General features: G+C 69.3%; 53 protein-coding genes and 1 tRNA gene. 38 read left to right on the forward strand and 16 right to left on the reverse strand.

The genetic code is table 11. The features are described from left to right. Window positions 1-316 precede the first annotated feature (316 nt). The 7 genes from J2X41_RS23160 to J2X41_RS23190 all read left to right on the forward strand — a co-directional run bounded on the left by J2X41_RS23160 (window position 317) and on the right by J2X41_RS23190 (window position 5,825). Window positions 317-463: a hypothetical protein gene (locus tag J2X41_RS23160; protein WP_196810459.1), complete on the forward strand. Its 147-nt coding sequence runs from the start codon at window positions 317-319 to the stop codon at window positions 461-463. A gap of 113 nt (window positions 464-576) precedes the next feature. After that, a complete protein-coding gene (locus J2X41_RS23165) occupies window positions 577-873 on the forward strand; it encodes a hypothetical protein (protein WP_035072771.1) in 297 nt (98 codons plus the stop codon). After that, on the forward strand, window positions 822-1,130 hold the full coding sequence (locus J2X41_RS23170) for a hypothetical protein (RefSeq protein WP_404979980.1): 309 nt from the start codon (window positions 822-824) through the stop codon (window positions 1,128-1,130). Before J2X41_RS23165 ends, J2X41_RS23170 begins: the two co-directional genes overlap by 52 nt. Before the next feature lie 62 nt (window positions 1,131-1,192). Next, window positions 1,193-1,789 carry a peptide-methionine (S)-S-oxide reductase MsrA gene (gene msrA, locus J2X41_RS23175; RefSeq protein WP_310086630.1) on the forward strand — a complete coding sequence of 199 codons (597 nt, stop codon included), beginning with the start codon at window positions 1,193-1,195 and terminating at the stop codon, window positions 1,787-1,789. Between the two features lie 136 nt (window positions 1,790-1,925). Continuing rightward, window positions 1,926-3,296 (forward strand): DUF4139 domain-containing protein, encoded by a 1,371-nt coding sequence (locus J2X41_RS23180; RefSeq protein WP_310086502.1) that lies wholly within the window; start codon window positions 1,926-1,928, stop codon window positions 3,294-3,296. A gap of 134 nt (window positions 3,297-3,430) precedes the next feature. Beyond that, entirely contained in the window at window positions 3,431-4,981 is a 1,551-nt protein-coding gene (locus J2X41_RS23185) for a DUF4139 domain-containing protein (protein ID WP_310086504.1), read from the forward strand. A 73-nt stretch (window positions 4,982-5,054) separates the two neighbouring features. Then, a complete protein-coding gene (locus tag J2X41_RS23190; RefSeq protein ID WP_310086506.1) occupies window positions 5,055-5,825 on the forward strand; it encodes a transglutaminase family protein in 771 nt (256 codons plus the stop codon). 150 nt (window positions 5,826-5,975) lie between these two features. On the opposite strand, the gene J2X41_RS23195 is transcribed toward J2X41_RS23190, so the two are convergent. Both J2X41_RS23195 and J2X41_RS23200 read right to left on the reverse strand, forming a co-directional pair. Then, window positions 5,976-6,581, reverse strand: a complete 606-nt coding sequence (locus J2X41_RS23195; protein WP_056762884.1) for a DUF1134 domain-containing protein — start codon at window positions 6,579-6,581, stop codon at window positions 5,976-5,978. A 106-nt stretch (window positions 6,582-6,687) separates the two neighbouring features. After that, window positions 6,688-7,557, reverse strand: a complete 870-nt coding sequence (locus tag J2X41_RS23200) for an MBL fold metallo-hydrolase (protein WP_310086509.1) — start codon at window positions 7,555-7,557, stop codon at window positions 6,688-6,690. Window positions 7,558-7,615: 58 nt separating this feature from the next. On the opposite strand from J2X41_RS23200, the gene J2X41_RS23205 reads away from it, so the two are divergent. Next, a complete protein-coding gene (locus tag J2X41_RS23205) occupies window positions 7,616-8,101 on the forward strand; it encodes an Lrp/AsnC family transcriptional regulator (RefSeq protein WP_310086512.1) in 486 nt (161 codons plus the stop codon). A 101-nt stretch (window positions 8,102-8,202) separates the two neighbouring features. Further along, window positions 8,203-10,011 (forward strand): translation elongation factor 4, encoded by a 1,809-nt coding sequence (lepA, locus tag J2X41_RS23210; protein ID WP_310086515.1) that lies wholly within the window; start codon window positions 8,203-8,205, stop codon window positions 10,009-10,011. Window positions 10,012-10,191: 180 nt separating this feature from the next. On the opposite strand, the gene J2X41_RS23215 is transcribed toward lepA, so the two are convergent. Continuing rightward, on the reverse strand, window positions 10,192-10,674 hold the full coding sequence (locus tag J2X41_RS23215) for a hypothetical protein (protein WP_310086517.1): 483 nt from the start codon (window positions 10,672-10,674) through the stop codon (window positions 10,192-10,194). A 108-nt stretch (window positions 10,675-10,782) separates the two neighbouring features. On the opposite strand from J2X41_RS23215, the gene J2X41_RS23220 reads away from it, so the two are divergent. The 4 genes from J2X41_RS23220 (at window position 10,783) to J2X41_RS23235 (ending at window position 13,602) form a co-directional block, all read left to right on the forward strand. Further along, window positions 10,783-12,414 carry an NAD(P)/FAD-dependent oxidoreductase gene (locus J2X41_RS23220; protein WP_310086520.1) on the forward strand — a complete coding sequence of 544 codons (1,632 nt, stop codon included), beginning with the start codon at window positions 10,783-10,785 and terminating at the stop codon, window positions 12,412-12,414. A 71-nt stretch (window positions 12,415-12,485) separates the two neighbouring features. Beyond that, window positions 12,486-12,746: a hypothetical protein gene (locus J2X41_RS23225; protein ID WP_310086522.1), complete on the forward strand. Its 261-nt coding sequence runs from the start codon at window positions 12,486-12,488 to the stop codon at window positions 12,744-12,746. Beyond that, window positions 12,736-12,969 carry a DUF2283 domain-containing protein gene (locus J2X41_RS23230; protein WP_310086525.1) on the forward strand — a complete coding sequence of 78 codons (234 nt, stop codon included), beginning with the start codon at window positions 12,736-12,738 and terminating at the stop codon, window positions 12,967-12,969. Before J2X41_RS23225 ends, J2X41_RS23230 begins: the two co-directional genes overlap by 11 nt. 9 nt (window positions 12,970-12,978) lie before the next feature. Further along, on the forward strand, window positions 12,979-13,602 hold the full coding sequence (locus tag J2X41_RS23235) for a glutathione S-transferase family protein (RefSeq protein WP_310086528.1): 624 nt from the start codon (window positions 12,979-12,981) through the stop codon (window positions 13,600-13,602). Here J2X41_RS23235 and J2X41_RS23240 read toward each other — a convergent pair. Continuing rightward, complete coding sequence (locus tag J2X41_RS23240; RefSeq protein WP_310086530.1) at window positions 13,599-14,417, reverse strand: hypothetical protein; 819 nt, start codon at window positions 14,415-14,417, stop codon at window positions 13,599-13,601. The two genes, J2X41_RS23235 and J2X41_RS23240, sit on opposite strands and share 4 nt — an antisense overlap. A gap of 101 nt (window positions 14,418-14,518) precedes the next feature. On the opposite strand from J2X41_RS23240, the gene J2X41_RS23245 reads away from it, so the two are divergent. Next, the gene (locus J2X41_RS23245) at window positions 14,519-14,701 is read left to right on the forward strand and encodes a hypothetical protein (protein WP_028041484.1); all 183 of its coding nucleotides are present in this window, start codon (window positions 14,519-14,521) and stop codon (window positions 14,699-14,701) included. Window positions 14,702-14,760: 59 nt separating this feature from the next. Beyond that, on the forward strand, window positions 14,761-15,339 hold the full coding sequence (locus J2X41_RS23250) for a hypothetical protein (protein WP_310086535.1): 579 nt from the start codon (window positions 14,761-14,763) through the stop codon (window positions 15,337-15,339). A 213-nt stretch (window positions 15,340-15,552) separates the two neighbouring features. Here J2X41_RS23250 and J2X41_RS23255 read toward each other — a convergent pair whose 3' ends face one another. Next, the gene (locus tag J2X41_RS23255) at window positions 15,553-16,272 is read right to left on the reverse strand and encodes a sensor histidine kinase (RefSeq protein WP_310086537.1); all 720 of its coding nucleotides are present in this window, start codon (window positions 16,270-16,272) and stop codon (window positions 15,553-15,555) included. Window positions 16,273-16,617: 345 nt separating this feature from the next. On the opposite strand from J2X41_RS23255, the gene J2X41_RS23260 reads away from it, so the two are divergent. From J2X41_RS23260 to J2X41_RS23290, 7 genes are all read left to right on the forward strand, one after another. Further along, window positions 16,618-16,860 (forward strand): hypothetical protein, encoded by a 243-nt coding sequence (locus J2X41_RS23260; RefSeq protein WP_310086540.1) that lies wholly within the window; start codon window positions 16,618-16,620, stop codon window positions 16,858-16,860. 116 nt (window positions 16,861-16,976) lie between these two features. Continuing rightward, window positions 16,977-19,082, forward strand: a complete 2,106-nt coding sequence (locus tag J2X41_RS23265; protein WP_310086542.1) for an acylase — start codon at window positions 16,977-16,979, stop codon at window positions 19,080-19,082. Window positions 19,083-19,184: 102 nt separating this feature from the next. After that, window positions 19,185-19,319 carry an entericidin A/B family lipoprotein gene (locus J2X41_RS23270; protein ID WP_028041479.1) on the forward strand — a complete coding sequence of 45 codons (135 nt, stop codon included), beginning with the start codon at window positions 19,185-19,187 and terminating at the stop codon, window positions 19,317-19,319. Window positions 19,320-19,617: 298 nt separating this feature from the next. Beyond that, window positions 19,618-20,016, forward strand: coding sequence for a DUF983 domain-containing protein (locus tag J2X41_RS23275; RefSeq protein WP_310086544.1), 399 nt, complete (start codon window positions 19,618-19,620; stop codon window positions 20,014-20,016). A gap of 99 nt (window positions 20,017-20,115) precedes the next feature. After that, the gene (locus J2X41_RS23280) at window positions 20,116-20,271 is read left to right on the forward strand and encodes a DUF3309 family protein (protein WP_081684590.1); all 156 of its coding nucleotides are present in this window, start codon (window positions 20,116-20,118) and stop codon (window positions 20,269-20,271) included. A gap of 132 nt (window positions 20,272-20,403) precedes the next feature. Continuing rightward, window positions 20,404-21,849, forward strand: coding sequence for an MFS transporter (locus J2X41_RS23285; protein ID WP_310086547.1), 1,446 nt, complete (start codon window positions 20,404-20,406; stop codon window positions 21,847-21,849). Between the two features lie 45 nt (window positions 21,850-21,894). Further along, window positions 21,895-22,677, forward strand: coding sequence for a DUF599 domain-containing protein (locus J2X41_RS23290; protein WP_404979978.1), 783 nt, complete (start codon window positions 21,895-21,897; stop codon window positions 22,675-22,677). Between the two features lie 572 nt (window positions 22,678-23,249). On the opposite strand, the gene J2X41_RS23295 is transcribed toward J2X41_RS23290, so the two are convergent. Next, window positions 23,250-23,597, reverse strand: a complete 348-nt coding sequence (locus J2X41_RS23295; protein ID WP_310086550.1) for an MmcQ/YjbR family DNA-binding protein — start codon at window positions 23,595-23,597, stop codon at window positions 23,250-23,252. Window positions 23,598-23,813: 216 nt separating this feature from the next. Between J2X41_RS23295 and J2X41_RS23300 the strand changes: the two genes are divergently transcribed. The 3 genes from J2X41_RS23300 (at window position 23,814) to J2X41_RS23310 (ending at window position 25,702) form a co-directional block, all read left to right on the forward strand. Next, window positions 23,814-23,903 (forward strand) — tRNA-Ser (locus J2X41_RS23300). 363 nt (window positions 23,904-24,266) lie between these two features. Continuing rightward, window positions 24,267-24,671: a GreA/GreB family elongation factor gene (locus J2X41_RS23305; protein WP_310086552.1), complete on the forward strand. Its 405-nt coding sequence runs from the start codon at window positions 24,267-24,269 to the stop codon at window positions 24,669-24,671. A gap of 56 nt (window positions 24,672-24,727) precedes the next feature. Next, entirely contained in the window at window positions 24,728-25,702 is a 975-nt protein-coding gene (locus J2X41_RS23310; RefSeq protein ID WP_310086555.1) for a DUF4424 domain-containing protein, read from the forward strand. A gap of 186 nt (window positions 25,703-25,888) precedes the next feature. On the opposite strand, the gene J2X41_RS23315 is transcribed toward J2X41_RS23310, so the two are convergent. The 4 genes from J2X41_RS23315 to J2X41_RS23330 form a co-directional block, all read right to left on the reverse strand. Beyond that, window positions 25,889-26,221, reverse strand: coding sequence for a helix-turn-helix domain-containing protein (locus J2X41_RS23315; protein WP_310086558.1), 333 nt, complete (start codon window positions 26,219-26,221; stop codon window positions 25,889-25,891). Beyond that, window positions 26,208-26,654: an SRPBCC family protein gene (locus tag J2X41_RS23320; protein WP_310086560.1), complete on the reverse strand. Its 447-nt coding sequence runs from the start codon at window positions 26,652-26,654 to the stop codon at window positions 26,208-26,210. The genes J2X41_RS23315 and J2X41_RS23320 overlap by 14 nt, the downstream gene beginning before the upstream one ends. A 214-nt stretch (window positions 26,655-26,868) precedes the next feature. After that, complete coding sequence (locus J2X41_RS23325) at window positions 26,869-27,330, reverse strand: EF-hand domain-containing protein (RefSeq protein ID WP_310086563.1); 462 nt, start codon at window positions 27,328-27,330, stop codon at window positions 26,869-26,871. A 14-nt stretch (window positions 27,331-27,344) separates the two neighbouring features. Further along, window positions 27,345-28,142 carry a DUF4198 domain-containing protein gene (locus tag J2X41_RS23330; protein WP_310086565.1) on the reverse strand — a complete coding sequence of 266 codons (798 nt, stop codon included), beginning with the start codon at window positions 28,140-28,142 and terminating at the stop codon, window positions 27,345-27,347. A gap of 159 nt (window positions 28,143-28,301) precedes the next feature. Between J2X41_RS23330 and J2X41_RS23335 the strand changes: the two genes are divergently transcribed. After that, window positions 28,302-30,560: a TonB-dependent hemoglobin/transferrin/lactoferrin family receptor gene (locus J2X41_RS23335; RefSeq protein WP_310086568.1), complete on the forward strand. Its 2,259-nt coding sequence runs from the start codon at window positions 28,302-28,304 to the stop codon at window positions 30,558-30,560. A 173-nt stretch (window positions 30,561-30,733) separates the two neighbouring features. Continuing rightward, window positions 30,734-31,603 (forward strand): formyltetrahydrofolate deformylase, encoded by an 870-nt coding sequence (purU, locus tag J2X41_RS23340; protein ID WP_310086572.1) that lies wholly within the window; start codon window positions 30,734-30,736, stop codon window positions 31,601-31,603. On the opposite strand, the gene J2X41_RS23345 is transcribed toward purU, so the two are convergent. Further along, the gene (locus J2X41_RS23345) at window positions 31,600-33,630 is read right to left on the reverse strand and encodes a glycoside hydrolase family 2 TIM barrel-domain containing protein (RefSeq protein WP_310086574.1); all 2,031 of its coding nucleotides are present in this window, start codon (window positions 33,628-33,630) and stop codon (window positions 31,600-31,602) included. The two genes, purU and J2X41_RS23345, sit on opposite strands and share 4 nt — an antisense overlap. A gap of 123 nt (window positions 33,631-33,753) precedes the next feature. Here J2X41_RS23345 and J2X41_RS23350 point away from each other — a divergent pair, with 123 nt between their 5' ends. Beyond that, window positions 33,754-34,824, forward strand: a complete 1,071-nt coding sequence (locus J2X41_RS23350; RefSeq protein ID WP_310086577.1) for a MerR family transcriptional regulator — start codon at window positions 33,754-33,756, stop codon at window positions 34,822-34,824. A gap of 74 nt (window positions 34,825-34,898) precedes the next feature. On the opposite strand, the gene J2X41_RS23355 is transcribed toward J2X41_RS23350, so the two are convergent. Then, window positions 34,899-43,502 (reverse strand): M10 family metallopeptidase C-terminal domain-containing protein, encoded by an 8,604-nt coding sequence (locus J2X41_RS23355; RefSeq protein ID WP_310086579.1) that lies wholly within the window; start codon window positions 43,500-43,502, stop codon window positions 34,899-34,901. A gap of 444 nt (window positions 43,503-43,946) precedes the next feature. Here J2X41_RS23355 and J2X41_RS23360 point away from each other — a divergent pair, with 444 nt between their 5' ends. From J2X41_RS23360 to J2X41_RS23370, 3 genes are read left to right on the forward strand one after another with little or no spacing between them, the layout of a single operon-like run. Then, window positions 43,947-44,486 (forward strand): tail fiber protein, encoded by a 540-nt coding sequence (locus J2X41_RS23360; RefSeq protein ID WP_310086581.1) that lies wholly within the window; start codon window positions 43,947-43,949, stop codon window positions 44,484-44,486. 37 nt (window positions 44,487-44,523) lie between these two features. Further along, window positions 44,524-45,075: a tail fiber protein gene (locus J2X41_RS23365; protein ID WP_310086584.1), complete on the forward strand. Its 552-nt coding sequence runs from the start codon at window positions 44,524-44,526 to the stop codon at window positions 45,073-45,075. 31 nt (window positions 45,076-45,106) lie between these two features. After that, complete coding sequence (locus J2X41_RS23370) at window positions 45,107-45,652, forward strand: tail fiber protein (RefSeq protein ID WP_310086586.1); 546 nt, start codon at window positions 45,107-45,109, stop codon at window positions 45,650-45,652. Between the two features lie 22 nt (window positions 45,653-45,674). On the opposite strand, the gene J2X41_RS23375 is transcribed toward J2X41_RS23370, so the two are convergent. After that, on the reverse strand, window positions 45,675-45,989 hold the full coding sequence (locus J2X41_RS23375; protein ID WP_310086587.1) for a DUF6916 family protein: 315 nt from the start codon (window positions 45,987-45,989) through the stop codon (window positions 45,675-45,677). A gap of 95 nt (window positions 45,990-46,084) precedes the next feature. On the opposite strand from J2X41_RS23375, the gene J2X41_RS23380 reads away from it, so the two are divergent. The 7 genes from J2X41_RS23380 to J2X41_RS23410 all read left to right on the forward strand — a co-directional run bounded on the left by J2X41_RS23380 (window position 46,085) and on the right by J2X41_RS23410 (window position 53,226). Then, window positions 46,085-46,591 carry a GNAT family N-acetyltransferase gene (locus J2X41_RS23380; protein WP_310086589.1) on the forward strand — a complete coding sequence of 169 codons (507 nt, stop codon included), beginning with the start codon at window positions 46,085-46,087 and terminating at the stop codon, window positions 46,589-46,591. Beyond that, complete coding sequence (locus tag J2X41_RS23385; protein ID WP_310086591.1) at window positions 46,588-47,565, forward strand: Gfo/Idh/MocA family oxidoreductase; 978 nt, start codon at window positions 46,588-46,590, stop codon at window positions 47,563-47,565. Before J2X41_RS23380 ends, J2X41_RS23385 begins: the two co-directional genes overlap by 4 nt. Before the next feature lie 293 nt (window positions 47,566-47,858). After that, window positions 47,859-49,151, forward strand: coding sequence for a nucleotide sugar dehydrogenase (locus J2X41_RS23390; RefSeq protein WP_310086593.1), 1,293 nt, complete (start codon window positions 47,859-47,861; stop codon window positions 49,149-49,151). 1 nt (window position 49,152) lies between these two features. Next, window positions 49,153-49,806 (forward strand): acyltransferase, encoded by a 654-nt coding sequence (locus J2X41_RS23395; protein WP_310086595.1) that lies wholly within the window; start codon window positions 49,153-49,155, stop codon window positions 49,804-49,806. Continuing rightward, entirely contained in the window at window positions 49,803-50,723 is a 921-nt protein-coding gene (locus tag J2X41_RS23400; RefSeq protein ID WP_310086597.1) for an NAD(P)-dependent oxidoreductase, read from the forward strand. The genes J2X41_RS23395 and J2X41_RS23400 overlap by 4 nt, the downstream gene beginning before the upstream one ends. After that, window positions 50,720-51,820, forward strand: coding sequence for a non-hydrolyzing UDP-N-acetylglucosamine 2-epimerase (wecB, locus tag J2X41_RS23405; protein WP_310086599.1), 1,101 nt, complete (start codon window positions 50,720-50,722; stop codon window positions 51,818-51,820). Before J2X41_RS23400 ends, wecB begins: the two co-directional genes overlap by 4 nt. Continuing rightward, window positions 51,817-53,226, forward strand: coding sequence for a hypothetical protein (locus J2X41_RS23410; RefSeq protein WP_310086601.1), 1,410 nt, complete (start codon window positions 51,817-51,819; stop codon window positions 53,224-53,226). Before wecB ends, J2X41_RS23410 begins: the two co-directional genes overlap by 4 nt. A gap of 10 nt (window positions 53,227-53,236) precedes the next feature. On the opposite strand, the gene J2X41_RS23415 is transcribed toward J2X41_RS23410, so the two are convergent. From J2X41_RS23415 to J2X41_RS23425, 3 genes are all read right to left on the reverse strand, one after another. Continuing rightward, window positions 53,237-53,404: a hypothetical protein gene (locus J2X41_RS23415; protein ID WP_310086603.1), complete on the reverse strand. Its 168-nt coding sequence runs from the start codon at window positions 53,402-53,404 to the stop codon at window positions 53,237-53,239. Beyond that, complete coding sequence (locus J2X41_RS23420; protein WP_310086605.1) at window positions 53,401-54,486, reverse strand: hypothetical protein; 1,086 nt, start codon at window positions 54,484-54,486, stop codon at window positions 53,401-53,403. The genes J2X41_RS23415 and J2X41_RS23420 overlap by 4 nt, the downstream gene beginning before the upstream one ends. A 148-nt stretch (window positions 54,487-54,634) precedes the next feature. Next, a complete protein-coding gene (locus tag J2X41_RS23425) occupies window positions 54,635-55,765 on the reverse strand; it encodes a helix-turn-helix domain-containing protein (RefSeq protein WP_310086607.1) in 1,131 nt (376 codons plus the stop codon). Between the last annotated feature and the right edge of the window lie 5 nt (window positions 55,766-55,770).

The following is a 55,770-nucleotide window of genomic DNA, read 5'->3' on the forward strand; positions in this document are numbered from 1 at the left end:
GTCCATCTCACGCAAAATGAAGATCGCCTGCTGGCGGCAAGCCTTCTTCTTCGAGCTCTTTGCTCATATGCGATAGCCCTGCCCTGTGGGGGAGGCGATCGCGAAGCGATCGGTGGGGGGAGTGGGCCAACTCGGCAAACTCCCCTCCCCGTCGCCTGCGGCGACACCCCTCCCACAGGGAGGGGATCTTGAAAGCGGCGCCGGTCGCCCAATTTTTGCCCATCGCGCGCCATTCGCCGCACCGGGGCGGCAAAGTCTTGCGCTGGGGCCACGCCCACGCTACCTGTGTAATCGCACACGGAGTTTCCACGCCATCATGCTCTCGCAGCTGGCCCTGAACGTTCTGATCGCCACCGGCCTGACCGCCGGCGTCGCGATCGCGTGCGCGCGCACCATTATGATGCAGGCCAAGATTAAAACCGTTCGTGTGCGAACGGGGCAGCACAGGCGCGCGGTCGACTAGACGACCAACAAGCCGAAAGATCGCAAGATCCGCAAAGCCCCGCTTCCCACCAGGAGCGGGGTTTTTGCTGTGCGGTCATCGGTCCTCCCTCAAATCCAAAGGACCTTGAACCCATGAGCTACCTGCCTTCCCCACCCGCCTTCAATTCCGACCACGAAGGCGTCACCGTCCACCAGCTGCTGCTGGCCGCCCAGGACGCGCCCTCGGCGCTGGAAGCCGTCCGCCAGGGCCTGGCCGACAGCGGCGCCGAGCTGTGCGCCCTGTCGATGAAGCCTGTCGGCCAGATCGTCGAGGGCTCCCTGCGGGTGCGCCACCTCAGCGACCAGGCCGCCCGCCTGCTGGCCCGCGACCTGGCGGCCTGGCCGGGCGTCACCTCGGCCAGCGTCGAGCATCAGTGGGTGCGGCCGTGAGCGACCTGAAAGCGGAAGAGGACAAACGCCGGCTGTTTCTGGTGATCGCCGATGACACGCCCGACGCCCTGATGCGGGTGCTGGGCGTGGCCAGCGTCCAGCAGACCCGGCTGCGGGCCCTGAGCGCCCAGCCGGACGGCGCGGGCCTCAGCATCCGGCTGGAGTTGGACGACCAGGGCGACGAGCGGGCCCAGATCCTGGCCGCCCGCCTGTCGGCCTGCCCGTCGGTGCGTGGGGTCGGCTTCGGCTGGCGATAGGCTGTAACCTTCGGCCCATCCGATCCGTATCTAGGGGTACGTCACCCCGGAGTTCCCCGATGATCCGCCGCCTGTTCGTCCTGATCGCCAGTTTCGCCGCCATCCTGCTGCCCGCCGATGTGCTCGCGGCCGGCAAGCCCGCCCCGCCCGCGACCGCCGTGTTCGCCGGCGGCTGCTTCTGGTGCATGGAGAACGACATGCGCGGCATCCCGGGCGTGCTGAAGGTCGAGAGCGGCTATACCGGCGGCCATGTCGACCGGCCGACCTACCGCGACGTGACCAGCGAGACCTCGGGCCACTACGAGTCGGTGCGCGTCACCTACGACCCGGCCAAGCTCGACTACGGCTTCCTGCTCTACCGGTACTGGAAACTGGTCGACCCCACCGACGACGGCGGCCAGTTCTGCGACCGCGGGCCGTCCTATCGTCCGGCGGTGTTCGTCACCCCCGCCCAGCGCCCGATCGCCGAAAAGTCCCGCGCCGAGGCCGCCAAGCGCCTGAAGACCGGCGTGATGAAGGCCCAGATCCTGCCCCTGCAGACCTTCTGGCCGGCCGAGGCCTACCACCGCGACTACGCCAAGAACCACGCGGTCGAGTACCACGCCTACCGCCTGGGCTGCGGCCGCGACCTGCGGCTCAAGCAGGTGTGGGGCGGGTGACGGTCTCTCTGGAAGCCCACTCATTCCGACGAACGCGGAACGAGTGGAGCGAGATTAGATCACAACTGTAATTTCCCACTCGACTTCCGGCTGACCGCATGAAACCTTGAGCGTCAAAATCGGGAGGCGCTCTTTCATGTTCCGTCACGCTTTGCTGGCCACGGCCGCCCTCACCCTTGCGAGCGCGGCGCACGCCCAGACCGCCCCCAGGCTTTCGGTGACGATCTACAACAACGACCTGGCCCTGGTGCAGGACGTGCGCGAGATCCCCATCGCCGCCGGCCGCCAGAAGCTGGAGTTCAAGGACGTCTCGGCCGCCATCCGTCCCGAGACTGTCAGCCTCTCGGCCGCCGGCTTGTCGGTGGTGGAGCAGAACTTCGACTACGACCTGCTGACCCCCGACAAGCTGATGGAGAAGGCGGTCGGCCAGCAGGTGAAGATCGTCCGCACCAATCCCGGCGACGGCAAGGAGACGACCGAGACCGCCACCGTCCTGGCCGCCAACGAGGGCGTGGTGCTGAAGATCGGCGACCGCATCGAGGTGCTGCGCGACGACGGCGTGCCCACCCGGGTGATCTTCGACAAGGTGCCCGAGACCCTGCGGGCCCGCCCGACCCTGTCGGTGACGGTCGAGGCCGACAAGGCCGGCCCCCGGCCGACCACGCTCAGCTACCTGACCACCGGCCTGTCGTGGAAGGCCGACTATGTGGCGATGTTCGACGAGGCCAAGGGCGCGCTCGACCTGCAGGGCTGGATCACCCTGGGCAACCAGTCCGGCACGGCCTTTGTCGACGCCGAGACCCAGCTGGTGGCCGGTTCGGTCAACACCCTGGCCAGCAACAGCGAATACCGTCCACCCCGGCCGGCGGTCCAGGCGGCCGGGACCGAAAGCGGGACCGGCGAGCGGGTCGCCGACTATTACCTCTATCCCCTGCCCCACCGCACGACGATCGCCGCCAACCAGAACAAGCAGGTCGGCTTCCTCAGCGCCCAGGGCGTGGCGGCCCGAAAGGTCTACGAGATCCGCCAGGACTGGTTCTCCAGCCAGGCCCAGCCGGAGTCCGCCACCGTCGCCATCCAGTTCAGCAACGCCAGGCTGGCGGGCCTGGGCAACCAGCTGCCGGCGGGGGTGATGCGGGTCTATGTGCGCGACAAGGCCGGCGACCCGAAGTTCGTCGGCGAGAACGCTATCGACCACACCCCGGCCGGCTCGGAGTTGTCGATCAAGACCGGCGACGCCTTCGACGTCACCAGCCAGGCCACGCTGGTCAGCGACGAGAAGGTGTCCAAGACCCGCTCGCGCTATACGATGAAGTACCTGATCCGCAACGCCCGGCCCGAGCCGGTGACGGTCGAGCTGCGCCAGGGCGGCCTGGGGCGCGACGGCGAGGTCAAGGCCGAGAGTCTCAAGAGCCGCCGCATCGACGCCCGCACCCTGGGCTGGAGCGTGCCGACGCCCGCGAACGGCGAGGTCACCCTGACCTTCACGGTCGAGACGGGCTGGTGATCATCCGAGACCCGAGGTCCTCCCCCTGTGGGGGAGGCGGTCGCGAAGCGACCGGTGGGGGGAGTTCCGCGGGCCCGGCCTTCTCCCCCCTCCGTCGCCTACGGCGACACCTCCCCCATGGGGGGAGGACGTTGTTGGCGCTCGCCGCTCTGGTCGTGGCCTCCCCCGCCCTCGCCGACACCATCGCTTCGCCGAAGCCGGACAAGGTCGCCGTCACCCTCTATCGCGGCGGCGACGGGCCGTTCCAGACGCTGGACACATGGCAGCGCGAGGAGGCCATGGCCAAGGGCCTGATCCAGGTCACCGAGACGCGGACGGTGTTCCTGCCGGCCGGCCGCCACACCCTGCGCTTCGATGGCGTCGCCGACGCCCTGATCCCCCAGAGCGCCACAGTGGAAGGGCTGCCCGGCCCGGCCGTCGAACGCAACTACGACTACGCCCTGCTCAGCCCCGGAACCCTGGTCGAGCGCTCGCTGGGACAGACTGTGAGGATCGTCCGCACCAACCGCCGGACCGGCCGTCGGACCGAAGAGGCGGCGATCCTGCGCCAGGGCCCCGAAGGCGTGGTGCTGCAGACCTCCGGCGGCGTCGAGGCCCTGGGCTGCTCCGGCGGGGCCGAGGCCCTGGTGTTCGACGCGGTCCCGGCGGGCCTGTCGGACAAGCCGGCCCTGTCGACCGTGGTCGACGTCGCTGCGCCCACCCAGGCCACCCTGACCCTGTCCTACCTGGCGATCGGCGTGAACTGGCAGGCCGACTATGTCGCCCGCATCCGCCCGGACGGCAGGACGCTGGACCTGACCGGCTGGCTGACCCTGGTCAACGCCAGCGGCACCAGCTTCGCCGACGCGCCCACCCAGGCCGTGGCCGGCCGGCTGTCCCGCGTCGAGGTGGACGTGAAGCGGGGCGAAGCCAAGCCGATCGCGCGCAACTGCTGGCCGATGGACACCACCCATCTCGGCCGACGCCTGGTCCATCCGGAACCTCCCCCCGCGCCGCCGATGATGATGATGGCGCCGGCCCCGATGATGGAAGGCGGGCTCGACGAGGTCGTGGTCACCGGAAAGCGCAAGCTCGCCGAACAATCCGAGTTGGGCGACTACAAGCTCTACACCTTGCCCGAGCCGGTCACGGTCGCCGCGCGCCAGACCAAGCAGGTGGCCTTCCTGGACCAGAAGGGCGTCGCCTTCCAGCGGCTCTACGTGGTCCAGCTCTGGAGCGACTTCGAGCACGCCGACGCCCCGCTTGCCGCCACGGTCGTGCTGCGGCTGGACAACAAGCCGGCCGACGGCCTGGGCAAGCCCCTGCCGTCCGGCGCCCTGGCGGTGTTCGAGACGGCGGGCGGGCGCCCCGCCTTCGCCGGCGAGCAGGCCATGCGCGACGTCCCCGTCGGCCAGCCCTTCGACCTGGCGATCGGCGAAGCCATGGACGTGCGGGTCCGTCCGCGCCTGGTCGCCGAGCAGGATCGTCGCCAAGACCGCGTGCGCCGCGTCTTCGAGGTCGACCTCGCCAACGCCAAGACGGTCCCCATCGTCGCCGAGGTGCGGATGGCCACCAATCGGCAAGGCTTCAAGATCGTCGCCGAGCCCATGGCCCACGACATGCGCGACGGCGCCGCGGCCTGGCGCGTCGCCCTGCCCGCCAACGGTCGCAAGACCTTGCGCTTGGTGGTGGAGTATGACGACTAGTCGCCAGGCGCTGGATCGCCGCTGAACCTCGCGCCCCGCGAGCCGTTGTCTGGGTTGATCGGAGGGGCTGGCCATGCGCGTGCATGTGAAGGCGCGGCTGGACTACCACTTCCCCGAACGGGTGGAATCCCTGCTGCAGATCGAGGCGGCGGTCGCCGACGACCAGGCGGTGCGGGACGAGCGGCTGGTCTTCGACCCGCCCGTGGCCTTCACCCGCCGCGACGACCCGGCCACCGGCGAGCGTCGCGTGGTCTTCACCCACCAGGGGCGGCTGGCCATCGCCTACGACGCCGTGGTCGAGATCGCCGCGCGCGACATGGCCCTGGCCGACGCCGCCCAGCACGCCATCGCCGACCTGCCGATCGACACCCTGCCCTATCTGCGCGGCAGCCGTTACTGCCCGTCCGACACCTTCGAAACCATCGCCGACCAGAAGTTCGGCGCCCTGCGCGGCGGCGCGCGGGTGGCGGCCATCGTCGACTGGATCATCGGACACCTGGAATACCGCCCGTGCAGCGATGCGCGGACCACCGCCCTGGAGACCTATGTCCAGCGGGCCGGCGTCTGCCGCGACTTCGCCCACCTGGCCGTCACCCTCTGCCGGGCCAGCGACATCCCGGCCCGGGTGGCCAGCGTCTACGCCCCCGCCCTGGAGCCGCCGGACTTCCACGCCGTGGTCGAGGTCTTCGTCGGCGGCCGTTGGCGCCTGCTGGACCCCGCGGGCCGGGCGCCCGTCGACGGCCTGGTTCGCATCGCCCACGGCCGCGACGCCGCCGACGTGGCGTTCCTGACCATCTTCGGCAAGGCGACGATGGTGAGCCAGAGCGTGACGGTGCGAGAATAACCAGATCCTCCCCCTGTGGAGGAGGGGTCGGCGCAGCCGACGGTGGGGGGAGTGACCAGCCGGTGGCCGCCTCGCGGATCGACCGTCCCGAAACTTTCCCAACCCGGCCTTCGGCCGCCTCCCCCACAGGGAGGACCTAGGGACTCAGCCTCAGAACGGCAGGATGTTGCGCTGGCGGCTGTAGGCCAGATAGCCGACATTGGCCCCCAGGCGCAGGCCGACGCCGGCGCGGATCGGGGCCAGGGTGATGGTGTCGGCGCGCTGGTAGTTCACGCCCAGGCCGCCGACCAGATAGGCCGTGCCCTCCACGCCCGGGAAGCGGCGGAAGATGGCGTCCGGATACTGCAGGTTATAGCACAGGGTGAAGACCCGGCTGGCGTTGCCGCCCCAGTCCCAGCCCACCGACGGGCCCTGCCAGAACACCTCCTGGGTGTCCTTGCCCTTCATGTACAGCAGGCCCCGGCCGTAGCGCAGACCCACGGCGATGGCGCCCGAACCCTCCTCGCCGGCGATGTAGCCGGTGGGCTGGCCGTTGTCGCGGAAGGCGCGCTCGATCACCGCGCCGATGCTTTCGGCGGTCACGCCCAGGAAGTCCGAGCCGCTGCGGATCATCTCGTCGGCCGAATAGGTCTGGGCCCGGCCGGTGTCGTACTGCGACCGCGGCGGCGGGTCGCCCGGGCGTTCCTGGGCGGTGCTGGCGCAGGCGCTCAGTCCGGCGGTGGCCATGCCCGAAAGGATCAGCTTGCGGCGGTCCATGTGCTCTCTCGCGATTCCGACAGCCTGGACTGTCTCAACCCTTTGAGTCGGGTTTGCGGCTGGAAGCTTAACGGCGGGTTAACCACGAAGGATCCGGGGCGGGCCGTCAGACGTCCCAGTTCAGCCACGCGCCCGGCTTGAGCGCCTGGACCGTCACGCCGCGCCGCGCGCCCTCCGCCTGGGTGCGCTGGAGGGCGTCGGACATCTCCTCGTAGCCGTCGGCCCCGCGGACGCCGTAGTGGATCGGAACCAGGATCCTGGCGCCCAGGATCTTGGCGGCGGCGACGGCCTGGTCCGGCGTCATGACGCTGGACACCTCGGCGGCGGGCTCGCGCCAGGCGAAGCGCGCCCCGTTGATGGGCAGGAAGACCGCGTCGAACGGTCCGAATTGCCGGCCGACCTGCCACCAGGCGCCGTGCCAGAGCGTGTCGCCGGCATGCAGGATGCGACGCCCGCCGCCGCTGATCACCCACGAGGCCTGCGGATCGCCATAGCCGTCGACGGCCGGAACCGCCGTGGCGACGAAGGCGCCGCCCAACATCTGCGGCTCCCAGAGAGGGGCGGACCGGACGCGGCTGACGCCCGGCGCGACGATCGCGCCGAGGCTGGCGGGGTACAGCAGCAGGCCCTGGTCGCCCAGCGCCCGGGCCACGGCCTTGGCGTCGAAATGGTCGGAATGGCGATGGGTGATCAGCGCGTAGCGGTCGCCCTTGAAGTCGCCGAGATCGGGCAAGGGATCGGGAAGCGCGGCGCCCCAGACCGAAGGGTCGGCCAGGAGGTCAACGCCCAGGGTCGCGTCGGGAAGCACCAGCTTGATCCCGGCCCAGGCCAGGCGCTGAATCCGCAGCGTCCCGGCTTCGGCGGCGAACGGCGGCGCCGAGGCCAACAGGGCCGTCGCGCCGCCGCCCAGAAGGCTTCGGCGGGTGAGCGCGATCTTGACGGGCGGGATGTCCTGGGGATTGAGATGCGTGGGCATGGGCCGCCTCCGTTGTCGCGAAGCGCGACCCTAGGGGGCGCGAACGCCGGAAACGGCCGTGATTGTGTCGCCCGGACCGGCGATCCGCCGGCGTGGAGGAAGCTTGCAGGTGCTGGACGACAAGGACGAAGCCCTGATCCTGGCCCTGGAGCGGGACGCGCGGGCCAGCGTCGTGGCCCTGGCCCGCGAGATCGGCCTGTCGCGCAGCGCCACCCAGGAGCGCCTGGGCCGTCTCCAGCGCGGCGGCGCGATCGCCGGCTATACGGTGGTGCGCGGCCGGACCGACGGCCGCGCGCGCCTCAACGCCTGCCTGATGATCCGCCACGCGCGCGGCGGAACCTGCGCGCGCTCAGTCGTGCCCCTCAAGCGCATTCCCGAGGTGAAGGCCATCCAGTCGCTGGCCGGCGATCCGGATCTTCTGGTCCAGGTCAGCGCCGCCGACCCCGCCGACCTGGACCGGATCGCCGAAGCCGTGCGCGCCCTGCCCGGCATCGGCGAGGTCACCACCCACGTCGTCCTCGCCGACCATCTGCGCCGCCCCTGATAGCGGGCGGCGCTTCGACAACCCCCGGGGCAAGTCCAACCAAGCCGTGCGCGGGCGGAACGACGCTCGCGAAACCGCGCAAATATGCTAGACGCAGCCCCATGACTTCGACGCCTCTCGACCGCATCCGCAATTTCTCGATCGTGGCCCACATCGACCACGGCAAATCCACCCTCTCCGACCGCCTGATCCAGGAGACCGGCGGCCTGACCGCGCGCGAGATGAGCGCCCAGGTCCTGGACAACATGGACATCGAGAAGGAACGCGGGATCACCATCAAGGCGCAGACCGTGCGCCTGCGCTACAAGGCCGACGACGGCCAGGACTACGTCCTGAACCTGATGGACACCCCCGGCCACGTCGACTTCGCCTACGAGGTCAGCCGCAGCCTGGCCGCCTGCGAGGGCTCGATCCTGGTGGTCGACGCCAGCCAGGGCGTCGAGGCCCAGACCCTGGCCAACGTCTATTCGGCCATCGACAACAACCACGAGATCGTCCCGGTCCTCAACAAGATCGACCTGCCGGCCGCCGAGCCCGAGCGCGTGCGCGCCCAGATCGAGGACCTGATCGGCCTGGACGCCAGCGACGCCGTCCTGGCCAGCGCCAAGTCGGGCATCGGCATCCACGAGGTGCTGGAAGCCATCGTCACCCGCCTGCCCGCCCCCAAGGGCGACCTCAACGCCCCGCTCAAGGCCCTGCTGGTCGACGCCTGGTACGACGCCTATCTCGGCGTCGTCGTTCTGGTCCGGATCTTCGACGGCACGCTCAAGGCCGGCCAGCAGGTGCGGATGATGCAGACCGGCGCCACCCACCGCATCGACAAGGTCGGGGTGTTCACCCCCAAGGCCACCGACGTCGACCAGCTGGGCCCCGGCGAGGTCGGCTTCTTCACCGCCTCGATCAAGGAAGTGGCCGACGCCGCCGTCGGCGACACCATCACCGACGAGAAGAAGCAGACCGCCCAGGCCCTGCCGGGCTTCAAGGAAGTCCAGCCGGTGGTGTTCTGCGGCCTGTTCCCGGTCGACGCCGCTGACTTCGAGGACCTGCGCGCCGCCGTCGGCAAGCTGCGCCTGAACGACGGCAGCTTCACCTACGAGATGGAGAGCAGCGCCGCCCTGGGCTTCGGCTTCCGCTGCGGCTTCCTCGGCCTGCTGCACCTGGAAATCATCCAGGAGCGCCTGTCCCGCGAGTTCGACCTCGACCTGATCGCGACCGCCCCCTCGGTGGTCTACAAGATCCACATGCGCGACGGGACGGAGATGGAGCTTCACAACCCCGCCGACCTGCCCGACGTGATGCAGATCGAGAGCATCAGCGAGCCGTGGATCAAAGCCACGATCTTCACGCCCGACGAATATCTGGGCGGCGTGATCAAGCTGTGCCAGGACCGCCGCGGCATGCAGCGCGAGCTCAGCTACGTCGGCAGCCGGGCCATGGTGGTCTACGACCTGCCGCTGAACGAGGTGGTGTTCGACTTCTACGACCGCCTGAAGTCGATCTCGAAAGGCTATGCCAGCTTCGACTACCAGGTCGAGGACTACCGGCCCGGCGACCTGGTCAAGATGTCGATCCTGGTCAACGCCGAGCCCGTCGACGCCCTGTCAATGCTGGTCCACCGCGACCGCGCCGAAAGCCGCGGCCGGGGCATGTGCGAGAAGATGAAGGAGCTCATCCCGCAGCACATGTTCGTCATCCCCATCCAGGCGGCGATCGGCGGGCGGATCATCGCCCGCGAGACCGTCCGCGCCCTGCGCAAAGACGTCACGGCCAAGTGCTACGGCGGCGACGCCTCGCGCAAGCGCAAGCTGCTGGACAAGCAGAAGGCCGGCAAGAAGCGCATGCGCCAGTTCGGCAAGGTCGAGATCCCGCAGGAAGCGTTCATCGCGGCGCTGAAGATGGACGGGGATTGATTCGAACGGCGGGAGCCTTTCGAGACCTAAGGCGGATCGACATTCAGCACCCGGGACCGAAAACCTCGTCCTTCGACAAGCTCAGGATGAGGTTTTCTACGGCTCGGCCTGCAGATTGGTCCTCATCCTGAGCTTGTCGAAGGACGAGGACCAAGCACGGCCTTGAAATGTCGATCAGTCCTAATCTATCCCCAGCGTGGGAAAGAACGTCCGGATATGCATCTGCGACGGTCGTCCGGGTTTCTTGTCGATGACCATCGTGGCGTGCCGGCAGGGAAGAGTCTTCGCCCCGTCGCCCTGCGCGTAGCGAACGATCAGCGGGCGCGGCAGCTCGACGTGCTTCAGGGTCCAGGGCTCGAAACGGGGGCGGGCCGTGTAGAAGTCGACCAGGATGGGCTCGGCCGCCGGCGAATTGAGCACCATCGCGCCGGCTGTCACCGCATCGGCGAACGTGATGAAGGATGTGATCGCGACAATTCGTCCGTTGGTGTGGGGGCTGCTCCTGGCGTCCTGCATCCTCTGATTCAGAAACCGGTTCGAAGCGTTCACGTGCCGCTCGCCGGTATGCCCAATTCGGCGACCGTCCGACACGGCCACGCCTTCCGAATGCATGAAGATGGCCCGAACGTCGTTTTCGGAAAACACATGCGTATTCAACGCCACTACTCCTCCACCTATCCGAGCAGATCACCACCGCTGACTCGGGAAAACAAGACGCCAGGAACCGCCAAGTCGATAGCGCTTCGCCCCTCTTGCCGCTAAATCCCCGCCATGCTGCGCATTTCCGACCTCAAGCTGCCGCTGGGGCATGACGCCGAGGCCCTGGCCCCCGCCATCTGCAACCGCCTGGGCGTCCCCGAGCGCGACCTGCTCAGCCACGCGATCGTCCGTCGGGCCCATGACGCGCGGAAGAAGGCGGCGATCCTTATGGTCTATACGGTCGACGTCGCCCTGCGCGACGAGGCCGCCGTGCTGGCGCGGTTCGAGCGCGACAGCCAGGTGCGGGTGAAGCCCGACACCGACTACCGCCTGGTGGCCCAGGCCCCGAAGGACTTCACAGGTCCTCGCCCCGTCGTCATCGGCGCCGGGCCCTGCGGCCTGTTCGCCGGGCTGATCCTGGCCCAGATGGGCTTCAAGCCGATCATCCTCGACCGGGGCAAGGTGGTGCGCGAGCGGACCAAGGACACCTGGGGTCTGTGGCGGCGCGGCGAGCTGAACCCGGAGTCCAACGTCCAGTTCGGCGAGGGCGGCGCGGGCACGTTCTCGGACGGCAAGCTCTACAGCCAGATCAAGGACCCCCGCCACCTGGGGCGCAAGGTGCTGGAGGAGTTCGTCAAGGCCGGCGCGCCGGAGGAGATCCTGACCGAGGCCCATCCGCACATCGGCACCTTCCGCCTGGTGACGATGGTCGAGAGCATGCGCGAGACCATCGAGGCCCTGGGCGGCGAATACCGCTGGCAGCACCGGGTCGACGACTTCGACATCGAGACCGCCGCCGACGGGTCGCGCAAACTGAAGGGCCTGCACCTGTCGACCGGCGATTATCTTGCGGCCGACCACGTGGTGCTGGCCGTCGGCCACAGCGCCCGCGACACCTTCCAGGTGCTGCACGACCGGGGCGTTCATATCGAGGCCAAGCCGTTCTCGATCGGCGTGCGGATCGAGCATCCGCAGTCGTGGATGGACAAGGCCCGCTTCGGAGCCTGCGCCGGCCACCCGGACCTGGGCGCGGCCGACTACAGCCTGGCCCACCACTGCGCCAACGGCCGCACGGTCTACAGCTTCTGCATGTGCCCGGGCGGCACGGTGGTGGCGGCGACGTCGGAGCCGAACCGGGTCGTGACCAATGGCATGAGCCAGTATTCGCGCAACGAGCGCAACGCCAACTCCGGCTTCGTGGTCGGCATCGATCCGGAGCGCGACTATCCGGGCCACCCGCTGGCCGGCATCGAATTCCAGCGCCAGTGGGAAAGCCTGGCCTATGTGGCCGGCGGCTCGACCTACGCCGCCCCGGTCCAGAAGGTCGGCGACTTCCTGGCCGGCCGGCCGTCGGAGGCGCTGGGCGAGGTGCAGTCGTCCTACCGTCCCGGCGTCACCATGACCGACCTGGCGCAATGCCTGCCCGCCTTCGCCATCGAGGCCATGCGCGAGGCCCTGCCGGTGTTCGGCCGCCAGATCGCCGGCTACGACCATCCCGACGTGCTGCTGACGGGCGTGGAGACCCGCACCTCCTCGCCGATCCGCATCACCCGCGGCAAGGACTTCCAGAGCCTGAACGTCGCCGGCCTGTTCCCGGCCGGCGAAGGCGCGGGCTACGCCGGCGGCATCCTCTCGGCGGCGGTGGACGGCATCAAGGTCGCCGAGGCGGTGGCGGCGGCTTATGGTGGGGCTCTCCAAGCGTAGGCCAATAGTGTTGGCATGACCGCAGCCCTGGTGTTTGACGAGGTGCGCCAACAACCATAGCGCTGGTGTCCATGAAACCGGTGCGCTTCACCCATCACGCGATCTTCGATCGAATGCCGCTGTACGGCCTGACGCGCGACGCTGTCGAGGCCATCGTCCAGCGCCCCGACTGGACCGAAGCGGATCCGGGCGATCCCGCCGTCGAGCGCCGCTTCGGCCGCCCGCCGGGATCGACACGCCATGTCAGGGTGGCGTGCGTGGAGGAAGAGGACCATATTCGCATCCTGTCGGTTTTCCCCGACCGGAATGCGAGACCGCCTGATGCGTCGTGAACCCACCTACGATCCGGAAGCCGACGCGGCCTATATTCCCCTGTCCGACGCCAAGCCGCACGAAGCCGCCGAGGTCGCGCCCGGCGTGGTGCTCGACTACACCGAAGACGGTCAGGTCGTGGGTATCGAGCTCCTGCAGGTCAGCAAGACCCTGGCGCCCGGCGCTTGGTCGAAGTGGCGGCGCCCCGGCGCTCGCGACGCCCGTATCGAAGCGGCCGAATAGTTCGCCTCCATGCTCAAGATCCTCGGCCGCACCTCCTCGCTGAACGTCCGCAAGGTGCTGTGGACGCTGGACGAGCTGGGCTTGGCCTATGAGCGCGAGGACTGGGGCGCGGGCTTCGCCTCGACCCGCAGTCCCGAGTTCCTGGCCCTGAACCCCAACGGCCTGGTGCCGGTGCTGATCGATGAGCAGGGCGCGCTCTACGAGAGCAACACCATCTGCCGCTACCTGGCCGCCCGCTATGGCCACGGCCACCTGCTGCCGGTCGAGCCGCGGCCGCGAGCCTTGGTCGAGCAGTGGATGGACTGGCAGGCCACCGACCTCAACCCGACCTGGGGCTACGCCTTCCTGGCCCTGGGCCGGCCGACGCCGGGCTATGACGACCCGGCCAGGATCGCCGCCAGCGTCGGGGCCTGGAACGCGGCCATGGCCATCCTCGACCAGCGTTTGGCCCAGACCGGCGCCCATGCCGCCGGCCACGACTTCACCCTGGCCGACGTGGTGCTGGGCGTGTCGGTGCACCGCTGGATCCGGACGCCGATGGACCGGGCGGACCTGCCGGCGGTCCGGGCCTATTATGCGCGCCTGAAGGCTCGGCCTGCGTTCGCGCCCTGGGCGCTGGACGAGGTCCCCTAGGCGGAGACCGCCTCGTCTCGCGCCCCACGCACCCGAAACACCCGGGCCTCGCGCGCCACGTCGTAGAGGCGGTGGACGACGAAGGTCTCCGGCTCGGCCGCGCGCAGGGCGTCCTCGGCCGGGGTCAGGCGGAACGGCGTGGCCGGCCCGCCGGTGGTGGTCTTGACCACGATGCGGCGAGGCGCGCCCGTACGGCTGAAGCTGACCAGGTCGCAGCCCTCGTCGCCCCTCTGTCCGTTGACCGGAGGCAAGGCAAGGCGGACCTGGGCGGCCAGATCGGGGCGGCCGCGATCCTCCAGCCGGCGCTGCTCGTGGACCAGGGCGGCGGCGACGCCGATCCGGGCCAGCATGCGGGCCTCCTGGTCGCGGGCGGCAGGGTCGAACTTGGCGACCAGGCGTTCGGCGCGCGCGCCGGCCGAGGCATGCGGGGCCGGTGACGGCGCGCCCTCGGCCAGTACCGGGGCGGCGGCGCGGCCCAGCAGGGCCGGCGGCTGGGCCAGGTCCTTGAGGACGCCGGGTCGGGCGCTCAGGCAGCGGTCGACCGCCTCGACCAGGCCGTCGCCGAAGTCCCAGCGCGGCGGATGGTCCTTCAGCGTCGGCAGGCCAACCAGGGTCAGCACCGCCGAGATCTCGCCCTGCAGGAAGGTGATCGCCCCGCCTGAGCGGTTGGTGACGAAGCGCAGGGCGCGCTGGTGGTTGGCCGGGTCGTAGGCGCGGCCGGTCATCGCCTTGTCGAGCATGACCAGATAGTCGCCGACCACCAGGTCCTGCTCGGCCTCGTTCCAGGTCTTGCCGTTGATCGCCGAGTCGCCCACGGCGCGACGATGCCCCAAGCGTGGCCGTGACGCCAGGATTCGGCTGGCGCCACCGGCGAGCGAGCGGGACGCGTCGGCGGCAATCGTGCTAGAAGCCGCCCATGACCGACCAGACCGACGACCACCCCGAGATCCCGGGCGAGACCCCGATCCAGCGCGCCCTGCGCCTGAAGAAGGCCGCCCTGGCCGCCAAGCCGCAGCCGCCGCGCGGCGGCCGGTTCCAGCGCGAGCAGGCCGCCGCCGCCGCGTCCAGCAGCAAGAGCAAGCCCTGGATGACCCGCTAGGAGCCTTTGCCTCAAGCGGCGCCTTGAGAACGCCGCGCTTCGACCACACCTTGAGGACCATGCGCGCTTCTCTCCTCGCCCCGCTGCTCGGCCTGGTCCTGCCCCTCTGCCTCGCGGTCGGGCCGGCGCTGGCCCAGGCCACCAAGCCGCCGGCCGAGCCGCCGACGCCGGTCTCGCCCGTCACGGTCATGCCGCCGACCCAGAAGCCCAAGGTGGTCGCCACCTGGCCGGCCGAGGGCCAGGCGATCGCCCCGGGAGTCCTGGTGCTGAAGGTGGTGTTCGACCAGCAGATGACGCCGCGCGACTTCGCCTACGGCCTGGGCGCGGGCGGCGACAAGCTGGACTGCCTGAAGACCCCCCGCCTGCTGAACGACGACAAGACCTTCGTGCTGCTGTGCACGACCTTGCCGGGCAAGACCTACGCCATCGCCCTGAACCCCGACGCGCCCGGCGGACCGGCCTTCAGCAACCTGGCCGAAAACCGCGCCGCGCCCGGCGCCCTGACCTTCACCACCGGCATGGGCGAGCCGGTCACCAAGCTGCGCGACGCCATCAAGGCCGCCGGCCTGGGCGACCTGGACATGCCCGTCGAGGAAGCGCCGGACGCGCCGGCGTCGGGAGCCAAGACGACGCCCTGACAGTAAGGTCTTTCGGATCGGGGGAGAGCCGGCCGAATTCGTGCGTCGGGACACCCCGGCCGGCTCTCGGCCTGCGGTCGGACCGCCCGTCGGAAGGAGACGGCCCGGTGCGTCGAAGGGATCGGGGGGAGGATACCTCGACGTCCGCAAGCCCGCCCAGGTTGCACGTCCGCCGCTTCGCCGCCATCAGGTAAAACCCTAGGTCGCGATCGTTCAATCCCGGCCCGGCCACAGCGGGATGACCCGGTGCTCGCCGTCGCCGTCCAGGGTCAGCCGCACGGTCAGGCCCAGGCCTTGCGACTCATAGACCAGGGTCGCGCCCAGCTGGCGGGCCAGGCCGCGCACCACGCGAAAGCCCAGGCCGCCCCCGTGGTGCGGGTCGAAGTCCTCGCTGAGCCCCACGCCGTCGTCGGTCACCTCGACCACCAGGCGACCGCCCGTGGACCGGCACGACACCAGAATCCGGCCAGCCACGCCGCTGGGATGGGCGTACTTCAGGGCGTTGGTCACCAGCTCGCTGACGATCAGGGCGACCGGCGTGGCCTGGTCGGGCCGCACCAGGCAGCCGCCGGAGTCCCGGTGGGTGATGACTGTGTCACCGGCGAAGCTGACCGTCTCCATCAGGCTGGCGCACAGCTTGGCCAGGAAACGTCCCAGGTCGACGCCGGCGTCGCCCTCACCGGGCGCCCCCGACAGCAGGCGGTGCAGCTCGCCGACGGTCTCGATCCGGGCGGCCACTTCCTCCAGGGCGATGCAGGCCTCGCGGGCCGACAGCGGCTGGCCGGCCTTGTCCAGCCGGCTGGCCTGCAGCCGCGTGTAGCCCGCGATCAGGGCCAGGTTGTTGGCGATGCGATGCTGGGCTTCGCTGAGCCGGTCGTCAGACCCGACATGGCGAACGGCCGCATCGCCGAAATTTCGGCGCTCGACGTCCATGGCTCGGGGGCTTTCAATAAGGCGGCAGGATATTCCGTCACCGCTATCCAAGCACAATCGAAGCAGAAATGCGATAGTTTTGTTTGACTTGGAATTGAGATTTTATCTAACAGCATATTGTAGCGCAGACATGTCGGAAACTCGACTGACAAATTACCTCAACAAAGCTATCTCATCATTTGGGGTATGCTTAGACATTAACCCATGTTGCGCCTAATGAGTAAGTGGCTTGTTCTGCACTGGATACGGTTTTGGCGCGGCGATGGAACCCGATGGCGACGCTCGTGCGTTAGCTTTACCGAACAAAAGGAGAGCTGCCCCCTTCCCCCTGGGGGCCGAGACCCGATGAACGACCTGACCCGACCCGAACGCCTGCAGATCATGCTCACGCAGGAAGAACTCGCCGCGTTGGATGACTGGCGCTTCACGCGTCGCATGCCCAGCCGCGCCGCGGCCGTGCGCGAACTGCTCAAGCGCGGCCTCGACGCCGAGGGCGTGCAACTGGCCGACGGCAAGATGCGCTCGCGCGATTTCGGCGTCGTCGACGGCCCCCTGCGCTCGACCAGCGGGGGCGGCGACGAAGGCTGACGTCGCGCCGCGGCTCGCCGTTTCCGGCCAAGCCTCGCCTTTCCCCAACGTCCCCCTATCCCCAGGCGAGCGCCGCGCCCATCATCGCCTCAAACGAGGGATAGGGGCGGAACGTCATGCGGTGGATCCTGCGGAGCCTGTTGGCCGCCCTGTGCCTGGCGCTGGTCGCCGTATTGGTCCTGGTCGGACTGGACCTCGCCGCCCGGCCGCCCAAGCCCGACCTGCCGGCCCTGATCGCCCGGGCCGACGCCTACGACGTCCGCATCCGCCGCGACGAATGGGGCGTGCCGCACATCCTGGGCAAGCATGACGCCGACGCGGCGTTCGGCCTGGCCTACGCCCAGTCCGAGGACGACTTCGCCACCATCCAGTCGGTGGTGCTGGCCACGCGCGGCGCCCTGGCTCGCCGGGACGGACCCAAGGCGGCTGTGACCGATTACCTGGTGGGCCTGCTGGACGTCTGGCCGACGGTCGAGGCCGGCTACCCCAAACTCCCGGCCGACCTGCGCGCCGTGCTCGAGGCCTATGCCGACGGGGTCAACGCCTTCGCCGCCGCCCACCCCCGGGCGGTGACGCCAGGCCTGCTGCCGCTGAGCGGCAAGGACGTGCTGGCCGGCTTCGTGTTCAAGCAGCCGTTCTTCTACGGCCTGGACGGCGAGCTGAAGCGGCTGAACGCGCCGGAGACGCCCCAGACGGAGCCGCCCAAGGGTTCGAACGGCCTGGCCCTGGCCCCGTCGCGCACCGCCGACCACCTGCCAAGCCTGCTGGTCAATTCGCACCAGCCCTATACCGGCCCGGTCGCCTGGTACGAGGCCGTGGTCGAGAGCGGCGACGGCTGGCACGTGGCCGGCGGTTTCTTCCCCGGCGCGCCGTTCATGCTGCACGGCCACAACGAACACCTGGGCTGGGCCAACACCGTCTCCAAGCCCGACCTGTTCGACGCCTACCGGCTGGTGATCAACCCGAAGAACAAGAACCAGTACCGGCTGGACGGCGCCTGGCGCGACTTCCAGCGGCACGACGTGAAACTGCGGATCAAGCTGTGGGGTCCGATCGTCATCCCGGTGACCAAGCGCGCCCTGCGCACGGTCCACGGCCCGGTGCTGGAGACCGAGCATGGCCTCTTCGCCCTGCGCTACGCCGGCATGGGCGAGTATCGCCAGCCGCTGCAATATTGGCGGCTGAACAAGGCGCGGAACCTCGGCGAATGGCGGGCCGGCATCGCCACCCACGCCCTGCCTAGCCTGAACTACATCTATGCCGACGCCGCCGGGAACATCGGCTTCGTGCACAACGGCCAGTATCCCGCCCGGCGCGAGGGCGTCGACTGGCGCGGCGTGCTGCCGGGCGACCGCTCGGACCTGATCTGGCAAGGCTATCGTCCCGTCGAGGCCATGCCCCAGCTGTGGAACCCCAGGTCGGGCTATGTCTACAACTCCAACAACAGCCCGTTCCTGGCCAGCGACGCGGCCGACAACCTGAAACCCGCCGACTTCCCGGTCAGCCAGGGCCTGCAGACCAACGCCACCAATCGCGCCCTGCGCATCCAGGAGCTGGTCGGCGCCGACCACGCGGTCACCGACGAAGCCTTCCGCCGCTACAAGTTCGACATCACCTATTCGGAACACGCGTCGGAGGTGGCGATGATCAAGGCGCTGACGGCGATCGATCCGGGGACCGACACCGACCTGAAGGCCGCCCAGGCGATCCTGCGCGGCTGGGACCGGCGCACCGACATCCACAATCGCGCCGCCGCCCTGGCCTCGCTGACGATCCAGCCGATCCTGGTCGCCCAGAACAATGGCGACACGCCGCCCGCCCCGCTCGACAGCCTGAAGGCCGCGATCAAGACCTTGAAGTCGAACTTCGGCCGCCTGGATCCGGAATGGGGCCAGGTCAACCGCATCCGCCGCGGCAAGGTCGACCTGCCGATCGACGGCGGGGCCGACACCTATCGCTCGGTCTGGGGGATTCCGCAGAAGGATGGAACCCTGACCGCCGACGCAGGCGACACCTTCATCATGTTCGTGCGCTGGGACGCGGCGGGGCGCGTGCATTCCGACAGCATCCACCAGTTCGGCTCGGCCACCCTGGACGCGGGCTCGCCGCACTTTGCCGACCAGACCCCGCTGTTCGCCGCCATGCGCACCAAGCCGGTGCTGTTCACGGAGGACGAACTGCGCGGGCACGTGAAGGCCGACTATCGGCCGGGAAAGCGCTAGCGACCGCGCGGCGCCATGACTTCGCCGTGGTGACGCGCTTGAACGCAGCCCTGGGCCAAGGCTAAGGTCCGAGGCCATTTCTCCAACGTCAGAGACCTCCCCATGCGCAAGATCGTGATCCTCGCCACCGTCGCCGCCGCCCTGCTGGTTTCGGCCTGCAACACCGTCGCCGGCGTCGGCCAGGACGTGTCGGCCGCCGGCCGCGCCGTGACCAACACGGCCAAGGACGCCAAATAGTCGCAGGATCGAGGGTTGCGGACTTCGGATCACCGAGGTCCGCGAACCTCGATATAGTTAAGCTGCCGGGCCGCGCGGCCTCGCTTGCCTGGCGTTTTTTCAAGGGGCGCCGCGACTTACCCACAGAGTCCGGAAACAGGTGTGGTTAACTCGCCTGAACAACGACATTTCTATTGCTCGCCTTTCAAGCGAATTCTTCAATTCGCAGCGGCTTAACTCAACGAAATCTGATTCAAAATGGCGCATGCGACCGTGCGCCCTCTTTCGCCGGGCGCGTCGCGGAGTCATATCGACGTCCATGAACGAGCAGACCTCCTCCTGCCCGCCTCCGGTCAGCATGCTGACCGGCATGAAGCGCGGCGTCCGCCACCGCTGTCCCAACTGCGGCGAGGGGCGGCTGTACACGCGTTACCTGAAGGTCGATCTGGACTGCGAGGTCTGCGGCCACGACCTGGCGCGCTATCCGGCCGACGACGGCCCGGCCTATTTCACGATCCTGATCATCGGCCACCTGGTGGTCGCGCCCCTGCTGCTTTTCCCGTTCATCTGGAAGATGTCGCCGGCGCTGGTGGTGCCGCTGACCGTGCTGCCGCTGGCCGCCCTGACGCTGATACTGCTGCCCCGCGTCAAGGGCGCGGTGATCGGCGCCCTGTGGGCCGTGGGCCTGCGCAAGGCCGAGGACTGCGCGGGCGGGTAAAACCCGCCCGATCGCCGTTTCGGAACTTCTGCCGAGCTTCTCGCATTCCCTCCGCCTGAACCCCGACGCGCGGGGCGCTTGGATTCAACGGAGACGGACATGCTCGGCACGATCCTCATCATCATCCTGATCCTGGCCCTGATCGGCGCCCTGCCGACCTGGGGTCACAGCCGTTCGTGGGGCTACTACCCCTCCGGCGGCCTCGGCCTGATCCTGATCATCCTGATCATCCTGGTGTTGATGGGCAGGATCTAGTCACGCGGCAGGCTTCGTCGGGGACCCGCGTCCGCGCGTGTCCCCGATCGCCCAAACCCATTCCTCCCATGCCCTTCCCCCCACGACCCATGTTCGCCTAAGGTCCCTCGCAACGACGAAAAGGGGGGCGACATGGGGGACGACAGGACCGACACCGCCGCGGCCGCGCCCCTGAGCGCCTGGCGCCGCACCCGGGCCATCCTTGGCGGATCGGCCGGCAACCTGGTCGAGTGGTACGACTGGTTCACCTACGCCGCCTTCTCAATCTATTTCGCCAAGGTCTTCTTCCCCAAGGGCGACCAGACCGCCCAGCTGATGCAGACGGCCGCGATCTTCGCGGTCGGCTTCGGCGCGCGTCCAGTCGGGGCCTGGCTGATGGGGCTCTACGCCGACCGCAAGGGTCGCAAGGCCGGCCTGACCCTGGCGGTGGGCCTGATGTGCGTCGGCTCGTTGATCATCGCCCTGTGCCCGGGCCACGCGACGATCGGCGACGCCGCTCCGGTCATCCTGCTGCTGGCCCGGCTGCTGCAGGGCCTGTCGGTGGGCGGCGAGTACGGGGCCAGCGCCACCTATATGAGCGAGATGGCCGGCCGCAAGCGCCGGGGCTTCTGGTCCAGCTTCCAGTACGTGACCCTGATCATGGGCCAGCTAGTGGCGGCCCTGGTGCTGGTGATCCTGCAGAACAGCCTCTCGAAGGAAGACCTGGCCGAATGGGGCTGGCGCGTTCCGTTCCTGGTCGGCGCGGCCCTGGCCGTGGTGGTGTTCTGGATCCGCACCGGCATCGAGGAAAGCGTCTCGCACCAGAACGCCGCGCCCCGTGATCCGGTCAGCCGCCGGCAGGTGGCCTGGGTCGGCGGCCTGCTGCTGGCGACGGTGGGGGCCATGGTCGCGGGCTTCACCCAGGCGCCGTTCGCCGCTCTGGCCCAGTCCGCAGCGGTCGTGCTGCTGGTCGCCACCTATGTCGCCCTGGCCGCGCCGCTGGTCTCGCGCCATCCCAAGCAGACCCTGGCGATCATCGGCCTGACCGCCGCCGGCTCGTTGGCCTTCTACGCCTACACCACCTACATGCTGAAGTTCCTGGTCAATACGGCCGGCTTCGACAAGGCCACGGCCGGGGCCATCAACCTGGCCACTCTGGCCGGCTTCATGCTGATCCAGCCGCTGTTCGGCTGGGCCTCGGACAAGGTCGGCCGCAAGACCATGCTGGTCTTCGCCTTCGGCGTGGGCGCCCTGATCGCCTGGCCGGTGTTCAGCCTGACCGCCAAGGCGACCAACCCCGCCGTCGCCTTCGGCCTGATCTTCGCGGCCTTGTTCGTGCAGTCGGGCTACACCGCGATCAGCGCCGTGGTGAAGGCCGAGCTGTTCCCCGCCCATGTCCGCGCTCTGGGCGTGGCCCTGCCCTACGCCATCGGAAACGCCGCGTTCGGCGGCACGGCCGAATATGTCGCCCTGTGGTTCAAGCACGTGGGCCTGGAAAGCGGTTTCTACCTCTATGTGTCGGCGATCATGGCCGTGGGCCTGACCGTTTCGCTGCTGCTTCGCGACACCGGCAAGACCAGCCTGATCCTCGAGGACTGACGCCACCCCTTCCACCGACTCTCCTTACGGCCCTAAGTTCGCCCCATGCACGCTTCGCTCTCCCACGCCCTGTCCAAGCAGTTCCTGGCCCTGCCGATCATCGACCTGATCGTCCTGGCCTTCTTCCTGTTCTGCTGGCTGTTCTACGAACCGATGCTCAAGCGGCTGGGCAAGGAGCGCAACGTCATCAACACCGACATGACGGTGATCCGCCGCCGGTGGATGGCCGAGATGACGGTGCGCGAGATCGCCCTGCTGGACGGCCAACTGCTGGGCCACGCGATCAATTCGGCCTCGTTCTTCGCCTCGTCCAACCTGATCCTGATCGCCGCGGCGGCCGGGGTGCTGTTCGGCGGCGACAGCGCGCTCAAGAGCATCGAGGGCCTGGCCGTGCTGGCCCCGGCCTCGACCCTGGTGTTCCAGATCAAGCTGGGCGTGGTGCTGGTCGCCCTGGCCCGCGGCCTGCTCGACTTCATCTGGGCGATCCGCCAGATGAACTACTGCCTGGCCGCCATCGGCGCGACGCCGATGTGGTCGCCGCGCGCGGTGTTGGACGAATACGCCGAGGCGGCCGGCGCGATCCTCAACCCCGCCCTGTCGGCGTTCAACGCCGGGGTCCGCGGCTACTATTTCGCCCTGGCCGCGGCCGCCTGGCTGCTGGGGCCGGTCGCCTTCGCGGTGGCGACCGGCGGGGCCATGGCCCTGCTGCTCTGGCGCCAGCGCCGCAGCCCCGCCTCGGCCGCCGTGCGCAAGGTCCGCCAGATCCTGGAGCGCCAGCCGGTGGTGGTGGGCCCGCACCTGTCGCACAGGGACAACGAGCAGGTTTAGGCTGGGAGATCCTCCCCCCGTGGGGGAGGTGTCGGCGAAGCCGACGGAGGGGGGAGTGGTCGGCAGATGGCCGGATCCACGATCCCAATACTCCCCCCACCGATCGCTGCGCGATCGCCTCCCCCACAGGGGCAGGGCTATCGCATATGAAGAACGAAAGGTGGACGGCCTGAGCCGTGCGTCCAATCGAGACCAAAAAGGCAGGCTCGTGAGTCTGTTTGGATTCGTTTTGTTCGCCTTTTGGTAGAGCTTGCCTCGATCCAACGCGGGCTCTCGATAGGACGAATCCATATGCGATACCCCTGCCCACAACTGTTCAGTCCGGGGACATAGCTGACACTTGTTCGGGGACATAGCTGACACCTCTCTGCGAGCAAACCATTGCTCCAACAGGCGTCGCACATTGGTGACCCTAGCTGTATGTCTATGGATTTTCGGGCGATATGGCGAGGTCGTCCACGAATGTGTATGCCCCACGTCACCAGCCCAAGGGCTGGCTAGACTTAGCGAAGCAGGGGCCGAGGTGTCAGCTATGTCCCCGGACTGAACAACAGGGGGGGGGGACTAAAACCCTACAGCCCCAGCTCCGCCTTCACCTTCCGGGTCAGCTTGGCGGCGATCAGGCCGTGGGCGGTCTTCAGCCAGTCGGCGACCTCGTCGGCGTCCTGGGCGGCCAGGTCGGCGAAGTGCAGCCACTTGGCGCGGGCCAGATAGGGCGCCGGCGTGGCCCGACCCGTCTCGCTCAGCACCTCGAACGCCACGTCCGAGGCCTTCAGTGAAAAGCCGTTGCGCCCGACCGCGCCGCCCAGGACGGCGAACATCTTGCCGCCCACCTTGTAGACCTGGTCATCGCCCCACTGGACGGTCATGGTCGCGCCCGGCAGGGCCAGGGCGGCGGCGTCGAAAGCTTCGGGGGTCATGAATCCATCCTGAAAGGTCCGAGATCCGCCGATCCCGGCGAAGGTCCTGGGGCTGAAGCGGCGCCGAAAACCGGGGATCGAAGCGGAACCATCGATCCTAAGGTGTTCGCGATCGCGTTTCACCTCGTATGGCCGCTTGCTCCCGCAACCTTCCTGAGTATATTGCGCCCCTTCCTGCGTCGGGGGCCTCAACCGCCTTCCGCATCTGGTGCGCATGGTGAGGTGGCCGAGTGGTTGAAGGCGCACGCCTGGAACGCGTGTATAGGGGAAACTCTATCGAGGGTTCGAATCCCTCTCTCACCGCCACCGCTCTCTCCCAAAATTTGACATCCGAACCCCGCGTCCCTATCTGACCATCACCGAGCGCGATCCGATCGCGCCGGACGCCTGACCACAGGCTTCCAGGTTCCAAGCTCGCGCTCAGCGCCTGACGCTTGGAGCCAGACGGAAAATCCCCGCCATGCCCTTTCTGGATCGGCCGCAAGACGCGGCCAGTGTCGCCCCAGGCCACGCACGATCCTGACCAGGGACGCGGCTTCATTCCCCGAAGCTCACGGTCTTCATGAAACGCCTGCGCCCCACGGCGCGCGTTCGCCGAGCCCTCACAGGGTCCCGCGCTCAGAAAGCGCCGGCCGGGGCTCAAGACACTCCCAGAAAGATTCTACGACCATGTTTTCCCCCCAAACCCAATCCACCCAAGTCCTGCCCGCGGTCTATGTGACCGAGGCCGACTTCGAGATCCTCTCCAACCTGGCCGACGCCGCCGCTGGGCGCGCGCCCGGCGGCCGTGTGCTGGCCGGCGAAATGGCTCGCGCCGTGATCGTCGAGCCGGGCGAAGCGCCCCGCCCCTTCGTCCGCATCGGCTCGCGGGTCGCGTTCCAGGACCTGTCCAACGACCAGACCCGCATCGTCCACGTCAGCCTGCCGCGCGACGCCAGCATCGACGACGCCCGCATCTCGGTGCTCAGCCCGGTGGGCGCGGCCCTGATCGGCCTGACCGCCGGCGAGGCCTTCCACTGGACCGACCCCGAAGGCCGCTCGCGCGGCGTCCGCGTGCTGGCGGTCCAGGACTGATCCTGGCGCCGGTCAAGGCTGTCGCCAGGCCCTGAGCCGATGCTATGGCTCGGCGCATGACCCAGCGCCGCCTTTCCGCCCTGCTCGCCGTCCTCACCGTCCTGGCGGCTGCGCCCGCCTCAGCCAACGACACCTCGGCTGAACTGGCGGCTGGCGGCCTGGTGCTGACCAGGAGCGACAGCATCGAGATGCGCTCGGAGGACCTCTACATCTCCGAGCAGGCGGTGCGGGTGCGCTACGTGTTCGCCAACACCAGCGGCAAGGACGTCACCATCCGCGTGGCCTTCCCGATGCCCGACATCGGCGGGCCCGGCTTCTTCCAGAGCGACGTCTCGATCCCGGTCGACGACGCGCCCGCCAATGTCCTGGGCTTCTCGACCAAGGTCGACGGCAAGCCGGTCAAGGCGCAGGTCGAGCAGAAGGCCATCGCCATGGACGGCGTCGACCGTACCGCCTGGCTGGTCGCCAACCGCATCCCGCTGGCCGTCCACCTGGGCGGCGTCGACGAGGCCTTGCGCGCCCTGCCCCAGGCCAAGCGCGACGAGGCCGTCCGGCTGGGGCTCTATGACCCCGACCAGGGCGGTGTCTGGGTGCTGAAGACCACCTATCACTGGCTGCAGACCTTCCCGGCCGGGCGGCCGGTCGTGGTCGAGCACGCCTACCGGCCGTCGGTCGGCGCGACGGTGGCCACCAGCGTCGGCACCGAATACGCCGGCGAGATCCAGGACAAGTACTGCGTCGACAAGGCCCTGACCGACACCGTCGTCCGCGCCGCCAAGGCCGACAAGGACGGCAATGCGCCGTGGGTCGACCGCTGGATCGACTACGTCCTGGTCACCGGCGGCAACTGGAAGAAGCCGATCGGCGACTTCCGCCTGGTGGTCGACAAGGGCTCGCCCAAGAACCTGGTCAGCTTCTGCGGCTCGGGCGTGAAGAAGATCAGCCCCACCCAATTCGAGATGCGCCGCGCCAACTGGCGGCCCGACAAGGACCTGTCGATCCTGCTGCTGGTCTCGCGCGACGCGATGTAGGCGCCGACTGCCTGCTGCGGCGCTCCACGATCTGACAAGGCGGAATAATCCGGTTGTCCTCCCGGAAGCCTCGCAGAGGCTGTCCGGGACCCAGGGGACTGGGCTGATGCGGTGTGGTTGTCCTGGATCCCGGCTCTACGCTTCGCTCCGGCCGGGATGACAACCGTGGGAGTAAGCTGCCTCTTCCTATTCCTCCACGAACGCCTTGAGCCGCCCCAGCGTGTCGTCCCATTGGCGCGACACCCCGTCGAGATAGGCGCGGGCCTCGTCCAGCGCCTCCCGCCGCGCGGCGAAGCGGCTTTCGCGGCCGACCCTGAGGCTGGCCACCAGGCCGGCGTCCTGCAGTACGTGCAGGTGCTTGGTGATCGCCTGGCGGGTCAGGGCGGTGTCTGTCGACAGGGCGGCGATCGACCGCGCCTGGCCGTCGCCCAGCTTGCCCAGCAGCGCCAGGCGGGTGCGGTCGCCCAGGGCCGCGAAGATCGGGGCCGGATCCCGGGCGGCGGGCTCAGGATTCAACATGGGCCTTGATGTTCTGGACCTGCTGCGTCCAGCCCCCGTCGTTCATCCGAAACGCTTCCTCGCGGCGATGGGCGGGCACCTTGTCGAAGCCGGACTCCACCACGACCAGCCGCGTGCCAGTGGCGATCGGCTCAAGCTTGAACTCGACCAGGGTCGGTTCCTCCTGGTCATAGTCGACGTCGGGATCGACGCCGTACGGATGCCAGGTGAAGGCCAGACGGCGGGGCGGCTCGATGGCCGTCACCTTGGCCTTCCAGACGATGTGCTCGAAGCCCGGATACAGGATCTTGCCGCGCGCCTCCTGGCCCACGACGAAAGGCGCCTCCAGCTCGACCCGGAACCAGGCCCCGAATTCCTTGTGATCGCTGACGGCGCGCCAGACCCGCTCGATCGGCGCGTCCAGGTCGATGGTCTTTTCGATGCGATCGGTCATGATGGCAACCTCCTGGTTGCTCATTCTGACTCCGACGAGCAATATAGGCAACCAGATAGTTGCTCTTCTAATTCCATTCATCCCGACGAAGGTCGGGACCCAAGCTGAATGTCAGACGGGGCCCCGATGGATCGATCGGCCGAGCCCGAGATCGATACTCGGCTTGGGTCCCGGCTTTCGCCGGGATGAATGGATGTGAGGGGATGTGGGTGTCCTAGTTCGTGTCCTCGGCCACCGGATCGGCGGCCGAGACGGCGCCGTCCTTGTTGGTGTCGTGGGTGACGAACATCCGCCAGCCGGAATAGTCGAACTCGGCCGGGGTGATGCCGCGGCTCTTGTCGGTGTCCAGCACGCCGAAGCGCACGTCGGCCTGGCGCAGCTGGCGCACGCGCTCCTCCTCCTTCTTTTCGGCGGTGTCCGTCGAGGCGGCCAGGCGCTTGGCCAGGCGGGCGGTGAACTCGCCGACATATTCGTCGTGCGACAGGGCGCCGTCGTGATTGGCGTCGATGTCGGCGAACTGCTTGTCGCGGCCGGCCTTGAACTCGTCCTTGCTGACCGAGCCGTCGCCGTTGAGGTCCTGCTCCTTGATGAAGGTGTCGCGGGCGTGCGAGGCGGCCAGGGCCGGAGCGGCGACACAGAGCGCGGCGGCGGCCAGGAGGGCGATCTTGCGGGTCATCGGAGAGGTCTTTCTCAGCGCAGGGATTCGAAGGTCAGGGCGTAGGTGTAGGAGCGGCCGGTCGCGTCGGCAGCGGTCGGGGCCACCCGGTAGCGGGCCTGGATCTGGTAGACGCCCGAGCGGGCGACCTTGACCGTGAACCGGCCCTGGTCGTCGCTGGTCAGGGTGACCGGCCGGGTCTTGGCGTCGGCGTAGCGGTCGTCGCCGGCGTGCAGGGTGATCGTCTGGCCGGCCACCGGCTTGCCGTCGAACAGCACCGTGAACTTGGCGTCCTGGCCGGTGAAGATGCTGCTGGGATGGGTGACGGCGACGAATTCCAGGCCCTTGCCGATCGGGGCCAGGGCGGCCGTGCTCGGCGCGCCGCGGGTCACATAGACGTCGGCCAGGGTCAGGCTCTGCATGTCGACAGGCGTGGTTCCGGCGGGGGCCTTGGCGGGATCCTCGAGGAATTCCCATTGGCCCTTGACCAGCACGGCCTTGGCGGTGCGGCCGGTGCGCTGGCCGGTGGTGATCCGATAGGTGCCGGGCTGTTCGGTCGCGACCTCGACCAGGGCCAGTTCGCGCAGGTTGGTGGCGCTCAGCGGCTTGCGCGCGCCGTCCGGCCCGACCACCGCCCAGGCGTCGGACTTCATCGCCACCTCGGGGCTGAAGAAGCTTTCGGTGAACGACCCTTGCACGGTCACCAGCTTGCGGTCGGTGACGTCGAAGGCGCTGGGCAGCAGGTAGGGCGAATGGGCCTGGGCCGCGCCGGCCAGGACGCCCGTGAAGGCGACCCCGGCCAGGAAGGCTGCGAACGAAAGCGAGCGGCGCATGGCTGAAAGTCTCCGGATCCCGATGAAGCGTCGCCTTCGGCTCTAATAGGAATGATTCTGAGAATCAATTGCATTTAGCTTGACCGAGCGATCCGGCGCTCGTAGGTCCTCCGCCAACAGATGCGAATGGTTCGCATCTATCTGACCCGGGGGTCCTCGATGTCTCGCCTCAAGCTCGCCAGCTTCGCCGCCGTCTCGGCCATGGCCCTGCTCTGCGCCCAGGCGGCCGCCGCGGCCGACGCCGCCTCCACCGCCGCCGACGCGGCCGTCGAGCTGGACAGGGTGACGGTCACCGCCACCCGTTCGGAGACCAAGCTGCAGGACGCCCCGGTGACCGCCAGCGTCATCTCCGACCAGGACATCGAGGACGGCCTGGTCAAGGACATCAAGGACCTGGTCCGCTTCGAGCCCGGCGTCTCGGTGCGCAGCGCGCCGGCCCGCTTCACCGCCGCCGGGGCCTCGACCGGCCGCGACGGCAACGCCGGCTTCAACATCCGCGGCCTGGAAGGCAACCGCGTCCTGATCCTGGTGGACGGCGTGCGCGTGCCGGACGGCTACGCCTTCGGGGCCCAGAACATGGGGCGCGGCGACTATGTCGACCTCGACACTCTCAAGTCGGTCGAGATCGTGCGCGGCCCGGCCTCGGCCCTCTATGGCAGCGACGGCCTGGCCGGCTCGGTCAGCTACTTCACCAAGGACCCGTCCGACCTGCTGAAGGCCGGCAAGGCGTTCAGCCTGCGCGGTCGTGTCGGCTACGCCTCGGCCGACGAGAGCTGGACCGAGAGCCTGACCGCCGCCGGGCAGGCCGGGGCCTGGGAGGCCATGGTCGCCTATACCCGCCGCGACGGCGAGGGCCAGAAGACCGCCGGGACCAACGACGCGGCCAACACCGACCGCACCACCGCCAATCCCGAGGACAACCGGTCCAACGCCGTCCTGGCGCGGGTGGTCTACACCCCGAACGACCAGAACCGCTTTCGGCTGACCTATGACCATCTGGACCGCGACACCGACTGGACGGTGCTGAGCGCCATCGCCAAGCCGCCCCTGGCCGCGACCAGCGTGCTGGGCCTGACCGCCTGGGACAAGGTCAAGCGCGACCGCGTCAGCCTCGACCATCGCTTCACCGACGGCCAGGGCCTGATCCGGTTGGCCACGACCACGCTCTACTACCAGGACAGCACGACCCGGCAGTATTCGGCCGAGGACCGCGACACCGCCGTCGACCGCACCCGCGACGCCACCTTCGACAACCAGGTGTTCGGCGCGGCGCTGGAACTGCACAGCCTGGCGACGATCGGCGGCGTGACGCACAAGATCGTCTGGGGCGGCGACGCCTCGCTCACCCGCCAGGAGGGCGTGCGCGACGGCACGGTCCCGCCGGCCGGCGAAACCTTCCCCACCCGCGCCTTCCCGACCACCGACTACACCCTGGCCGGGGCCTATGCGCAGGACGAGATCGCCGTGGGCCCGGTGACCTTCTATCCGGCCGTCCGCTTCGACTATTACAGGCTGGAACCCAAGCGAGACGCCCTGTTCACCGCCAACGTCCCGGCCAGCCAGAGCGAAAGCCACGTCTCGCCCAAGCTGGGCGTGGTGTGGAAGGCCACCGACCTGGTGACGGTGTTCGCCAACGCCGCCGCCGGCTTCAAGGCCCCTTCGCCGTCCCAGGTCAACAACGGCTTCGCCAACCTGGCCTCGAACTACAGGTCGATCTCCAACCCCGACCTGAAGCCCGAGACCAGCCGGACCTTCGAGCTGGGCCTGCGCCTGAACCGCCCGACCTGGAACGCCAGCGTCACCGGCTTCACCGGCCAGTACGACGACTTCATCGAGCAGGTGCAGGTGCGCGGGACGTTCACCGCCGCCGACCCGGCCGTCTACCAGTACATCAACCAGTCCAAGGCCGAGATCACCGGCGCCGAGGCGCGGTTCGCCACCGAACTGGGCGGCGGCTTCACCCTGCAGGGCGCGGCCTCCTACGCCCGGGGCAATTCGGAGAACAGCGGCCGCAAGGTCCCGCTGACCTCGGTGGACCCGGTCAAGCTGGTGGCGGGCCTGTCGTACCGCGACCCCGCCGGCCGGTTCGGCGGCGCGCTGAACGCCGTGCACTCGGCCAAGGAGTCGGCCGGCCGCTCGGGCGTTAGCTGCAACACGACGATCGTCGTCAACGGAGTTCCCAGCACCCAGACCGGCTCGGACTACTGCTGGATGCCCAAGGCCTTCACCGTGCTCGACCTGACCGCCTACTGGAACGTCACCGACAACGTCACCCTGCGCGGCGGCGCGTTCAACATCACCGGCCAGACCTACGCCTGGTGGAGCGACGTGCGCGGCCTGGCCGACAATTCCGCCGTCAAGGACGCCTACACCCAGCCCGACCGCAACTACAGCGTCTCGCTGGCGGTGAAGTTCTAACTCTATCCGCCTTCCCGGGGAGGGTGGCCCCGAAGGGGTCGGGTGGGGGAGCCGCCGCAATGACTCCCTGCACCGGCCCCCACCCGTCGGCTTCGCCGCCACCCTCCCCGCAAGGGGGAGGGAAGTCGCATGGGACTTGCGGCGCCTGGCCCAGGTCGACTACGACCCCTACCATGAACGCCCAGACCGCCGCCGACCGCTATATCCTGATCCTGCAATGCCCCGACCGTAAGGGCGTGGTCGCCGCCGTGTCCGGCTTCCTGGCCGACAACGACGCCTCGATCGTCGAGAGCAGCCATTTCAACGATGGCTTGGCCGACCAGTTCTACATGCGCACGGTTTTTCGCCCGGATGGCGCCATGCCGGGCCTCGACGACCTGCGCCGCGGCTTCGAACTGATCGCCAAGCGCTTCGGCATGACCTGGGCCCTGCATGACGCGGGCGCCAAGCCCAAGGTGCTGATCGCGGTCTCGAAGTTCGGCCACTGCCTATTCGACCTGCTGCACCGCTGGCGGGCCGGTCTGCTGCCGGTCGAGATCGTCGGGGTGGTCTCCAACCACGAGCACATGCGCTCGTTCACCGAATGGAGCGGCCTGCCCTACTTCCATCTGCCGACCACCAAGGCCAACAAGGCCGATCAGGAGGACGCCTTCCTCAAGCTGGTCGACGACCTGGCCGTCGACCTGGTGGTGCTGGCCCGCTACATGCAGATCCTGTCGCCGGCCCTGTGCGCGCGGCTGTCGGGCAAGTGCATCAACATCCACCACTCGTTCCTGCCCAGCTTCAAGGGCGCCAAGCCCTATCACCAGGCCTTCGAGCGCGGCGTGAAGATCATCGGGGCCACGGCCCACTACGTCACCACCGACCTCGACGAGGGCCCGATCATCGAGCAAGGCGTCCACCGGGTGGACCACAGCCACACCCCCGACGACCTGGTGACCCTGGGCCGCGACGTCGAATGCACCGTGCTGGCCCGCGCGGTGACCTGGCACGTCGAGCACCGCGTGCTGATCGCCGGCGCCAAGACGGTGGTGTTCGCCTAGGGCTTTGCGACGAGCGTCCACGTCACCGCGTCCCGCGCCCCGCCGCCCTCCACCGCCAGGCGGTTGACGCCCGGAACAAGCGTCACCGGCCAGGTCGCGACATGGTCGACCACCGGCGCGTGTCCAAGATCGCGACCGTTGAGGCGCAGCGAGACCGAGGGCACATTGGCGTAGACCTTGACGGTTACCGCCGCCGTCTCCCGGACCACCGCCCGGCGGCTGGTGATGTAGGCCATCGGCGTCGTCGTCCAGTTGGCGCGATACCAGTAAAAGGCGTCCTTGCGGACCTTGCGGTCGTAGGTGACCAGGCCCTTGTCGTTGATCCCCGGACGGTCGCCCTCGTCGCGGCCGTCGGACGCCAGGTCGAAGCCGACCCAGACGAAGGTCCCCCACAGCCACGGCTTTTCGCGCAGGACCCGCCAGTAGGTCTCGTGGAACAGGGCCTGGTACTGCTCGGGGTGCCACTTGCTCTTGGCGACCGGCCGGCGCGGCGGGTCTTCCTGCTGCAGCACGCTGGCCCCGGCGCCGTATTCGCTGATCGCCAACGGCCGGTCGGGGCTCTTGGCGTGGACCGCCTCCACCCAGGGACCGACGTCCTCGGGCTTGCCGTCGTACCAGCCGAAATAGCGATTCTGGCCGATCAGGTCGGTGTGCAGGGCCTGGGGATCGGTCTCGGACTTGCAGCAGTCGGCCAACACCGTCGGGCGCGACGGATCCTCGGCCCTGGCCACGGCCTGCAGGCCCGACAGCAGTTTGGCGGTCGCCGCGTCGGACCGGTAGAGCTCGTTGGCCAGCCCCCAGGTCACCACCGAGGGGTGGTTGTAGTTCTGGCGGATCAGCTCGCGTAGCTGCTCGGCCGCGTTCTCGGCGAAGGCCGGACCGTCGTCGGCGACGCTGTTGAGCGGGATCTCGGTCCACACCAGGAAGCCGTCCCGGTCGGCGTTCTCGTAGGCCCGGCGCGGGTGCTGGAAGTGCACGAAGCGCAGGCCTGTCGCGCCCAGGTCGCGCAGGATGGCGAAGTCCGCGTCGATCTCGGCGTCGCCGACCGCCAGGCCCTTGGCCGGCCGTCCGCCATGGAACAGGTTCACGCCGTGCACGCCATAAGGCTGGCCGTTCAGCAGGAAGCCGCGCGCCGGATCGCCGGCGATCACGCGGAAGCCGACCGGCACGCTGACCGTGTCGTCGCCGACCGAGGTCACCAGGCGGTACAGGTAGGGGTCGGCGCGTCCCCGCCACAGGCGCGGCGCGGCCACGCGGGTCGTCAGGCTGGCGGGGGCGGCGGCGCCGGGCGCGACCTCCACGGAGCCCGACAAGGTCGCCACGGTCTTGCCGTTCGCGTCCAGCAGGCGCGAGCGCACGGCGACGCGGGCGGGCGCAGCCTGGTCGTTGCGCACCCGGACCAGCACCGACAGGTCGGCGCCGTCGGCGCTGACCGCCGAGGGCGTGGCGTAGACGCCCGGGCCGCCGTGGTCGAGCATGTCGACGTGCACCGCGTCAGTCATGACGAGGCGGGCGGGCCGGTAGAGGCCGCCGAACACCGTGAAGTCGCCGCCCAGCGGCGCGACGTCCTTGTGGCTGGCGTTGTCGACCCGCACCGCCACCAGGTTGGGTCCAGGGACGATCCGATCACTGACGTCGAAGCGGAAGCCGGCATAGCCGCCGGCGTGCCGTCCCACGGCATGACCGTTGACCCAGACCTCCGAGACCAAGGCCGCGCCGTTGAACTCCAGGAACGCCCGCTGGCCGGCCTTGCGGGCCGGGGCGACCAGGCGGGTCCGATACCAGGCCGGTCCGCGATAATAGCCGCCCCCGTCGGCCCCGTCGGCGGCGTTGTAGGTGTGGGGCAGGCGCACAGTCTCCCAGGCGCGGTCATCGAAGGCGGGGCTCTGGGCCTTGGTGGAGTCACCCTTGGCGAAGGTCCAGGTCGCCAGCGGGATCGTCACGCGAGGCCCGGCCGTGGCTTGGGTCGGCGCCAGGCAGAGCATGGCCAGGAGGATCAGGGCTTGCAGCGGCGTCTTGCGGGTCATCGGGCGCCTCGGCTCCATCATGGGCCAGACCGATTAGCACGGGATTCGAACGGAACGCCCATTGACCCGGCCCCTGGGTCCGCCTCGATAAGGACGACGGTCAGCCGCCAACGAGGTGATTCCGTGCGTCCTTCCGTCCGTTTCCTGAACCCTTCCGAGGCCGCCCGGCGGTTGGGCGTGTCGGCCAAGGCCCTGCGGCTCTATGAGCAGCGCGGCCTGGTCGCGCCCGGGCGCACCGCGGCCGGCTGGCGGGCCTATGGGCCGGACGAGCTGGCGCGGGCCGGCCAGGTCGTGGCCCTGCGCGTCCTGGGCCTCAGCCTGGCTCAGGTCGCCCAGGTACTGAGCGGCGACGGCCAGGCCCTGGAGCCGGCCCTGGCCGCGCACCAGGCCAGGCTGGAGCAGCAGGGCCGGCAGTTGGCCGGCCAGGTCGAGAAGGTCCGAGCGCTGCGCGCCGGCCTGGCGCGGGGCCAGACCCCGGAGGCCGAGGACCTGACGGGGCTGCTGGCGCCGGCCGCCGGCCTCAGCGTCGCCTTTGACCTGCCCTGGCCCTGGGGCGGCGAGCCGTTCGTCCTGGGCGACATCCCGCCCCTGACCTACATCACCGGCCCGCTGGGCAGCGGCAAGACCCGGCTGGCCCTGAGCCTGGCCGAGGCCCTGCCGGGCGCGATCTTCCTGGGCCTGGACCGAACGGCCGAGGGCGGCGCGGCGGTCCGCGCCGGCCTCGACGCCGGTCCCGCCCTGGCGGCGCGGATCGACCGGACGCGGGCCTGGCTGGTCGAGGACGGCGCCACGCCGTCCGACGACCTGCTGGCGCTGCTGGCCGCGCTGGAGGCCGAAACCGCCGCCGCCCTGGTGATCGACATGCCCGAACAGGGGTTGGACGCTCCCACCCAAACGGCGCTGGTCGCCTGGCTGCGCCGCCGCGGCTCCGACGCACGGCCGGTGTTCCTGCTGACGCGGTCCAGCGCGATCCTTGATCTGGCCGCCCTCGGGATAGGCGAGGCCCTCCTCTACTGCCCGGCCAACCACGCCCCGCCGATCCGCGTCGCCCCCTATCCCGGCGCGCCCGGCTACGAAGCCGTCGCCAGCTGCCTGGCCTCGCCGGAGGTCAGGGCCCGGACGGCGGGAATGATCGCGATGATGCGCCACGCGGAGTCAGGCGGAGCGTCGACACGGCCTGCCGCCGGTCGATAGTCCAACCCGGACTGGCAAGCGGCGGCGCGGAGGCGCGGCCAGACCGATCTCGAGATCGATCCGGCCGCCCGCCCCTACAGCAGGATGTCGGCCGAGGTGAGCGTGCCGGTCACGTTCAGGGCGATCACGAAGTCGGCGACGCCGTCGCCGTTCACGTCGCCGGAGACATGGTAGTAGCCCGAGGCGTCCGGCGCGGCGACGATCAGTTGGCCCGCCACGTGGGAGAAGCTGGTCACGACCAAGAAGGCGTCGTTGGCGCCCGTGCCGGAATTGGCGTCGATGCCGCTCAGGTCCAGCTTGTCGGCCTGGGCGGAGCTGAAGTCGAAGATCAGGTCCGTGGCGATCGGCGAGCTTTCGGCGGCCGAGGTGTAGACGAAGGTGTCCGCCCCGGCGCCCCCCAGCATGAAGTCGGCCCCGCCGCCGCCGGCCAGGGCGTCGTTGCCGTCCAGGCCGTAGAGGATGTCGTTGCTGACGCCCCCGGCCAGGGTGTCGGCGACATTGTGGCTGGCGCCGTCGCCCACGACGACGAAAGCCTGGCTCGCCCCGCCGCTGGTGACCAGGTCGGTGGCCTTCAGCGAGGTTCCCGACACCGCGACCACGGCCTGATTGTTTCCGCCGCCGTCCGGCGCCGAATAGACGAAGGTCGTCCCCTCGTAGCGCGCGATGGTGATCTTGCCGCCGTCGATCGCCGAGATGTCGAGCTTGTCGTGGCCGGAGTCGAACCCGAAGATCACGTCGTAGCCCGCGAAGTTGGATTGCGAGATCGCCGTGTACTGGAAGGTGTCGGTCCCGGACCCGCCATAGAGCATGTCGGCCCCGCCCCCGCCATTCAGGGTGGTGGCCCCCGAACCGCCGACCAACACGTCCGCGCCGGCCGTGCCCGTCAGAGTCTCGACGCCGCCGCCGGCGTACAGCGTGTAGCCATGGACCGCGCCGCTGACGATCAGGTCGGACGTCTTGAGGTCGCCATTAACCTGCACGACGCCCGCGCTCGCGCCCGAGCCGAAATAGACGAAGGTGCTGGACCCGAAGCGGGCGATCGCCACCGTGCCGACGTCGACGGCCGAGATGTCCAGCTTGTCCTCGCCGGTCGCGAAGTCGATGATCGTGTCCCAGTGCAGGATGGTCGAGTCGCCGGCGCCGACGAGGAAGGTGTCGACCCCCGCCCCGCCGGCCAGGGTGTCGCCGCCGCCGCCGCCGCGGATCGAGTCCGCGCCGCCCGCGCCGTTGATCGTGTCGGCTCCCGAGCCGCCGGTCAGGGTGTCGGCGCCCGCCGAGCCGATGATCGTGAAGCCGAAATCGGCCACGCCGGTGACGATGTCGGTCACTTCCAGCCCCTGGCCCAACGCCTTGATCTGGCCCTCGGCCACGCCGTCGCCGTTCAGGTCGATCGACAGGATCTTGTCGGTCCCATCCGTGGTCAGGGTCAGCCTGGTCGTCCCGGTGATCAGCGGCGTCAGCCCCAGCGTGTCCGAACCGTGGGTGAAGTCGGTGATCGTGTCGAAGGCCGCGACCGTGCTGTCGCCGATGGCCTCGTAGGCGAAGACGTCCGCCCCGCCGCCGCCCGTCAGGGTGTCGGCGCCGCCGCGTCCCGTCAGGGTGTGGGCCGAGCCGTCGCTGATCAGGATGTTGGCGTTGGCGTCGCCGGTGGCCGAGCCGGTGACCGTCACGGTCAGCTGGGCCGTCGCGGCGGCGCCGGAGGGATCCTTGATCGTGTAGTCGAAGGTGTCGCTCACCACCTGGCCGACGATCAGGCCCTCGTGGTCGGCCACGTAGCTGTACGTGCCGTCCGGATTGATCGTCAGCTTGCCGTTGGCGCCGTTCACCACCGTGCCGCCCGAGACGACGGCCTGGTCCACGTGGGTGGCGTTGTAGGCGACATTGGTCACGGTCAGCGTCGCCAGAGCGTTGTCGACGTCGCCGTCATTGGCGCGGACCGAGCCCGTGACCGTCAGGCGTTGGGCGACTGCGTTGACGTCGGTAGCGGCGGTGGGCGTATCGTTGATATTGGCCACCACGGCGGTGGCGGCGCTGGCCTTGCTTTCCGCTGTGCCGTGGCCGTCGGTATAGCTGACCACCACGCGGACCGTCCCGCCGACGTCGGCGTCGCCCAGCACATAGGTTGTCTGGTCGCTCCCGACATTGACGTAGCCCGAACCCGTGTCCCGCTGCCATTGATAGTGCAGCGCACCCAGGCCGTCCGCATCCGCCAGGGTGGAGGACGCCGTCAGCACCTGGTCCTCGGCGACCGTACCGGCGATCGTCACCACGCCGGTCGGCGCGTCGTTGACATTGGCCACGGCCGCGGTCGGACCGCTGGTCTCGCTCTCGAACACGCCCTGGCCGTCGGTATAGCTGACGACCACGCGGATCTGCGCCCCGACGTCGGCGTCGCCCAGGGCGTAGGTCGCCTGGTCGGTCCCGACATCGACATAGCCCGACGAGACCGTGCTGCGCTGCCACTGGTAGTGGAACGCGCCTAGCCCGCCGGTGTCGGCCAGGCTGGACGTGTCGGCGGTCAGGACCTGGTCCTCCGTCGCCGCGCCGGTGACGCTGACCCCGCCGGTATGGGGACCATTAGCGGGCAGGATCGTCGCCGTGGCGGCGCTGGTCGCGGACTCGGCCGTGCCGTGGCCGTCGAAATACGAGGTCACTACCCGGATGACGGCGCCGATGTCGGCGGCCGCCAGCGTATAGGTCGACTGGTCGGCCCCGACATTGACGAAGCCCGAGCCGCTGTCGCGCTGCCATTGGTAGTGCAGCACGCCCAGTCCGTCGGCGTCGGCCAGGGTCGAGGTATCGGCGGTCAGGACCTGGTTCTCGTTCGTCCCGCCGGTGACGGCGACGCCGCCGGTGTGCGGGTCGTTGACGTTGGCGATCGCCGGCGTCGAGGCGCTGGTCGCCGACTCGGCGAAGCCCTGGTTGTCGGTGTAGCTGACCACCACCCGGACCGTGCCGCCGACGTCGGCGTCGCCCAGGGTGTAGGTCGCCTGATCGGCCGCGCCGACGATGTTGACGAAGCCGGAGCCGACGTTGTGCTGCCACTGGTAGTGCAGCGTGCCCAGGCCGTCGACGTCGGCCAGGGTCGAGACGGCGGTCAGGACCTGGTCCTCGGTCGGCGTGCCGGTGAGCGAGGCACCGCCCGTATGAGGATCGTTGACGCCGCTGATCGAGGCGCTGGCCGACGAAGTCACGGCCTCGGCCGTGCCCTGGCCGTCGACATAGCTGACCACCGCGCGGACCGTGCCGCCGACGTCGGCGTCGCCCAGGGTGTAGGTCGCCTGATCGGCCGCGCCGACGATGTTGACGAAGCCGGAGCCGACGTTGCGCTGCCACTGATAATGCAGCGTCCCCAGGCCATCGACGTCGGCCAGGGCGGCGGTGTTGGCCGTCACCACCTGGTTCTCGGTCGTCGTGCCGGTGATCGACACGCCGCCGGTCGGGCTGTCGTTGACGTTGGCGATCGATGCGGTGGAAGCGCTGGTCGCCGACTCGGCGAAGCCCTGGTTGTCGGTGTAGCTGACCACCACCCGGACCGTGCCGCCGACGTCGCCGTCGCCCAGGGTGTAGGTCGCCTGATCGGCCGCGCCGACGATGTTGACGAAGCCCGAACCCACATTGTGCTGCCAGAGGTAGTGCAGCGTGCCCAGGCCATCGACGTCAGCCAGGGTCGAGACGGCGGTCAGGACCTGGTTCTCGGTCGGCGTGCCGGTGAGCGAAGCGCCGCCCGTATGAGGATCGTTGACGCCGCTGATCGAGGCGCTGGCCGACGAAGTCACGGCCTCGGCCGTGCCCTGGCCGTCGACATAGCTGACCACCACGCGGACCGTGCCGCCGACGTCGGCGTCGCCCAGGGTGTAGGTCGCCTGATCGGCCGCGCCGACGATGTTGACGAAGCCGGAGCCGATGTTGTGCTGCCACTGATAATGCAGCGTCCCCAGGCCATCGACGTCGGCCAGGACGGCGGTGTTGGCCGTCACCACCTGGTTCTCGGTCGTCGTGCCGGTGATCGACACGCCGCCGGTCGGGCTGTCGTTGACGTTGGCGATCGATGCGGTGGAAGCGCTGGTCGCCGACTCGGCGAAGCCCTGGTTGTCGGTGTAGCTGACCACCACCCGGACCGTGCCGCCGACGTCGCCGTCGCCCAGGGTATAGGTCGCCTGATCGGCCGCGCCGGCAATGTTGACGAAGCCCGAGCCGACGTTGTGCTGCCACTGATAATGCAGCGTGCCCAGGCCGTCGGCGTCGGCCAGGGTCGAGACGGCGGTCAGAACCTGGTTCTCGGTCGGCGTGCCGGTGATCGATGCGCCGCCGGTGTGCGGGTCATTGATCCCGGCGATAGCGGCGGAGGCCGAACTGGTCACGCTGTTGGCGAAGCCCTGGCCGTCGTTATAGCTGACCACCACGCGGACCGTGCCGCCCACGTCGGCGTCGCCCAGGGTGTAGGTCGCCTGGTCGGCGGCGCCGATGCTGACGAAGCCCGACCCGCTGTTGCGCTGCCAGTCATAGTGCAGCGTCCCCAGGCCGTCGGAATCGGCGAGGGTCGAGGTGTCGGCCGTCAGCACCTGGTTCTCGGTGGGCGTGCCGGTGATCGAGGCCCCGCCGGTGGGGGCGTCGTTGGTGGCGGCGATCGCTCCGGTCGCGGCGCTGGTCGCCGATTCCACCGTGCCGCCTACGTCGGTGTAATAGATCACCACCCGGACCACGCCGCCGATGTCGCCGTCGCCCAGGGTATAGGTCGCCTGGTCGGCGCCGACATTGACGTAGCCGCCGCCGACGTCGTGTTGCCACTGATAGTGCAGCGTGCCGAGGCCATCGACGTCGGCCACCGTCGAGACCGCGGTCAGGACCTGGTCCTCGGCCGCCGTGCCGGTGACGCTGGCGCCGCCGGTGTGGGCGTCGTTGACGGCTGTGATGTTGACCAGCACCGAGCCGCCGGCCGTGGCCGTTCCGCCCGCCCCCTGCCCGCCGCCGGGCGCGCCGTCGTTCAGCGCGTAGTTCAGCGTCACGCTAGTGGGCGGCGCATCGCTGGCGTTGGTGTAGGCGATGTGGTCGATGACGTCATTGACCAGGGCGGTGGTCGCCGTGGTGGCCGAGCTGGTGAAGGTGATCGTCAACACGCCGCCGACGCTGGTGAAGGTGGCGAAGGTCAGGCCGCCGACCTGCAGATTGCCTCCGCTGACCGTGAACAGCCCGCCCGAGCCGAAGCCGAAGGTGTCGGCCGCGTTGGCCGAGGCCCGCTGCACCGTGAAGCTGGCGCCGCCGTAGTCGCCATTTCCGCCGTTGCGAGCGTCGAGATCCACGTCGGAGACCGTGAGCGAGCCCAGCAGGACGGCCGCCGTCTGTTCGGTGGCGCCGACCGTGGTGGCGCTGGCCGGCACGACGGGCGTGTCGTTCACCGCCGTGATGCTAGTGGTCAGGTCGATACTGACGTCGCTGAAGCGGGTTTGGCCGCCGTTGACGCTGACGTCCAGCAACGCGCCGGTGGTCACCACGCCGCTGGAATTGTCGATCAGGTAGGCGGTGAGGGCCGGGACCGCGCCGTTGAAATTGGCGGCCGGCAGGAAGCGCAGCAGCGTGCCCGCCGCCAGGACCAGGGCCGTGGACTCGCTGGGCGAACCGATCGTGGTCCAGGCGCCGCTGAAGTATTGCCAGACCCCTTGGGTCGTGGCCGCGTTGCCGGTGATCGCCACCCCGGCCAGGGTGTCGCCGTCGGGGTCGCTGAAATGCGAGCCGAACAGGGTCGAGACGGTCTGGCCGGACGGGGCGACGGTGTCTTCATTGACCGCCGTCAGGGTGGCCGAACCACTGGCCACGGGCGCGTCGTTGGTCGCTGTGACCACGACGTTCAGGGTCAGGGCCGCGCTGTAGGGCGTGGAGCCGCCCGAGGTGGTCAGGTCGGCGGTCGCGCCGGTGGTCACCGCGCCGGACGAGTCCTCGATCATCGAGACGGTCAGGGCCGGAGCCGTGCCCGAATAGTCGGCCGCCGGCACGAAGCGCACCAGCGTGCTGGCGTCCAGGACGAAGGCGGCGGCGGTCGAGACGGCCGGCAGGTCGTGCCAGGTCCCGGCGTCGAAATACTGGTAGACGCCCTGGGCCGCGGTCGCGGCGTTGGCCGTCACGGCCACGCCGGTGAAGGCGTCGGCCGATGAGCCGCCGCCACCGGCCACCTGGTCCTTGGCGTCGGAGAAGTGGCTGCCGAACAGCGACGAGATCGTCTGGCCCGCGCCGGGCGCTGAGTCCTCGCCGATCGAGGTCAGGCTGACGGCCGAGCCGCCGGTGACGGTGGGCGCGTCGTTGATCGCGGTGACCGCGTGGCTCAGCACCACCGTGCCGGTGCTGTAGGGCGTCGAGCCGCCGCTGGTGGTGGTGTTGACGACGGCGCCGTTGGTCAGGGCGCCGCCCGAGGCGTCGACCAGCTTGACCGTCAAGGTCGGGGCTGGGCCGTTGAAGTCGGTGGCGGGCAGGAAGCGGATCGGCGCGCTGGCAGCGATCGTCACCGCTGCCGCCGTCGAGGCCGCGCCGATGTTCACCCAGGTCGAGCCGTTATAGTACTGCCATTGGCCCGTGCCGGCCGCGGAGCCGTTGGCGGTCACGGCCACCCCGGCGAAGGCGTCGGTGTCGGCGTCGCTGTACTGGCCGCTGAACAGGCTTGAGACCGTGTTGGTCAGGGCCGCGTTGGCGACTTCTTCGTTGGTGGCTGCGAGGGCTTCGGTCCCGTCGCCGGCCACGACCGGGGCGTCGTTCACTCCGATGATGGTGATGGTGTAGCCGTCGGTGTCGCTCAGCACGCCGCCCGAGCCGGTGGCCCCGCCATCGCTGGTCACCACCGTCAGGGTGTCCGTGCCGCTGATGCCGACATTGCCCAGGAACACCAGGCCGTTGCTGGCCGCCAGGGTGGTGTTGATCTTGTTGATCGTGGCGGTGATGGTCACCGAGCCGGCGCCGTTGCCGACGATGTCACCGGACACCAGGCCGCTCGCGACGTCCGTCCGCAACGTCAGCACGCCCTTGGTCACGCCGAGGGTGACCGTGACGACGGCCGAGGCGGGATTGGCGTCGACGTCGCTGACCTGCAGGCCGGTGACGGCGATGTTGGTCGCTTCGTTGCCCGTGGCGCTGGAGACCGTGCCATTGACCGGCGCGTCGTTGACCGCCGCGATGTTGATCGTGGTCGTGCCGCTGTTGACCGATCCGGCCAGCACGCCCGGCGTGCCGTCGCTGACGGTCCAGGTGACGGTGCGGCTGGTGTTGGCGCCATAGTTCGTCGGGTTGTCGCCCGTGGTCCAGTAGGTGATGGCCGCCAGCACCGCCTGGTAGTTGGCGATGGTGTCGTAGCCGGTCAGGCTGAGGGTCTCGGTCGCGGCGTTCCAGGCGACCGTGATGTTGGTGCCCGCGATCGGGCCGGCGATCTGCTTGCCGGCGCCGTAGCCCAGATGGTCGTCGGCGGTGCTGGCCTCGTTGGACGAGAACGTGCCGCCGGTGATCTGCACCGTGGCGCTGGCCAGGTGGTCGCCGTCGGTGTCGGTGATGGTCGGCGCGCCGGACAGCACGGTGGTCGCGGCCGCCTGCTGCTCGTTCATGGCCGTTGCCGTGCCGGCGACGGACAGGGCCACGAGGTCCGTGAAGGTCATCCCCTCGATGTTGGAGCCGGTGCCGGCGCCGAAGGCGGGCGAAGGCGTGATCGTGCGGATCAGGCTGGCCGAGGTGCCGGCGGCGTTCAGCTGGAAGACGTAGATCACGTCGTCGTTGTTGTTGATGGTCTCTTCGCTCTCGACATAGAGCTGGCGCGTCGACTGATCGAACGTCATGTCGCCGCCATAGTAGGCGTTGCCGCCCGGCAGGCCGGTCAGCGTCACCCGGGTGGGGGTGGCGCCCGACGCGCTGGCGTCGATGTACCAGATCGCGTTGTCGTTCGCGTCGTAGTCGCTGCCGCCGCCCGACGGGGCCAGCGAACGGGTCGTGAAATAGAGCTTGTGGTTGCTCTCGTCGACCTCGAGATCGATGATCTGGCCGTTGCTGCCGTCCGACGGGAACAGGTTGGCGGCGAGCATGTCGGTGGCGACGGTCGGGTTGCTGAGATCAAGGCGGAACAGCCCGTATGTCAGGCCGTCGACCCTTTCGCTGTAGAACAGCCGCCCGCCCGCGGTGATCGTGCGGTCGAGCGCGAAATCCTGGGGATCGAGAACCTTGAAGCCGCTGACGTCGCCCCTGTTGTCGGTGTTCGCGGTGACGAGGAAGCCGTTGTCGGTGATGTTTCCGGCGGCGTCGTAGCTGTACACCCGGATGCCGGTGATGGCGCCGTTCGGCGTCCCCGCGCCGTCCTGGGAGCCGACGTAGATCTTGCGGGTGAACGGATCGACCTCGATCGTGTTGACCAAGGTGGCGGTCGGGATCGTGCTGACCACGACGGTCGGGGCCGCGGAACTGCCGATCACGCCGCGCACCAGGACGGCGTTGTTGTCGGCCGAACTGCTGACGATGGCGAAATAGAAGCCCGCCGCCGTGTCCACGCCGATGTCGGAGGTGAACGAACTCGACAGCTTGTCGTCGCCCGTGCCGGCTCCACCGTTGTCGATGACGACAGTGCTGGTGGTGCCGTCGTCATTGATGCGGACGAGGCGCGTGTCGGCGTCGCCGCCTTCGGTCATGTACCAGAGTTGGCCAGAGAACGGCATGGATCAGTCCTTTGCCTTGGCGAAACCGCGCGTCGGCTGACGCGAGCGGGACGCCCTCGGGGCGCGCGCCCCGCATGAAATGGACGCAGTGCGAGAGGCCGTGGGAGCGGCGGCGCGGCCGGCCGTCGCGCGATGCGAAGACGGAAAGTCGCGCATGCGAGCGCATAAATTGCGCATTTGACTCCCCCCTTGCTTTAGTCGAACGCGAACGCAACCTTAACGGGGAGCTTAGAGGCGCACAAGTAGACATACACGGATCGGCGAACAATGTTCGACTATCTGTTGTGCAGCCCAGGATAGTGAGTTACGACAGGGACAATCGCGAGGTGGGGGCGGCCGTTCTTAATCAAGGTCAAGAAACGACCACGACTTAAGGTTTAGTCACCTTGTCGCGCGCCTGAGACTTGCGCTTTAAAAAGACCTTTGGGAGCGAGGGAAGCAGCCATGGCCGAGCCTTATGTTGGTGAGATCCGCATGTTCGGGGGCAACTTCCCGCCGCTCGGTTGGGCGATGTGCGACGGGCAGCTGATGTCGATCTCCGAGAACGACACGCTGTTCAATCTGATCGGCACCACCTACGGCGGCGACGGGCAGTCGACGTTCGGCATGCCCGACCTGCGGGGCCGGGTTCCCAGCCACCAGGGCTCGAAGAACGGCCAGACCTACATCATCGGCCAGATAACCGGCGTGGAAGCCGTCACCCTCTCGCCCCAGCAGTTGCCGCAACATACCCACCCCCTCTACGCGGCCTCGACGCCGGGCGCGGCGAGCACGCCCACCACCCAGACCATGATCTCCAGCCAGGGGCCGGGCGGCACCGTGCTGTTCGCCTACCAGCCGTACAACGCGGCGAACGAACAGATCGCCTTGTCGGCCGCGTCGACCACGCCCAGCGGCGGCAACCAGCCGCACGAGAACATGCAGCCCTATCTGGGCATCAATTTCATCATCTCGCTCTACGGCATCTATCCGTCCCCGAGCTGATGCGTCCCGCCCGAAGATCCTTTGGAGACTCAAAGAGATGAGTGATCAATTCGTCGCGGAGATCCGCATTTTCGGCTTCAACTTCGCTCCGAGGGGCTGGGCGCAGTGCAATGGCCAGCTCCTGCCGATCCAGCAGAACACCGCGCTGTTCTCGCTGCTGGGCACAACCTATGGCGGCAACGGCACCACCAACTTCGCCCTGCCCAATCTGATGGGCAGTATTCCGATCCATATCGGGCGCAACCAGCCGGGCCCCGGCCTGTCGGTCTACGACCTGGGCCAGACCGGCGGCGCGCCGAACGTGACGGTGCTCGAGCCCGAGATGCCGATGCACACGCACTCGCCGGTGGTGACCACGGTTGTCGGCACCGTCACCGCCGCGGCGAACAACCAGCCCGCCCAGGCCTTCTTCGGCACCTTCCAGTCGGCCACCCGGGGCCTGTTCTACAGCCCGACGCCGCCGGCCGTGCAACTGCCGGCCCAGAGCATCGGCCTGGCGGGCAGTTCGGTCCCGCACAACAACATGATGCCGACCCTGTTCCTGAACTACTGCATCGCCCTGCAGGGCGTCTTCCCAGCCCGCAACTGACCCGCCGCGACGAACACGAGGAGAGAAACTCATGGGTACGCCATACATGGGCGAGTTGCGGATCATGTCCTTCAACTTCGCTCCGAAATACTGGGCTCAGTGCAACGGCCAGCTGCTGGCCATCAACCAGAACCAGGCGCTGTTCTCGCTACTGGGCACCACCTACGGCGGCAACGGCGTGACCACCTTCGCCCTGCCGGACCTGCGGACGATGGTCCCCGCCCACCTGAGCTCAAGCTATCCCCAGGGCGCGGTCGTCGGCGAATACAGCCACACCCTGATCCAGACCGAAATGCCGCAGCATCTGCACTTCCTGAAGGCCGACGCCACCCACGCCGGCGACACCAACGCGGCCACGGCGGCGACGGGCAACAGCTTCGGGCAGACCTACGGCAAGCCCAGCTCCGGCGCGCCGATCGGGTTCAACATGTACAGCACCACGCTGAGCCCCGCGGCGCCCATGGCCCCTCAGGCGCTGGGAATCGCCGGCGGCAGCCAGCCGCACGAAAACCGCCAGCCGTTCCTGGTGCTGAACATCTGCATCGCCCTGCAGGGGATCTTCCCCTCCCGGAACTAGGCCTTGGACGTGTCGCGTGGCTTCAGTTGAACACGGCCTGGTAATCCTGCCGCCCCGCCGCGGGCGTATGGACCGGGATCAGGTAGAGATCGTAGGCGCCCGCGTCCGCGCCGCCTTCGCGCGCGAGCGTGTGCATCCCCTCGGCGAGCACGTCGCCGGGGGGGCCGCTGAAGATCAGCACGAAGGGCTGGTAGGTCGGATCGCCGTGGCCGGGCTGGGTCTCCAGCCGCTCCACCTCGCTCAGGGACAGCACGTGACGCCCGCCCTCCACCCTGAACGACGCGCCCAGGTGAGGCGCGAAGGCGTCTGCGGTCAGGGCGACGAACTCGGCGGCCATGGAATTCCCCGGATCAGAATCGAAGCGCGGCCAGTATGACGACCTCGCCACCTGGACGGGAAGAGCTTCGCGCATCGCGGCCGCAAGAGGCAAGCGTGCTCTCTCCGGCGGCGGCGGTCCACGTTGCGCTGCGTCCCGAGACCGAGGCCGACGCCCCCTTCCGCCTGGCCCTGTTCCGCACTTCCCGCGGTCCGGGCTGGGACCAGATCCCCCTGCCCGCCGAGATGCTGGCCAAGGTGATGGAGCAGCAGTTCAACGCCCAGATCCAGGGCTACCAGACCGCCTATCCGCGCGCCCGGCTCGAGATCGTCACGGTCGGCGGCGCTCCGGTCGGACGGTTGGCCACGGACCGGAGCGCGGACGCCCTGCACCTGATCGATATCGCCGTGGTCCCCGAGCGGCGCGGCCAGGGGATCGGCGGGGCCGTCCTGCGGTCGCTGATGGAGGAGGCCGCCGCCGCTGGAGCGCCGGTGACGCTGCAGGTGGCCCGCGACAATCCGGCGGCCCAGCGGCTCTACCATCGACTGGGCTTCGCCCTGGCGGCGGCGGACGAGACGCACCTGACCCTAAGCTGGCTCGCTCCGCCGAAGGAGCCGATATGACCCGTGTCGCCGTGGTCGGCTGCGGCGCGTGGGGCCGCAACCTGATCCGGACCTGCGCGGAACTGGGCGTGCTGGGCGCCGTGGTCGACACCGACGCCGACGCCGCCCGGGGCCAGGCCGAAGCGTGGGACGTTCCGGCCCTGCCCCTTGCCCAGGCCCTGAACGATTCGAGCCTGGACGCCATGGTCATCGCCACGCCGGCCCCCACCCACGCCGCGCTCTGCCGCCTCGCCCTGGACCACGGCAAGGACGTGTTCGTCGAAAAGCCCCTGGCCTCCAGCCTGGCCGAGGCCGAGGCCCTGGCCGCCGACATCGCCCGCTCGGACCGGGTGTTCATGGTCGGCCACCTGCTGCGCCATCACCCGGCGTTCGAGGCGCTGGCGGCCATCGTCGCCCGCGGCGAGATCGGCGCCCTGCGTTACATCGGCGCCTCGCGGCTGAGCCTTGGCCGGGTTCGCACGCACGAGAACGCCTTCCTCAGCCTGTCGCCCCACGACGTCTCGATGATCCTGGCCCTGGCTGAGGCCGCGCCGGTCAGCGTCGAAGCCACCGGGCGGGCCTTCGTCACCCCCGGCGTCGCCGACGAGGTCCACGCCGATCTCGGCTTTTCCGGCGGGCTCCACGCCCATGTCGCCGCCAGCTGGCTCAGCCCGGTCAAGGAACAGAAGCTGGTGGTGATCGGCGAGACCGGCGCCCTGGTGTTCGACGACGTCCGCCCCTGGCCGGAAAAGCTGATGCGGCGCGAGCAGGCGGTGACCCTGACCTCCGCCGGCCCGATCGCCTCCGGAAGCGAGCCGCGCTTCGTCGATCTGACCGCCGAGCCGCCCCTGACCAGGGAGATCCGGCACTTCATCCAATGTTGCCAAACCCGAGCCACCCCAATGACGGGTATTGACGAAGGTGTTCGCGTACAGCGCGTGCTCGAACGCGTCGAAGTGCAATTGCTTCATGGCCTCGATCGACTTCGAAGCTAGTCGGGACACATGCATTATTTCGCAACATTCCGCATAACATTGTTCGAACACTTTCATTGCCAAAGTATTGATGGCGGAAAATATCAATAGTCCGGCAAACTACCCACTTTCGTAATGAATATACCTTGGCCAAAACCTCTTTGCGGAAAGGCTTTCCCCGCGTACGATCCTGCCATGTTGAAGGGCGCGTTGATCTTGAATAAGAACGCCCTGACCACGAGGGGCCCATGAACGTTCATATCCCGACGTTTCCATTCCGTGGCGACGACGATCTGGCGTCGAACTTTCAAGGCTTGACCCGGAAGATCCTGCAACGCGAGGCCGTGATCGGCGTGGTGGGCATGGGCTATGTCGGCCTTCCCCTGTCGGAGGCCTTCTGCTCGGCGGGCTTTGGCGTCATCGGGTTCGACCTGGACGAGACGCGCCTGGCCAGCCTGTCCCGGGGGTCGTCCTATCTGAGCCACTTCACCAACGCCCGCGTGGCGGCCATGCGCGGACGGGGTTTCGCCGTGACCGCCTCACCGGACGTCCTGGCCGGCGCCGACGCCCTGCTGATCTGCGTGCCGACCCCGATCACCTCGCATAACGCCCCCGACCTGAGCCACGTCGTCGAGGCCGCCGAGACCCTGGCGGCCGTGCTGCGACCAGGCCAGTTGGTCGTGCTGGAGTCGACCACCTTTCCCGGCGCCACCGCCGAGGTGCTCAAGCCGATCCTGGAGCGCTCGGGTCTGCGCGCCGGCCGCGACTTCGCCCTGGCCTATTCGCCCGAGCGCGAGGATCCCGGCAACCGCACCTTCACCACCGCCTCGATCCCCAAGATCGTCGGCGCCGACTCCGAGGCCGAGCGCCGCGTGGCCTGCGCGCTGTACGACGCGATCACCGTCACGGTTCCAGTCAGCGACACGCGCACCGCCGAGGCGGTCAAGCTGACCGAGAACGTGTTCCGGTTCGTCAACATCGCCCTGGCCAACGAGCTCAAGGTCAGCTTCGAGGCCCTGGGCATCGACGTCTGGGAGGTGATCCACGCCGCCCAGACCAAGCCCTTCGGCTACATGCCGTTCTTTCCCGGCCCCGGCGTCGGCGGCCACTGCATTCCGGTTGACCCGTTCTATCTGGCCTGGCGGGCCAGGGCCGAGGGGGCCAGCCTGAAGATGGTCGAACTGGCCGGCGAGATCTCGCGGGCCATGCCCCGACGGGTGGTCGACAAGACGCTGGAGGCCCTGGCCGCGCGCGGCCGCTCGCCGGTCGGCGCCCACGTCCTGGTGGTGGGCGCGGCCTACAAGCGCAACATCGACGACACCCGCGAGACTCCGGCTCGCGACATCATCGAGATCCTGCGCAGCCATGGCGCCCGGGTCAGCTATCACGACCCGCTGGCCCCCGAACTGGTCGTCGGCGACACCCTGATGCTGTCGGTCGACATCGGTCGCGACGCCCTGGCGGGCTTCGACTGCGCTATCATCGTCACCGACCATGACGCGTTTGACTACGCGCGGCTGGTCCGCGAGACGCCGCTGGTGATCGACACCCGCAACGCCACCGCCCAGGTCGACCCCGCCCTGGCCGGCAAGATCGTGAGGGCGTGAGATGACGAACCCGGCTCCAGCGGCCCGACCACCCGCCTGGGCCCACCCCTCGGCGGAGGTCGAGGCCGGCGCGGTGCTGGGCGCCGGCACGCGGGTCTGGCGGTTCAGCCATGTCGCGACCGGGGCCCGGATCGGCCAGGACTGCGTGATCGGCCAGAACGTGACGATCGGTCTCGGCGTGGTGCTGGGCGACCGCTGCAAGGTGCAGAACAATGTCAGCCTCTATGCCGGCGTCGTGCTGGAAGACGGCGTGTTCTGCGGTCCCAGCTGCGTGTTCACCAATGTCGCGACGCCCCGGGCCGAGATCGACCGCAAGGCCGAGTTCCGGTCCACGAGGGTGGGGCGCGGGGCGACGATCGGGGCCAATGCGACGATCGTCTGCGGCCACGACCTGGGCGCCTGGTGCCTGATCGCCGCGGGCGCGGTCGTCACCCACGACGTGCCGCCGTTCGCCCTGATGGCCGGCGTGCCCGCCCGCCGGGTCGGCTGGGTCAGCCATGCCGGCGAGGTGTTGGGCGAGGACCTGGTCTGCCCCCGCACCGGCGACCGCTACGCCGAGCGCTCCGGGGCGCTGCGGCGAGTGATCAACCTGTCGGGTTTCGGCGACGACCCGCCCGGCGTTTCCAGCGAAGAACAGTCGGCGAGCGTCGGATGAAGCGGGCCCTGGTCATCGGATCGGAAGGCAATATCGGCAAGCCGCTGGCGGCGCACCTTCGCAACCAGGGCTGGGCGGTGCTGTGCGCCGACATCAAGCCGGGCTGGCGCAGGGACTACCTGCAAGTCGACATCAACCAGCCGGCCGACCTGATACCGACCCTGCGCTGGAAACCGGACGTGATCTTCGCCCTGGCCGCCGTGGTCAGCCGGGTGACCTGCGAGCAGGCCTCCAGCCTGGCGGTCGGCACCAATCTGGGCGGGCTGAACAATGTGATCCTGCTGGCCCAGGCCGCCGACGCCAGGCTGGTCTATTTCTCGACGTCCGAGGTCTATGGTCCCACCGACGGGCCGATGGACGAGGTCGCCACGGTCCCCCGGCCCAACAACCGCTACGGCCTGACCAAGCTGCTGGGCGAGCAGTTGGTCGACTACGAGGTCGCCCAGCACGGCCTGCGCGCGGTCACCCTGCGGCCGTTCATGATCTATGACGAGAACGAGGACTTCGGCGACCACCGCTCGGCGATGATCCGTTTCGCCCACGACCTGGCGCGGGGCCGTCCCATCGAGGTGCATCGCGGGAGCGCCCGGGGCTGGCTGCACATCTCCGACGCCGTGCGCGCCATCGAGGCGGCGGCGGGGATCGACGAGCACGCAGTGATCAATATCGGCCACCCGGACGTCACGCCGATCCAGGACCTGGCCGAGGGCCTGCGGGCGCGCCTGGGCGCCGCGCCGTCGCTGGTCACCCTGAACGACCTGCCGGCCCGGATGACCGCCGCCAAGCAGCCCAGCCTGGCGCGCATGCGCGACCTGCTGGGCGTGACGCCGAAGGTGTCGCTGGACGAGGGCTTGGACCGCGTGGCGGCGCGGGTGCGGGCTCGCTTGGCCCAGGGCTATCTGGAGCCGTCGGCGTGACGACTGGCGCTCCGGGCCGCCTGCTGACCGTGGTCGGTGCCCGGCCGCAGTTCGTCAAGGCCATGCCGGTCAGCCGCGCCATCGCCCGGACGCCCGGCCTGGTCGAGGTGATGGTCCATACCGGCCAGCATCACGACTCGGCGTTGTCGGACAGCTTCTTCCGCGAGCTGGACCTGCCCGAGCCGATCGAGAACCTGGGGATCCACGGCGGCACGCACGGCGAGATGACCGGACGGATGCTGGCGGCCCTGGACGGGGCGATCGCCCGCCACGCCCCGGGCCTCGTGATCGTCTACGGCGACACCAACTCGACCCTAGCCGGCGCCCTGGCGGCGGCCAAGGCCGGCGTGCCGGTGGCCCATGTCGAGGCGGGCTTGCGAGTCTTCGACCGCACCATGCCCGAAGAGACCAACCGCGTGGTCGTCGACCACGTGAGCCGGCTGCTGTTCGCGCCGACCCGCGCCGCGGTCGGCCACCTGAAGCGCGAGGGGCTGGTCGAGGGCGTCCACCATGTCGGCGACGTGATGCAGGACGCGGTCTTGGCCATGGCCGCCTTGTCCGACCGCGGCGAGAGCGTGTTGCGCCGCTTAGGCCTCACCTCCGGCGCCTATGCGGTCGCCACCCTGCACCGGGCGGCCACGACCGACAGCGCCGCCAGCCTGGCCGCCGCCGTGGGCTATCTGCGCCAGCAGGCCGCCCGCCTGCCCGTGGTTCTGCCCCTGCATCCGCGCACCCGCGAGGCGGCCAACCGCTTCGGCGTCGACCTGGCCGGCTTGAGGATAATCGAGCCCCTGGGCCCGATCGACATGCAGCGGCTGCTGGCCGGCTGCGCCCTGGTGCTCACCGATTCCGGCGGCCTGCAGAAGGAGGCCTATTTTCATCGCAAGCCCTGTGTCACCCTGCGGGACGACACCGAATGGAGCGAGACGGTGGAGGCGGGCTGGAACCGGCTGTGGACCGTGAGCGACTATCGGCCTCGGCGTGAGATCGACGACTATGGCGCCGGCGACGCCGCCGAGCGGATCGTCGCGACGATCGCCCGCTTCGTCGCCGAAACCCACGACACGCCGCGCGCGACGACCGGAACCCGCCCATGAAGGACACCCACGACCGTCCCCGCGCGCCGCCGTTGCCCGGGCACGACGCATTGCCGGACGAGGCGACCCAGGGTTCGCTGGCGAGCGAGGCGCGGCCGCTGAGCATTCTGCTGGCCTGCAACTACGACCCCGCCAACGCCGCCACGGTCTGCGACCACATCAACGCCTTCGTCCGCTATTCGCGTCACGAGGTCCGCGTGCTCTCGCGCGTCGGGGAAATCTTCGACGGCGTGAAGCTGGAGACCTTCGACGCGGTCGTGATCCACTATTCGCTGTTCCTGGCGATGGAGACCTTCGTGGGGCCGCGCTCGCGCCGCGCCCTGGCCGCCTTCCGCGGCGCCAAGGCGGTGTTCATCCAGGACGAATACCGCTTCGTCAACGCCACCCTCGATGCGCTGGAGGCCTGCGGCGTGGACCTGGTCTTCACCTGCCTGGGCCCGGCCGAGGCCGAGCGAATCTACGGGCGCGTCAGCGGGCTGGGCACCCAGCAGGTGCTGACCGGCTACGTGCCGCACTGGCTGACGCACTATCCGCCCATTCCCCTGTCGGCCCGCAAGACCATGGTCGGCTATCGCGGCCGAACCTATCCGGCCTGGCACGGCGAGCAGGGACGCGAGAAGGTCCGGATCGGCAAGCTGTTCAAGCGCGACGCCCCGCGGTTCGGCCTCTCGACGGACATCGCCTGGTCCGAGCGCAGCCGGCTGTACGGCCGCGACTGGGTGAAGTTCATCCGCAACTGCCAGGCGGTGCTGGCCGTGGAGAGCGGCGCCAGCGTGTTCGACTTCGACGGCGCGGTGGCCGCCCGCACCGAAAGCTTCGCCGCCTTGGTCGAGCGCCCGCACCCGATCCCCGCCCTCGCCAAGAAGCCGTCCTACGAGATGCTGCGCGACCGGTTCTTCGCCGGACGGGAAGACCAGATCGACATCGCCCAGATCTCGCCCAGAGTGTTCGAGGCGATCGCCTTGCGGACCCTGGTCGTCGCTTATCCCGGACGGTATTCGGGCGTCCTGGAGCCGTGGCGGCACTATGTCCCGCTCGACAAGGACCATGGCAACATGGCGCAGGTGGCGGCGGTCCTGCGCGATCCCGAGCGGGTCGCCGAGATCATCACCAACGCCTATGCCGAGATCGCCTTGAACCCGGCCTACGGCTACGGAACGATGATCGCGCTGTTCGACGCCCGGATCGCGGAAGCGGCGGCCGGTCGGCCGGGCGCCGAGATCGACGAGCGCGCCGACGCCAAATTCCGCAGGGCCTTTCCGTTCACCCCGGTCGACAATCCGCACGAGATGCGGCGCCCCGGCCTGGCGCGCCGGCTGGCCGGACGGATCGTGCATCGCCTGGGGCTCGGCGAACTGGCCGTACGCCTGCGGCGACGCCGAGGCCGAAAGGCTCTGGAGTCGTAGGCTTGGCGCTCTAGCCGACGCGGATCCATCGCCGCAGGAACGGCAGGCGCGCCAGCGCCCGCAGCGGCGCGCGCACCGCCGGCGGCGCCGCGAGCCAATGCGCCTCGACGACGATCAGCGCCCAGACGCACCGATCCCGCAGCCCCAGAAACAGCCGCAGCCCCCAGGCGCGCCTCACGCCAGCACCTGGTCGGCGATGTCGCGCACGACCGCGCGCCAGCTGTAGCGGCCGGACGCCACGATCTCCCCGTAGGCCCGGTCGGCCATCGCCTGGGCGTGTCGCGGGTCCCGGCTGCGGTCGAGGGCCGCATCGATGTCCGACAGGTCGCGGCGCACCGCCTGGTAGTGGACGCCGGCCTCGAGCACGCCGCTGTAGTCGCCCTCGACCAGCACCTGGAAGGTTCGGGTCGCGACCGCCTCCAGATGGCGCGGCGACATGGCGCGGATCTCGGCCTCCGGCGGCAGCACGATGGCCGATGCCGGCGGAGTCCATCCCTCCATCGCGGCCAAGGCCATGTCGCGGGTCGGCAGCTCGCCCGCCGGATCGACCAGGGACGAGCCGCCCTCGACCCCGACCACCGCGCGGCTGGCGCCCAGCAGGCGGATCCAGGCCTCGCCGGCCAGCCGACGCTGGCCGTCGACCGCCACGTCGGCGCGGTGGCCGCGCGCCAGGGCCCAGGCCTCCGCCCGCAACCCGACCTCGCGCTTGAGTCGACCCATTTCGCCCAGCCAGACCGGCGTGTCCCAAGCCCGGTAGCTGACCGCGATCGGCCGCCCCGCCAGGTCGCCGGACGTCCGCCGCATCAGGACGTCGTCGACATAGGCGGTCAGGAAGCGCCTCAGGGCGTAGGGCCGGTGTTCGATCGGATAGACGCTGTCCCACAGCGCCGGCTCCAGCGCGGTCAGCAGCAGGTCGACCCGCGTCTCGGCCAGCACGTCGCGCAGCGCCTGGAGTCCGAGGAACTCGTCCAGCGGCGCGGCGACGCGTCGGGCCCGTGCGGGAACCGCGTCCATCGCCCGCCGCAATCCCTCCAGGCCGGTGGCCGTGTAGCGCGCGGCCAGGGCCGTGGCGTCGATCACCACCAGGTCCGGGTCGAGGCCAGCGATCCAGGCTGGATTGAACGGAAATCCGATGTTGAGGACCGTCACGGGCCCCGGGAAACAGGCCTTCCAGGCGAAGATGCGCTGGTGCTCCCAGCGGCGCATCGGCCACTGGCCGCGCCAACTGTACAGGACCAGGGCGGTCGGACGCTTCGCCATGTCCGGCGGACTAGGCGAGGCGGGGCCCGACCGGGCCTTCGACCGCGAGACGCACGGAGATGGATCGCGAAGGCATCGACGCCGTCCTAACGGAAGCGCCTGGCGCGCTCGCCCGAGCGTCGGCGGCGTCGGCGGTCGCTGTCAACGCCTAAGGCTGTCGCCCCTGGGCGGCGCGCAGGGTCTCGGAGGGCGACTCGCCGAACATCGCCCGATAGGCGCCCGAAAAGCGGCCCAGCTCCCAGAAGCCCTGGTCCAGCGCCGCCTGGGTGACCGTGGTCGGCCGATCGCCGGCGTCCAGCAGCCGGGCCCGGGCCGCCGACATGTTCTTCAGACGCAGATAGGCCTTGGGGCTGATGTCGAGCAGATCGTGGAAGGCGCGGTACAGCGTCCGGCGCGAGATGTTCAGGGCCAGGCAGATGTCCTCGATCTGCACGGCCTGGCGGGCGCCGCCGCTTTCCAGGAAGTCCTCGGCGCCGCGCACGATGCGGGCGGCGTTCAGCACGCCCTGCCGGCGGCCGCCCTCGGCCTTGACCGCCGCCAGGGCCGTCAGCACGCCATCCAGCAGCTCGTTACGAAGGAACGCCACGGCGCTGCTCGGAACGCCTCCGCCCAGGGCCCGCAGCAGGCTGGAACAACCCTGCAGCACGCGCTTGCAGGCGGCCCGCGCCTCGGGCGGCGGCGAATAGATGGCCGGCTCGGTCCAGAAGCCGGGGTCAGCCAGCCATTCGAAGGCCTCGGCCCGCTGCATCACCAGCCCCCACGGCGCGGTGACGACGGCATAGGCCAGGCGCCCCTGGAACCGTCCGTCCAGCTCCCTCCCCGGCGGAATGGCGACGATGTCGCCCTCCTCGATCCGATGGCCCCATTGATTGAGCACGCCCTCCTGCTCCATCACCGAAACCAGGCTGAACGCCTTCTGGGCCATGACGCCCCGGACGCGCAGATCGCCGTCGAACGCCCCGGCGTCGAAGCCCATGTCGCCCAGGTTCGCCCGCAGCAACTGGCCGCGGCAGGGTTGCGGCGTCAGCTGGGTGACCGACAGGTCGCGCCCGGCGGCATGGGCCCAGACCTCGTGCGGACCATGGGTGTCGCGAACCAGGACGTGGCCCAGCGAGACCGTCCCCGCCGGAGCCCCGAACGACCGCCGCTCGTCCAGCGTCCCCGCGACCAATCCATGCTCGGATGGATCGCCGTCGCCTGGCTCGATCGCCGCGGCCTGCCGCCAGCCGCTGTTCGCCCAGGATCGAGGCCGAGGGTCCTTGTCGCTTTCATTGTCCATCGGAC

This window comes from Caulobacter sp. BE254 (assembly GCF_031457295.1).
In the GTDB taxonomy this organism is placed as follows: Bacteria; Pseudomonadota; Alphaproteobacteria; order Caulobacterales; family Caulobacteraceae; genus Caulobacter.

Coding starts and splice junctions, on each gene's coding strand:
- J2X41_RS23160 (WP_196810459.1), top strand. CDS start 317: ATGCTCTCGCAGCTGGCCCTGAACGTTCTGATCGCCACCGGCCTGACC.
- J2X41_RS23165 (WP_035072771.1), top strand. CDS start 577: ATGAGCTACCTGCCTTCCCCACCCGCCTTCAATTCCGACCACGAAGGC.
- J2X41_RS23180 (WP_310086502.1), top strand. CDS start 1,926: ATGTTCCGTCACGCTTTGCTGGCCACGGCCGCCCTCACCCTTGCGAGC.
- J2X41_RS23190 (WP_310086506.1), top strand. CDS start 5,055: ATGCGCGTGCATGTGAAGGCGCGGCTGGACTACCACTTCCCCGAACGG.
- J2X41_RS23195 (WP_056762884.1), bottom strand. CDS start 6,581: ATGGACCGCCGCAAGCTGATCCTTTCGGGCATGGCCACCGCCGGACTG.
- J2X41_RS23200 (WP_310086509.1), bottom strand. CDS start 7,557: ATGCCCACGCATCTCAATCCCCAGGACATCCCGCCCGTCAAGATCGCG.
- lepA (WP_310086515.1), top strand. CDS start 8,203: ATGACTTCGACGCCTCTCGACCGCATCCGCAATTTCTCGATCGTGGCC.
- J2X41_RS23220 (WP_310086520.1), top strand. CDS start 10,783: ATGCTGCGCATTTCCGACCTCAAGCTGCCGCTGGGGCATGACGCCGAG.
- J2X41_RS23225 (WP_310086522.1), top strand. CDS start 12,486: ATGAAACCGGTGCGCTTCACCCATCACGCGATCTTCGATCGAATGCCG.
- J2X41_RS23230 (WP_310086525.1), top strand. CDS start 12,736: ATGCGTCGTGAACCCACCTACGATCCGGAAGCCGACGCGGCCTATATT.
- J2X41_RS23235 (WP_310086528.1), top strand. CDS start 12,979: ATGCTCAAGATCCTCGGCCGCACCTCCTCGCTGAACGTCCGCAAGGTG.
- J2X41_RS23245 (WP_028041484.1), top strand. CDS start 14,519: ATGACCGACCAGACCGACGACCACCCCGAGATCCCGGGCGAGACCCCG.
- J2X41_RS23250 (WP_310086535.1), top strand. CDS start 14,761: ATGCGCGCTTCTCTCCTCGCCCCGCTGCTCGGCCTGGTCCTGCCCCTC.
- J2X41_RS23255 (WP_310086537.1), bottom strand. CDS start 16,272: ATGGACGTCGAGCGCCGAAATTTCGGCGATGCGGCCGTTCGCCATGTC.
- J2X41_RS23260 (WP_310086540.1), top strand. CDS start 16,618: ATGAACGACCTGACCCGACCCGAACGCCTGCAGATCATGCTCACGCAG.
- J2X41_RS23265 (WP_310086542.1), top strand. CDS start 16,977: ATGCGGTGGATCCTGCGGAGCCTGTTGGCCGCCCTGTGCCTGGCGCTG.
- J2X41_RS23270 (WP_028041479.1), top strand. CDS start 19,185: ATGCGCAAGATCGTGATCCTCGCCACCGTCGCCGCCGCCCTGCTGGTT.
- J2X41_RS23275 (WP_310086544.1), top strand. CDS start 19,618: ATGAACGAGCAGACCTCCTCCTGCCCGCCTCCGGTCAGCATGCTGACC.
- J2X41_RS23280 (WP_081684590.1), top strand. CDS start 20,116: ATGCTCGGCACGATCCTCATCATCATCCTGATCCTGGCCCTGATCGGC.
- J2X41_RS23285 (WP_310086547.1), top strand. CDS start 20,404: ATGGGGGACGACAGGACCGACACCGCCGCGGCCGCGCCCCTGAGCGCC.
- J2X41_RS23290 (WP_404979978.1), top strand. CDS start 21,895: ATGCACGCTTCGCTCTCCCACGCCCTGTCCAAGCAGTTCCTGGCCCTG.
- J2X41_RS23295 (WP_310086550.1), bottom strand. CDS start 23,597: ATGACCCCCGAAGCTTTCGACGCCGCCGCCCTGGCCCTGCCGGGCGCG.
- J2X41_RS23305 (WP_310086552.1), top strand. CDS start 24,267: ATGTTTTCCCCCCAAACCCAATCCACCCAAGTCCTGCCCGCGGTCTAT.
- J2X41_RS23310 (WP_310086555.1), top strand. CDS start 24,728: ATGACCCAGCGCCGCCTTTCCGCCCTGCTCGCCGTCCTCACCGTCCTG.
- J2X41_RS23315 (WP_310086558.1), bottom strand. CDS start 26,221: ATGTTGAATCCTGAGCCCGCCGCCCGGGATCCGGCCCCGATCTTCGCG.
- J2X41_RS23320 (WP_310086560.1), bottom strand. CDS start 26,654: ATGACCGATCGCATCGAAAAGACCATCGACCTGGACGCGCCGATCGAG.
- J2X41_RS23325 (WP_310086563.1), bottom strand. CDS start 27,330: ATGACCCGCAAGATCGCCCTCCTGGCCGCCGCCGCGCTCTGTGTCGCC.
- J2X41_RS23330 (WP_310086565.1), bottom strand. CDS start 28,142: ATGCGCCGCTCGCTTTCGTTCGCAGCCTTCCTGGCCGGGGTCGCCTTC.
- J2X41_RS23335 (WP_310086568.1), top strand. CDS start 28,302: ATGTCTCGCCTCAAGCTCGCCAGCTTCGCCGCCGTCTCGGCCATGGCC.
- purU (WP_310086572.1), top strand. CDS start 30,734: ATGAACGCCCAGACCGCCGCCGACCGCTATATCCTGATCCTGCAATGC.
- J2X41_RS23345 (WP_310086574.1), bottom strand. CDS start 33,630: ATGACCCGCAAGACGCCGCTGCAAGCCCTGATCCTCCTGGCCATGCTC.
- J2X41_RS23355 (WP_310086579.1), bottom strand. CDS start 43,502: ATGCCGTTCTCTGGCCAACTCTGGTACATGACCGAAGGCGGCGACGCC.
- J2X41_RS23360 (WP_310086581.1), top strand. CDS start 43,947: ATGGCCGAGCCTTATGTTGGTGAGATCCGCATGTTCGGGGGCAACTTC.
- J2X41_RS23365 (WP_310086584.1), top strand. CDS start 44,524: ATGAGTGATCAATTCGTCGCGGAGATCCGCATTTTCGGCTTCAACTTC.
- J2X41_RS23370 (WP_310086586.1), top strand. CDS start 45,107: ATGGGTACGCCATACATGGGCGAGTTGCGGATCATGTCCTTCAACTTC.
- J2X41_RS23375 (WP_310086587.1), bottom strand. CDS start 45,989: ATGGCCGCCGAGTTCGTCGCCCTGACCGCAGACGCCTTCGCGCCTCAC.
- J2X41_RS23385 (WP_310086591.1), top strand. CDS start 46,588: ATGACCCGTGTCGCCGTGGTCGGCTGCGGCGCGTGGGGCCGCAACCTG.
- J2X41_RS23395 (WP_310086595.1), top strand. CDS start 49,153: ATGACGAACCCGGCTCCAGCGGCCCGACCACCCGCCTGGGCCCACCCC.
- J2X41_RS23400 (WP_310086597.1), top strand. CDS start 49,803: ATGAAGCGGGCCCTGGTCATCGGATCGGAAGGCAATATCGGCAAGCCG.
- J2X41_RS23410 (WP_310086601.1), top strand. CDS start 51,817: ATGAAGGACACCCACGACCGTCCCCGCGCGCCGCCGTTGCCCGGGCAC.
- J2X41_RS23420 (WP_310086605.1), bottom strand. CDS start 54,486: ATGGCGAAGCGTCCGACCGCCCTGGTCCTGTACAGTTGGCGCGGCCAG.
- J2X41_RS23425 (WP_310086607.1), bottom strand. CDS start 55,765: ATGGACAATGAAAGCGACAAGGACCCTCGGCCTCGATCCTGGGCGAAC.